37 protein-coding genes (1 of these 37 running past the window's edge) are annotated in these 57671 nt (G+C 37.6%); 27 read left to right on the forward strand and 10 right to left on the reverse strand.

Features of this window, described 5'->3' with window-relative positions; genetic code table 11:
* The 5 genes from AB4153_RS00850 to aldA all read left to right on the forward strand — a co-directional run.
* The coding region (locus AB4153_RS00850) for a helix-turn-helix domain-containing protein (protein WP_371996030.1) at positions 1-900 on the forward strand (900 nt) is incomplete at its 5' end.
* A gap of 303 nt (positions 901-1203) precedes the next feature.
* The gene (locus AB4153_RS00855; RefSeq protein WP_371996031.1) at positions 1204-2313 is read left to right on the forward strand and encodes a mandelate racemase/muconate lactonizing enzyme family protein; all 1110 of its coding nucleotides are present in this window, start codon (positions 1204-1206) and stop codon (positions 2311-2313) included.
* Positions 2314-2323: 10 nt separating this feature from the next.
* Positions 2324-3346, forward strand: a complete 1023-nt coding sequence (locus AB4153_RS00860; RefSeq protein WP_371996032.1) for a zinc-binding dehydrogenase — start codon at positions 2324-2326, stop codon at positions 3344-3346.
* A 10-nt stretch (positions 3347-3356) separates the two neighbouring features.
* A complete protein-coding gene (locus AB4153_RS00865) occupies positions 3357-4121 on the forward strand; it encodes an SDR family NAD(P)-dependent oxidoreductase (RefSeq protein ID WP_371996034.1) in 765 nt (254 codons plus the stop codon).
* Between the two features lie 4 nt (positions 4122-4125).
* On the forward strand, positions 4126-5574 hold the full coding sequence (gene aldA / locus AB4153_RS00870) for an aldehyde dehydrogenase (RefSeq protein WP_371996036.1): 1449 nt from the start codon (positions 4126-4128) through the stop codon (positions 5572-5574).
* Between the two features lie 622 nt (positions 5575-6196).
* On the opposite strand, the gene AB4153_RS00875 is transcribed toward aldA, so the two are convergent.
* On the reverse strand, positions 6197-8263 hold the full coding sequence (locus tag AB4153_RS00875; RefSeq protein ID WP_371996038.1) for a CRTAC1 family protein: 2067 nt from the start codon (positions 8261-8263) through the stop codon (positions 6197-6199).
* Between the two features lie 449 nt (positions 8264-8712).
* On the opposite strand from AB4153_RS00875, the gene AB4153_RS00880 reads away from it, so the two are divergent.
* The 3 genes from AB4153_RS00880 to AB4153_RS00890 all read left to right on the forward strand — a co-directional run bounded on the left by AB4153_RS00880 (position 8713) and on the right by AB4153_RS00890 (position 14040).
* Entirely contained in the window at positions 8713-11487 is a 2775-nt protein-coding gene (locus tag AB4153_RS00880) for a TonB-dependent receptor (protein WP_371996039.1), read from the forward strand.
* Between the two features lie 152 nt (positions 11488-11639).
* On the forward strand, positions 11640-13274 hold the full coding sequence (locus tag AB4153_RS00885) for a tryptophan halogenase family protein (RefSeq protein WP_371996040.1): 1635 nt from the start codon (positions 11640-11642) through the stop codon (positions 13272-13274).
* A gap of 13 nt (positions 13275-13287) precedes the next feature.
* Complete coding sequence (locus tag AB4153_RS00890) at positions 13288-14040, forward strand: SapC family protein (RefSeq protein WP_371996042.1); 753 nt, start codon at positions 13288-13290, stop codon at positions 14038-14040.
* Positions 14041-14479: 439 nt separating this feature from the next.
* Here the strand turns inward: AB4153_RS00890 and AB4153_RS00895 are convergent, their stop codons facing one another.
* The 5 genes from AB4153_RS00895 to AB4153_RS00915 all read right to left on the reverse strand — a co-directional run bounded on the left by AB4153_RS00895 (position 14480) and on the right by AB4153_RS00915 (position 22481).
* A complete protein-coding gene (locus AB4153_RS00895) occupies positions 14480-15868 on the reverse strand; it encodes an RICIN domain-containing protein (protein WP_371996043.1) in 1389 nt (462 codons plus the stop codon).
* A 159-nt stretch (positions 15869-16027) separates the two neighbouring features.
* Positions 16028-16612 (reverse strand): hypothetical protein, encoded by a 585-nt coding sequence (locus AB4153_RS00900; protein WP_371996045.1) that lies wholly within the window; start codon positions 16610-16612, stop codon positions 16028-16030.
* A 44-nt stretch (positions 16613-16656) separates the two neighbouring features.
* Positions 16657-18426, reverse strand: a complete 1770-nt coding sequence (locus AB4153_RS00905) for a hypothetical protein (RefSeq protein WP_371996047.1) — start codon at positions 18424-18426, stop codon at positions 16657-16659.
* Between the two features lie 675 nt (positions 18427-19101).
* Positions 19102-19719: a GntR family transcriptional regulator gene (locus tag AB4153_RS00910; RefSeq protein ID WP_303516756.1), complete on the reverse strand. Its 618-nt coding sequence runs from the start codon at positions 19717-19719 to the stop codon at positions 19102-19104.
* A gap of 371 nt (positions 19720-20090) precedes the next feature.
* Entirely contained in the window at positions 20091-22481 is a 2391-nt protein-coding gene (locus tag AB4153_RS00915; RefSeq protein ID WP_371996048.1) for an agarase, read from the reverse strand.
* Positions 22482-22925: 444 nt separating this feature from the next.
* On the opposite strand from AB4153_RS00915, the gene AB4153_RS00920 reads away from it, so the two are divergent.
* The 10 genes from AB4153_RS00920 to AB4153_RS00965 all read left to right on the forward strand — a co-directional run bounded on the left by AB4153_RS00920 (position 22926) and on the right by AB4153_RS00965 (position 42522).
* The gene (locus AB4153_RS00920; protein ID WP_371996049.1) at positions 22926-24554 is read left to right on the forward strand and encodes a sugar porter family MFS transporter; all 1629 of its coding nucleotides are present in this window, start codon (positions 22926-22928) and stop codon (positions 24552-24554) included.
* 2 nt (positions 24555-24556) lie between these two features.
* Positions 24557-25498 carry a sugar kinase gene (locus tag AB4153_RS00925; protein WP_303516751.1) on the forward strand — a complete coding sequence of 314 codons (942 nt, stop codon included), beginning with the start codon at positions 24557-24559 and terminating at the stop codon, positions 25496-25498.
* Between the two features lie 74 nt (positions 25499-25572).
* Entirely contained in the window at positions 25573-26694 is a 1122-nt protein-coding gene (locus AB4153_RS00930) for a glycoside hydrolase family 117 protein (protein WP_371996051.1), read from the forward strand.
* Between the two features lie 207 nt (positions 26695-26901).
* The gene (locus AB4153_RS00935; RefSeq protein ID WP_248955842.1) at positions 26902-29274 is read left to right on the forward strand and encodes an alkaline phosphatase D family protein; all 2373 of its coding nucleotides are present in this window, start codon (positions 26902-26904) and stop codon (positions 29272-29274) included.
* A gap of 515 nt (positions 29275-29789) precedes the next feature.
* Positions 29790-33251 (forward strand): TonB-dependent receptor, encoded by a 3462-nt coding sequence (locus AB4153_RS00940; RefSeq protein ID WP_371996053.1) that lies wholly within the window; start codon positions 29790-29792, stop codon positions 33249-33251.
* Between the two features lie 114 nt (positions 33252-33365).
* Positions 33366-33746, forward strand: a complete 381-nt coding sequence (locus AB4153_RS00945) for an STAS/SEC14 domain-containing protein (protein ID WP_371996055.1) — start codon at positions 33366-33368, stop codon at positions 33744-33746.
* Positions 33747-34033: 287 nt separating this feature from the next.
* Positions 34034-35254 carry an EAL domain-containing protein gene (locus AB4153_RS00950; RefSeq protein ID WP_371996057.1) on the forward strand — a complete coding sequence of 407 codons (1221 nt, stop codon included), beginning with the start codon at positions 34034-34036 and terminating at the stop codon, positions 35252-35254.
* Positions 35241-40016: a PAS domain S-box protein gene (locus AB4153_RS00955; RefSeq protein ID WP_371996059.1), complete on the forward strand. Its 4776-nt coding sequence runs from the start codon at positions 35241-35243 to the stop codon at positions 40014-40016. The genes AB4153_RS00950 and AB4153_RS00955 overlap by 14 nt, the downstream gene beginning before the upstream one ends.
* Before the next feature lie 26 nt (positions 40017-40042).
* Complete coding sequence (locus AB4153_RS00960) at positions 40043-41125, forward strand: PleD family two-component system response regulator (protein ID WP_371996061.1); 1083 nt, start codon at positions 40043-40045, stop codon at positions 41123-41125.
* 110 nt (positions 41126-41235) lie between these two features.
* Positions 41236-42522, forward strand: coding sequence for a tyrosine-type recombinase/integrase (locus AB4153_RS00965; RefSeq protein ID WP_371996062.1), 1287 nt, complete (start codon positions 41236-41238; stop codon positions 42520-42522).
* 626 nt (positions 42523-43148) lie between these two features.
* On the opposite strand, the gene AB4153_RS00970 is transcribed toward AB4153_RS00965, so the two are convergent.
* On the reverse strand, positions 43149-46142 hold the full coding sequence (locus AB4153_RS00970) for an endo-1,4-beta-xylanase (RefSeq protein WP_371996064.1): 2994 nt from the start codon (positions 46140-46142) through the stop codon (positions 43149-43151).
* Between the two features lie 816 nt (positions 46143-46958).
* Between AB4153_RS00970 and AB4153_RS00975 the strand changes: the two genes are divergently transcribed.
* From AB4153_RS00975 to AB4153_RS00985, 3 genes are all read left to right on the forward strand, one after another.
* Positions 46959-47657 carry a hypothetical protein gene (locus AB4153_RS00975; protein WP_371996066.1) on the forward strand — a complete coding sequence of 233 codons (699 nt, stop codon included), beginning with the start codon at positions 46959-46961 and terminating at the stop codon, positions 47655-47657.
* Complete coding sequence (locus tag AB4153_RS00980; protein WP_371996068.1) at positions 47654-48400, forward strand: hypothetical protein; 747 nt, start codon at positions 47654-47656, stop codon at positions 48398-48400. Before AB4153_RS00975 ends, AB4153_RS00980 begins: the two co-directional genes overlap by 4 nt.
* Positions 48401-48562: 162 nt before the next feature.
* Positions 48563-49777, forward strand: coding sequence for a DUF1566 domain-containing protein (locus tag AB4153_RS00985; protein WP_371996070.1), 1215 nt, complete (start codon positions 48563-48565; stop codon positions 49775-49777).
* A 170-nt stretch (positions 49778-49947) separates the two neighbouring features.
* Here AB4153_RS00985 and AB4153_RS00990 read toward each other — a convergent pair whose 3' ends face one another.
* The 3 genes from AB4153_RS00990 to AB4153_RS01000 all read right to left on the reverse strand — a co-directional run bounded on the left by AB4153_RS00990 (position 49948) and on the right by AB4153_RS01000 (position 53327).
* The gene (locus tag AB4153_RS00990; RefSeq protein ID WP_371996072.1) at positions 49948-51750 is read right to left on the reverse strand and encodes a YdiU family protein; all 1803 of its coding nucleotides are present in this window, start codon (positions 51748-51750) and stop codon (positions 49948-49950) included.
* A gap of 792 nt (positions 51751-52542) precedes the next feature.
* Positions 52543-52776, reverse strand: a complete 234-nt coding sequence (locus tag AB4153_RS00995; protein WP_102527321.1) for a hypothetical protein — start codon at positions 52774-52776, stop codon at positions 52543-52545.
* A 101-nt stretch (positions 52777-52877) separates the two neighbouring features.
* Positions 52878-53327: a hypothetical protein gene (locus AB4153_RS01000; protein WP_248956429.1), complete on the reverse strand. Its 450-nt coding sequence runs from the start codon at positions 53325-53327 to the stop codon at positions 52878-52880.
* Positions 53328-53598: 271 nt separating this feature from the next.
* Here AB4153_RS01000 and ccoN point away from each other — a divergent pair, with 271 nt between their 5' ends.
* From ccoN to AB4153_RS01030, 6 genes are all read left to right on the forward strand, one after another.
* A complete protein-coding gene (gene ccoN / locus AB4153_RS01005) occupies positions 53599-55032 on the forward strand; it encodes a cytochrome-c oxidase, cbb3-type subunit I (protein ID WP_102527319.1) in 1434 nt (477 codons plus the stop codon).
* A gap of 11 nt (positions 55033-55043) precedes the next feature.
* The gene (ccoO, locus tag AB4153_RS01010; RefSeq protein ID WP_102527318.1) at positions 55044-55658 is read left to right on the forward strand and encodes a cytochrome-c oxidase, cbb3-type subunit II; all 615 of its coding nucleotides are present in this window, start codon (positions 55044-55046) and stop codon (positions 55656-55658) included.
* Positions 55659-55668: 10 nt separating this feature from the next.
* Positions 55669-55845 (forward strand): cbb3-type cytochrome c oxidase subunit 3, encoded by a 177-nt coding sequence (locus AB4153_RS01015; RefSeq protein WP_102527317.1) that lies wholly within the window; start codon positions 55669-55671, stop codon positions 55843-55845.
* Positions 55845-56813, forward strand: a complete 969-nt coding sequence (gene ccoP / locus AB4153_RS01020; RefSeq protein ID WP_102527316.1) for a cytochrome-c oxidase, cbb3-type subunit III — start codon at positions 55845-55847, stop codon at positions 56811-56813. Before AB4153_RS01015 ends, ccoP begins: the two co-directional genes overlap by 1 nt.
* A 116-nt stretch (positions 56814-56929) precedes the next feature.
* Positions 56930-57409, forward strand: coding sequence for a FixH family protein (locus AB4153_RS01025; RefSeq protein WP_102527315.1), 480 nt, complete (start codon positions 56930-56932; stop codon positions 57407-57409).
* A gap of 5 nt (positions 57410-57414) precedes the next feature.
* Positions 57415-57671, forward strand: the beginning of a protein-coding gene (locus AB4153_RS01030) for a heavy metal translocating P-type ATPase (protein WP_371996075.1). The gene runs 2146 nt beyond the window's last position; only the first 257 of its 2403 coding nucleotides appear in the window; its start codon is at positions 57415-57417; the stop codon falls past the right edge of the window.

The following is a 57671-nucleotide window of genomic DNA, read 5'->3' on the forward strand; positions in this document are numbered from 1 at the left end:
AACAGTAACAGTAACAGTAAAAGGACTTTTGATAGTAGTAATAATAAAGAACAGGTTTATTGTGAAGCCTTTGCAATAAAGCCTGGTTACCAATTTGAAGTTCATCAAGTCAGTTTTCAGCCTAATGAGCAGTACACATGCTTAATGCATTTTCATCAAGTACACGAATTTATTATTTTTGAAGATATAGAAGGGCATTACTTTCATTCTCAAGGTCAATCTGAACTTGAAAATAAAGATATTATTTTTACTCCTGCTTTGGATACGCATCACTATCAACTTACTAACAAGGCTAAATCTTGGCATATCATCCAAATTTTGCCGGAGTTTTTACTTAATAACGATTTATATCAGCAAGAAGCCATCCTCAGACACGGTATGCATTTACGTTTGAATGAAAATCAGTGGCAAGAAATACAGCTACAAGTCCAGTGGCTGCAACAAAGTTATAATGAAGATCCCCATAGTTTGAAAAGTGCGACATTGTTAAAACTGATTATTATTTCGTTAGTTGCGAACGGTAAACCTGTAACTGAAAATCCAAAAAACAAAATTGTAATGAGTCAAAATTATAAGAAACTTACTCCTATTCTAAATTTGTTTAGACAACAGGAGTTAGTTGATTTAACCCTTGTTGAGGCTGCTGCACTTTGTCATATCTCTGCATCCTATTTTTCAAGAATGTTTAAACGTACCTTCAAATGTAATTATTCGCAGTATTTATTGCAGCATAAGCTTCATAGCAGTGCAAGGTGGCTAGGCCAAACCAATAAAACCATTACAGAGATAAGTTACGACTTAAACTTTTCAAATCCCTCACATTTTATTTCATTGTTTAAAAAACACTTTTCAGTGACGCCGAATCAGTATCGTAAACAAATAAGGTTTCGAGAGTCCTGAGTATGCCGGTGATTTTTTAATGTGAATAAGTGAATAAATGTCCAGATTGCTAAAGGGTTGAGCTTAGACCATATAGCATTTGTTTCTAACTTTAATTTGTATGATTTAAAAGGCGTCTTAAATTCTTCAGTTTGCCAAACCCTTTAACCATCTAAGGGTAACCGCTTTCTTTTATTATTGAATTCAAACGAAGGCTTGATAATTTCTCTTGTTTAAAACTGGTAACAATCACTTTACATCTCTTTTTTTACAGTGTAGATTGTTAACAATAAACTGTTTTTAGAATTCGTTATGGGTGGTTAAATGTCAAAACAGAGCAATACCATTGAATCAATAAAGGTAGAGTATTATCAAATACCTTTGGCTGAAGTGTTATCAGATGCAAAACACGGAGATCACACTCATTTTGAATTGATTTTAACGCGTATTACCACTGCAAGTGGCGTTGAAGGTGTTGGGTATACCTATACGGGGGGTAAGGGTGGCAGGGCTATTTATTCGTTACTTAACGATGAAATGAAACCTTTATTAATTGGTAAAGATGCATCTGACATTATGTCTGTTTGGGATGAGCTGCAATGGCACTTTCATTACGTTGGTCGAGGCGGATTATTAAGCTTTGCCATTTCAGCAGTGGATATTGCGTTATGGGATATTAAGTGTAAAAACTTAGGTTTACCTTTGTGGAAAGTCGCTGGTGGCGCATCTAATACAGTTAATTGCTATGCTGGTGGTATCGACCTCAACTTTGATCAAACCAAGTTACTGGCCAATATTCAGGGCTACCTAGAACGTGGCTTCGAAGCGGTGAAAATTAAAGTAGGAAAAGCTGATTATAGAGAAGACGTTCGTCGCGTTGAGGCTGTTCGAGAGTTAATTGGTCAAGATCGTGTGTTTATGGTTGATGCCAACTATTCAATGACCAAAGAGCAGGCCATTCGTTTTGCCAATGCTATCAACCATTGTGATATCAAGTGGTTTGAAGAACCGACAATTCCTGATGATTATCAGGGTTACGCTGATATTGCAGATGCGATCAATATTCCATTAGCAATGGGTGAGAACCTTCATACAATTCATGAATTTACTTATGCTATTCAGCAATCAAAATTAGGTTTTTTACAACCTGATGCGTCCAACATTGGGGGTATTACGGGCTTCTTGATGGTAGCTCAATTGGCATACGCTAATAATTTGCCCGTGTGTAGTCACGGTATGCACGAATTACATGTGAGTTTATTAGCATCACAACCTCATTCCGGTTATTTAGAAGTTCATTCATTCCCCATCGATGAATACACCACAACACCTCTTAAAATTGTCGAAGGCAAAGCTGTAGCTCCTGATATTCCAGGAACAGGCGTGGTCTTCGATGATGCACTTTTAACTCCTCATTTAAAAATGAGTTCATAAGGTAGATATTATGCAAGCTGCTCAATATGTTGGAAATAAGTCTTTTAGAATTATTGAAGCATCACCGATTGCTCCAGCAGACGATGAAGTAAGATTGAATGTTGGTTACGTCGGCATTTGTGGAACAGATATGCACATTTACCATGGCGTAATGGATACTCGAGTTAATCCTCCGCATACCATTGGTCATGAAATTTCGGGAACCATTGCTGAATTGGGTCAAAACGTCACTGGCTATGCTATAGGTGAACGTGTCGTTGTGCGTCCTTTAGATTGGTGCGGTGAATGTCCAGCATGTACTGCAGGTCATACTCATGTGTGTCAAAACCTTAAGTTTATGGGAATTGATACACCGGGGGCTTTTCAAAATTCTTGGACAGTAAAATCGCGGACTTTACATAAACTGCCTCAAAATGTCAGTTTGAAACAAGGCGCGCTAATTGAACCATTATCAGTGGCTTGCCATGATATTTCACGTTCAAGATTAAAAGCTGGCGAAAAAGCTGTGGTGATTGGTGGCGGACCTATTGGTCAATTAGTCGCATTAGTGGCTAAATCAGTAGGCGCGGAAGTGATTATTTCTGAACCTAATGAAAGCCGCCGTAGCTTTTCTAATAAATTCGATATACCAACGGTAAATCCGATGGAGCAAGACTTAGCAGAGTACGTGCAGCAATGGACCGATGGCAAGGGCGCCGATGTTGTTTTTGAAGTCTCAGGCGTTCAACCAGCAGTTGATATTATGGTGCAGGTTGCTTCTGTTCGTGGCCGAATTTGTATGGTGGCAATTCATGCGCAAAAACCGCAAGTCGATTTATTTCAATTCTTCTGGAAGGAACTAGAGTTGCTAGGCGCTCGCGTGTATGAACATGCAGACTTTGATATGGCAATTGACTTAGTAGCTACGGGTAAAATAGACCTTGAGCCATTTATCACGTCTGTTAGTGATCTTAACAATATTAGTAATGCATTTGAAAGTATGGATAACAACCCAATAGGCATGAAAGCGCTTGTGTCTTGTGAAGCGAAATAAGGGAATAGCAATGCTAAATAAATTTGATTTAACAGGCAAAATTGCCTTAGTAACAGGTTGTAGCCGTGGTATTGGCAAAGCGATGGCAGAAGCATTGGCTGAAGCCGGAGCTGATATTATAGGTGTATCGGCAACACTTGCTAAAACAGGCTCGGATGTAGAAAAGGCTGTAATCGCAGCGGGTCGCAAGTTTTATGCTTACCAATGTGATTTTTCTGACCGTCAAAGTCTTTATAACTTTGTAGAAACAGTGAATGCTGAACATGACACTATAGATGTATTAGTTAATAATGCAGGCTCAATTTTACGTGAGCCTGCTGCTGAACATCGTGATGAGTATTGGGATAAAATTATGGAGATAAACTTAAACTCTCAGTTTATCTTAAGCCGTGAAATTGGTAAAAAAATGGTTGCACGTAAACAAGGTAAGATTATATTTACCGCATCATTATTAACCTTTCAAGGCGGTATTACCGTACCAGGCTATGCAGCCAGTAAAGGCGCGATTGGTCAATTAACTAAAGCGCTAGCGAATGAATGGGCTGGTCAAGGTGTTAATGTTAATGCAATTGCGCCTGGTTATATTGCTACTGATAATACTGAAGCATTACGTGATGATCCCGTTCGCTCAAAATCGATTTTAGAAAGAATTCCACAAGGTCGTTGGGGTACACCTGATGACTTTAAAGGGCCAACGGTTTTCCTTGCATCCGCAGCATCAGATTATATGAACGGCGGAATTTTATTGGTTGATGGCGGTTGGATGGGGAGATAATCCAATGGAAATTAGAAATAACGTAAACTTTATTAATGGTGAATATATTGCGTCAAAATCTGACGGTACCATTTCTGTTCACTCACCTAGTACTGGTGAACTTGTTGGTGTGATCCCAAAAGGCTGTGTTAATGATGCTCAAGATGCATTAGAAATTGCTCAGCAAGCACAAAAATCTTGGGCTAAGAAAACGCCACGCGCTCGCGCGGTTGTGTTACGTAAGTTTGCGCATGGTATTCGAGAAAGCGCTGAAGCGTTAGCTAAATTATTAGTTAATGAGCAAGGTAAACTGATTGATGTCGCGCGCATGGAAGTTGAAGCTACAGCGACATTTGTAGAATACGCATGTGATAACGCATTGACTTTGCAAGGTGATATTTTGCCTTCAGATAATGAAAATGAAAAAATATATATTCATAAAGTCCCTAAAGGCGTTGTGGTTGCTATTACTGCTTGGAACTTTCCGCTGGCGCTAGCGGGGCGTAAAATTGGCCCAGCTCTGATAACCGGTAATGCTATTGTAGTTAAACCTACTCAAGAAACGCCGCTTGCGACAATGGAGTTAGGTCGAATCGCAAATGACGCTGGGATCCCGCCAGGGGTTCTTAACATCATTAATGGTAGTGGTTCGATTGTTGGACAGCATTTGTGTGAAAGTCCAATAACCGAACTTATCACCATGACGGGCAGTACGAGAGCAGGACAAATTATTTATCAAGCTAGCGGTAAAAACTTAACCCCAGTGATGCTAGAGCTGGGTGGTAAAGCTCCTTTTATTGTTATGGAAGATGCTGATTTAGATAAAGCAGTTGATGATGCAGTTATTGCACGTTTCGCAAACTGTGGTCAGGTTTGTACCTGTGCAGAGCGTTTGTATGTGCATGCAGATGTGTATGATGCTTTCATTGCGAGATTTATACCTAAAGTCAAAGCATTAAAAGTCGGTGATCCGATGGATCCTGCTTCAGATATGGGACCTAAAGTAAACGCTTCTGAAATCAATAATATTCATAAGTTGGTTCAGGAAAGTGTTGAACAAGGGGCCAAAATAGTCACCGGTGGTCAGCAAGCAAGCGTTAAAGGTTTTGAAGGTGGCAATTGGTATGAGCCAACCGTGCTGGTCGATGTGAAGCAAGATAATATACTCGTTCATGAAGAAACCTTTGGCCCAGTACTGCCTATCATAAAAATTCACAGCATAGATGATGCCATTGTTTATACCAATGATAGTGAATATGGATTATCTGCTTATTTATATACTAAGAACCTTGCGTATATTCATCAAGCCATTGCTGAAATGGAAGTCGGTGAAGTATATGTTAATCGAGGTTTAGGTGAACAACATCAGGGTTTCCATAATGGTTGGAAGATGAGCGGTGTAGGTGGCGAAGACGGTAAATATGGTCTTGAACAATATGTTGAGAAAAAGACAGTTTATTTCAACGAAGCATAAATAAGTATCCACAGTGAACCTGCTATATATTAAGGCTCACATATACTCAGTTAGTTAAAAACACCAATCAGTTTTACATTTAAGCAAAAGCCAACTGAATCCCCTCCAGCAGTTGGCTTTTTTTTGTTCCTTAAAAATAGTACATCACGTTAGTTTATTATAACAAGCGACAAAACATAGCACTTCTATGTCATTGATTGCTCTTAAGTCACTCGCAAGGCTAACTGATTAAGAAACCGATAATTAAGGACTAACTACTTAAAGATTCGCTAGTTAAAGAGTCGCTAGTAAGGGAAAACTAATAATAAGAAAAGTGTCCAGCCAACATACCTTAGAACAGAGTTCCTCGAATTTAGATAAAACGATTTTAAAGAGTTGGCAATAGCAAACAACTTTACCATTTATTCAGCTATGACATTTGTTTACAGGTTTGGACATCATTGGGATTTTAGGGGCTCACGCTTGGACATTTATAGACTTCTGGACTGGTACATTGGATTCAATAAGACTCAAGGTTTTATATTTGTCACTTCAATATTGACTAAACTATAAAACCTTTTGTTATCTAAATGAGCAACAACCGGCAGTAAAGTAACCTTGAAAGCTCAAAACCTTTTAATAATCATTTACCGATTTTAATTAATTGATTAGCTGCTAGGTTAACTCTTGTTTGTTGGGTTCCATCACGCCAGCGAACATGGATCTTTTCGATTACATCGCTTTCTCCTAGTCCGAAATGACTAATATTTTTAAGGCTCTGAGAATGACTTGCACTGCTAGAACCAATCCACTTGAATTGTGTCTGTGTTGCTGTCTCTACAGTGACTTCAGCACCATGAGGATCAATACCTGATTCAGAATAACCAATCTGGGCGAGCAAGTATTGATGTTGATTATTTTTATGGTCACTGTGCTGATCAAGAGTTAGCTCTGATCCAAGTGTATTTTGATATAAATACCACTTACCGTTGTCGTCATCACCGCTAAGAATATCAACAAAACCATCTAGATTATTATCAAACGCACTACCCATGTCACCGTGTGCATTTACACCTAATGTCGTTGCTTGGTGAGTTTCATGACTAATAAACCCTTGTTGATTTAATTTGTCTGAATTAAGTAACATGACATCATTAATACGCTCAGTTAGCTCACCAAAGCGATATACAAAAAAATCATTATGAGTGTCGTTATTAAAGTCTGCTGTAATAACACCCCAATTATTATCTTGGCTTTGTTTTGGCAGTAGGTGGCTTACAACAGTTAGTTTATTGCCATCATTTCGAAACAAAATATCATCAACGCCAAGTTCCTGTGGTGTCCAATCAGGTTCGATGGCACTGACTCCTGTAATGGAGGCTCTAATATCCCACGCTAAATTATCTTGTAATAACCACTCAAGGCGCCATTCATCATTCCCAATATAGCCAAGATACCAGCCACTTTGTTCAATGATTTCAGGAAAACCTAGTGCACTATCACGTGTAATTTGAGTCTCTTTATTTGTTATTAATTGTTTTTCAGCACCTATAAATAACGGGATGGTGATTTTCTTGGGCCCTCTAGGAAAGTGATAAAAATTACTTAACTGAATTGGACCATTAGCGTTAAAACTAATCCCATCATGGCTTTTATTACCTTCATCACGAAGATCTAAACGTTGTTTTATAGGATCAAAAGACACTGCATTATTGGCAATTTGATAATACACTTTGCCTCTAGCAAGGTAGTAATCCATATCGCCATCGTTATCAATATCCGCTTGTGCCATTGAGGTCACATCGGTAATGTTGCCATGTTGAGCCAGGTATTCTTGAGTCAGATATTGTTCGGTGACATTGGTAAATTTGAAGTCGGTATTGCCTTTCCAGATAGACATAGGAGAGTATGGAGAAAATGCAATGATATCTGCCTGATGATCGCTGTTAATATCAGTAATGATTAACCGCTCTGCATCGATATGTTCAAATGCTGGGCTTGAACGATATTGAAACTGGCCGTTGCCAGTATTTTCAAAAAGGATGTTTCGTGGAATCGTTTCTCCCATCATTTGTTCAGCATTAATTTGCATAAAATCTAAATCACCATCAAGATCAATGTCTACCCAGCGAACAGATCTACCACGTGCACCCATTTCACCTAAACCAGCCTCAACAGTTACATCAGTAAAACTACCTCCGTCATTGCGAAGTAAACGCTGCGGTTGTGGTTTTGTACCATTACCACCACCTAATGAGAGTAACAAATCATTGTCACCATCTAGATCATAATCTCCAAGCGCCAAACCATGGGCATCAGCTTTAGGAAATGGGGCAGTTTGTTCAACGAATTGATTTTCTGCCTCAGACAGAAATAACTGAATAGGGGTCGTGTCATGATTGGTTAAAACTAAGTCATAGCGGCCATCGTTATTAATATCCGCAACACTTGGACCGCCATATTTCCAAGCCGGTAAGGAGGTTAACCCTATTTCTTCCGTGACATTGTTAAAACGAACCTTGGTAGTCAACTTAATTAATTCATTAGCTTGATCTGCTTTGTCTACATCACTTGAATAACTGTGATGACTTCCTTGCTGGCATGCAGATAAGTTAATTGTAACGAGTGTAATTAACAGGGCGCTAAATAACATTTTTAAATCATTTATACGGTGTTTGTATTTGTCAGTACTCGGTTGCTGGTTAGTCATTTTCATTCCTTGAACAACATTTTGTCAGTGAAAAGTGTTAAACACTTGTTGGTGATTTTTATACTCATTTAGTCTAATCATCTTCTCGATTTGAATATGTAAAACATGTGTTCATGTAAACTATTTATCGCTTATATGAAGAACTAAAAATCTTCGAATTTACATCAGTGTTTTTAAGTGTCTAATTAAAGTGCATTTTATTTCTATAGGACTAGCCATCCAATAAAACTTAAGCATTTTTTGTACATAAATTCTTTATGAATATGTGTATTATTGAACACTATTGATTATTGTCAACAATTAACTGACACCAAAAAACAGTTGACACATTGTTTAAAAAGTAGCTAGATTGTTAACGGGGTCAGGCTTCGCTATGTGGTTAGCAATGTGATGAACATTGTTTTTGTGAGCACGACACCTTTTAAACCAAATAATAAGAAGGTTTTAAGATGAAACATTGTAAGTTCAAACTTAATGCTTTAACTGCAGCGATAATTGCTACTGCTAGTACTGGGGTGCTTGCAGATGACCTAGCCGCTGAAACACAGGCACAAGAAACGGAAGTGATTCAAGTTAAAGGGATCAGAAGCTCTTTAACAAAATCTGCATCGACAAAACGATACTCTGATGGTGTTGTAGATGCTATTAGTGCCGAAGATATTGGTAAGTTACCCGACACTAACTTAGCCGAGTCTTTACAACGCATCGCCGGTGTATCCATTGACCGTGCAAATAATGAAGGTAATAAAGTCACAGTACGTGGTTTTGGACCTGAATTTAACTTGGTGACCTTGAATGGTCGTCAAATGCCAAACTCTTCAGCTTTACAATCTGAGGGCGTATCACGAAGCTTTAACTTCCGTGAAATTGCAGCAGAGAGTGTATCTGGCGTAAATGTGTATAAAACTGGTAAAGCGGATATTACCTCTGGCGGTATCGGTGCAACTATTGATATCACTACAGCCAGACCTTTTGACTATGATGGTTTTAAAGCCTTTGTAAGCGCAAAAGGAATTTACGATACAAGCGTTGAAGAGGGTGACTCTGTTACGCCTGAAGTTTCAGGCATGATTAGCCAAACCTTTGCTGATGACAAAGTGGGCTTCTTATTGTCGGCATCTCATTCAGAACGAGATAGTCACACTGATATCGTTGGAACTGATGGTTGGGTAAGAAATCGTAGTCGTGACAATGTTGATTTATCGGCAATTGACACTAACAAAAATCCAGAGCAAGCAATTTGGACGCCTTGGACTGCTAAAACAGAGCATTTAGATACTGAACGAACTCGTCAAAATGCCCAAGCCGTTTTACAGATTCAACCTGTCGACTCAGTAGTTGCGACGGTTGATTATACTATTTCGCGTTTCGAAGAAACGAGTTATACCAATCGCTCAGCATTTTGGTTCGACAATCCAAGTGGATCAGCCAATGCAAATGGCACCTTATGGAACCCACGGGATCAAGACGATGAGTTGAATTTCTGGGCTTGGGAATATTACCAAGAGAAAGAAAACGATTCATTAGGTTTGAATATTGAATGGCAAGCCACAGATACTTTGAGTTTTGAACTTGACGTCCATGACTCAACATCTGAATCAAATCCTGATGGTCAAACCGCTGAAACCTTAGCGAACCTTAAAAACCCATCAGGTTCTGTTGCATTAATCGGTGCAGATTTTATTGGTGATATCCCTAAAATTATTGTTGATGACTCTAATTTACCAGGTGGCGCATTCAATAAAGATAATATCGTGTCTGATTTATATCAAAAACGCGGTTACTCAATGGAAAACAATGTTAAGCAATACCGTTTTTCAGGTACTTGGGAAAACGCTGCTGCTGACAGTGCGCTCACTAAAATCAATTTTGGCGTGATGAATACAGATTACACCATTGATACACGCTTGAGCGAAGTATTTTCTTTCGTTGATGTGCCATTAAACGATTTAGATCTTGGCTTTATTCCATTAGGCGATACAGCGGATCAGTTCCCAGGTGCTAACCAATTATTCCCATATATTTCACAATATGATGTAAATCAGTTTATTGATATCGTGAAAAATGAAGGTTTATTTGCTGAGCCTAACATCAAAACGAATGGGGTAAATGAAGAAACCTTCGCTGCATATTTATCTTTCGACTTTGACACTGAATTTAATGACATGCCAGTGAAAATGAATGTTGGTGTCCGTTACGAAGACACAGATGTTACGGCGTATTCAGTACAAAATGGCATCATTGCAATGAATTACCGTCATGCTCAGGAGTTAAGACCTGTTTATGATGACACACCAACAGCAGATGAGTTGTCTGGTAGTTACACTCGTATTTTGCCTAATTTTGACTTTAATATGTCAGTAACAGATGAAATTGTGACGCGTTTTTCCTATAGCCGAACTTTATCGAGAGCAGGGGTAAGTGCAATGTTCCCTGCAACTAATGTGTCTGCAAGACCTGGTGGGCCATTTAATGCTTCACAAGGTAATCCTAACCTATTACCTATTACTTCAGATAACTTTGATTTATCACTTGAATGGTACTTTGATGACGGTAGTTTCGCATCTGCAGGTTATTTTAAAAAGTACGTTGAAAACTTTATCGGCGCGGGTACTGAGAACCGCTCAATTAATGACGTTAATGGCCAACCATTGACTGATCCGAGTGTAAATCCTCGTGCTGGTTGTCCTGATGCATCTGATACACCAAATCCAGATTGTCTCGGTACGGCGACTGATCCTGTTATTACTTGGGAAGTTGCGACGCCAGATAACCTACAAAACCGCGAAGTAGATGGTTGGGAATTTAATGCTCAATACATGTTTGGCGATAGTGGGTTCGGTACAGTTGCTAACTATACCATCGTAAACAGCGATGAATCGTTTGATCCATATAACTTTGATCAAACAATCGCATTAACCGGCTTAAGTGACTCTGGTAACTTAGTTGCATTTTACGAAAACTATGGTTTCCAAGCTCGAGTTGCCTATAACTGGCGTGATGAGTTCTTGCTAGCGCTTGGTAATGAACCAACCTTCACGGAAGCTTATGGTCAGCTTGATATGAGTTTAAGTTATGACATCAACGAAATGCTCACTGTATCACTTGATGGTATTAACTTAACTGATGAAACCGTTCGCCGCTACGGTCGTTTTGAGGAACAGTTACTTGCTGCTGAGCAGTACGGTCCTCGCTACACCATAGGAATTAGTGCTAAGTTCTAATGCTAGTTATTCATGCAAAAGAATTAATAGTTGGCGATCATGCCAATAAAAATATTCACTAAAAATGACCAGGCTGCTACGTTTTTGTAGCAGCCTTTTTTGCTTTGTGCATATTGTGATTAAATTATTTGATAACAAGAATTGGAGAAAATATGACTAATAAGAATGAAAATCATCCAATCGGCAATAAAGTTGTGAGTCAAATTGACAGTAAAAAACTAACTGAGAACATTGTGATTGTTGGTGGTGGAACAGCGGGTTGGATAACTGCTGGCACATTAGCTGCTAATTTAACCAGTCAACATGTAAAGAATTTCAGCGTGACATTAGTCGAGTCATCTAATATACCGCCTATTGGAGTTGGTGAAGGTACTTGGCCTACCATGCGCCGGACGCTTAAAAACATGGGGATCAAAGAAACTGATTTTATTCGTGAATGTAATGTGTCATTTAAGCAAGGCGCTAAGTTTGCAAAATGGGTGACAGGAAAACATGACGATTATTATTACCATCCATTAATGCTACCTGAAGGTTCAATAAATGATAACTTGGCATATCATTGGTTATCTATTCAATTTCCATATAATGAGAATCCAAAGAAACAATATTCTTTTTCAATGTGTTTAAGCCCACAAGAAGCCATTTGTGAAGCGGGTTTAGCACCCAAATTAATCACAACTGCTGAATATGATGCAATCGCAAACTACGCATACCATCTTGACGCTGGACTATTTTCAGAGTTTTTGAAACAGCACTGTATAAAAGTACTCAATGTGAAGCATGTGGTTGATGATGTCATGGCGGTCACCAATAATGATGATGGTGATATTGCTTGTGTCTCAACAGCTGAACATGGTGATTTATCAGGTGATTTATTTATTGACTGCAGTGGTTTTAAATCTCTTTTGCTTGGTGAACATTATCAAGTGGGATTCAAAAGCTGTAAAGATGTGTTGTTTGTTGATAATGCCATCGCTGTACAAGTGCCATATTCCGATGAAAACAGTCCTATTGCGTCACATACTATTTCTACCGCACAAACAGCCGGTTGGATATGGGACATTGGGTTATCAAGTAGAAGAGGAGTAGGTCATGTCTACTCAAGCCGCTACATCAGTGAACATGCCGCGATTGAGGAGTTAAAACAATATTTATCGGCTACGGTAAATGATGTTGAGCAACTTACCTTTCGTAAAATTCCAATTAACCCTGGTTATCGAGAAAAATTTTGGCACCGTAATTGTGTTGCTATTGGTCTGTCGGCGGGTTTTCTAGAACCGCTAGAAGCTTCTGCACTATTATTGGTTGAGATTTCGGCCAATATGATTGCTGAGCAATTGCCTGCAAATCGTCAATGTATGGAGATCGTTTCTGAGCGATTTAATCAGACTTTCACTTATCGATGGGAAAGAATCATTGATTTTTTAAAACTGCACTATATGTTAAGTCAGCGTCAAGACAGTGACTTTTGGCGCGATAACCGCAAGCCTGAAAGCATTCCTAGTAGTCTTAAATCGCTATTGTCACTATGGCAATATCAACCACCCAGTGACAATGATTTTATTCATGCCACTGAAGTGTTCCCCGCAGCGAGTTATCAATATGTACTTTATGGTATGGGATTCAAAACCGCTTCATCACACTGGGGCTATTCAACAGAGGCAAGTGAAAAAGCCTACGAAAAATTTAAACAAGTGAATCTACAAACGTCTCAGTACAAAGCTAATTTAATGTCTAATCGTGAGCTGATTAATTCAATCAAACAATATGGTTTGCAACGAGTATAAATAAGGATTTTCTATGAAGAACGTTATTGTAGATAGTAAAACACACAAAAACACCAAAATTCTCGTTGGTCATGGTCATGATTTTGGTGAAAATATTCATTTCGTCCCCGTTATTGCAGATGAGCTACGGAGCCTTATTCTAGAATATCCATGCTGTTTACTTAAAAACAATCAAACTGGCCAGTTCGGATTACATGCATTACTGGGTTTTGAATCAGGTGAGAACTTATTTCTTGCAGATACTAATTGGCGGAGTCATTACATTCCATTACACATTAGACGACAGCCGTTTATGGTTGCACGTAAAGATCATTCTTCTGAGCCAATGAGTGAAGCTAATACTGTATTAAGCATAGATATGAACAATCGACGTGTTGTTGATGGAAATACAAGCGCCGAAGTGCAAGCCTTGTTTACATCAGACGGAAAACCGACTGAATACCTTACATCAATGAATAGAATGGTTTTTGAGTTAGCACAAGGGATTGTTCGTACAGAATCTTTTATCCAATCACTTGTAGATAATGAGTTGGTTGAGGCAATTCAACTTGGGATCTCAATGAATAAAAGAAACTCTGCAGATAAAGAGCAAGAAAGTATCAATTTTGATGGCTTATATGTCATCAATGAAAAAGCATTAGCAAATTTAAGTGCTGATTTATTGCAGGAATATCACCGAACAGGATATTTACAAGCATGTCATTTAATGATGGCCTCAATGGGACAAATTCAAAGCTTAATTCGATTACGCAATCAGTCTAGCTAAGCTTATTAAATCAAAGTTAATCGATAAATAATTACTTTAGCGCTAAGGTAAATTATAACGCTCGAAGGTAAAGCCATTCAGAGAGCAAGATACCAAACGCTAGGGAGGGGAAGTTACTTCAAAGTAATGGCGACATAAGAATATAGTTGAGTTCATATCTCGCCAGCACTGCTCTTCCAACATCTATTTTTCGTTTGATGGCAAGATAGTTTGTGTAAGCAAAGGGTGTAGGCAAAATGAGCGAGTGTAAAATAGTTGAAGTGGTTTAAGGCGTTTTTGAAACGTAAGCTACATTACACAAAAATGGTTATGCTGTTGGAACAGCTGAAGCAGTAGAATATATTGAATTATGTTTCCTAATGAGTTTGCCTGTATTCATCTGATAAAGCACCCAAACTACGTTAAAAATTAACATTGGGTACTGAACAAGCTTACTTATTTACTGCGCTAGTGAGAAGCGTTGATTATCGCCATTATAACAATTCCACTGAGTAAGAACCGCGCCATCGGCATTTGACTTACCAGCTATATCTAGGCATTTATTACTCACTCTGTTTCGGATTTCGTAATAGCCATCCCCCTTATCAATCATATTCCACATTTGATTTTGGTTACTGCTATTACATACCCATTGCTGGATTTTAGCACCGTTATCAATGTTTCCAGCTGACAAGTCTAAACAAAGATTACTGACTTTAGATGTAATAGTATAAAAACCATTAGACAATGCAGTAAATTTAAATTGCTGGTCGCTATTACTGTTATTGCCACTACATGTTAACTGCTGAAAAGTTGAACCATTTGTTGTCGCACTATTGATAACATCAATACATTTATTACTGTGTTTCGCTTTAATTTGATATTGAGTATTGGCCTCAATACCACCGTCAGAGCCTCCACCTGAACCATCACTAACGGGTTGGTAAACACGTATCCAATCAACATACATTTTATTTTTGCTACCATCGGCTAAATCTGCATCAGTTGCTACATTTCCAGCTTCACTGCGCCATGAATGATCTTCAGTATCTAAAATAATGAACATTTCTTCATCCATATTATACTGATCTTTATTCATGATCGCGCCAGTGTAGTCCTTGTCTTTCATTACGACTTCATCCCATGAACCTTGTGGGGTTTCTTGGCCATCAATATAAAAGGTAACATCTGTTGGGCTTTTCCAATATGCACCAAATCGATGAAAACCTTCACGCCAATTGTTACCCCATACCGGTGTATTATGGGATTGATCATTAAAGTCACTTCTAATGCTATTGTCACTGCTTCTTAAGAAAACATGAAAGTTAGTCGACATATTTTGTGCGAACCATGTCTCTCTTGCGCCGCCGTATACTTCCAATATATCGATTTCACGTTCGTCACTTTCACTCAGTAACCAAAAGTTTGATGAAAGCTCCAAGTTGCTGACTTTTATACTGGCTTCCAAAAAAATAGGGTACTTAACTTTAGTTTTCGAAGTAATCACACCTGCATTTACCAAGTTTGGTGCTTTACGCGACGCGCTGATAATTAAATTACCATCAGACACCCATGACTCATTGCTACTCCATCTTGTTAATCCAGGCCCTTCCCATGCATTAAAATAAGTGTCATTCCATTTACTGGTAAAAGTCGCGTTCTTGCCTGAGTAGTTAAATGAATCTGAGTAATTTTCATTTAACTGCCATACCAAACCATTACCAGCCTCTGCAGGTAAAGGGATTGAATCCCAATCAGCACTCATTACTGTGTGACTTACTGTGCTCAGTAACAGTAAACTGGTATTGATTAACCCGAGTTTATATATTGGCTTTAGACGATTTTTCATGTAATTCCCTTATATTGTCTATTATGTCATTAGTGTTACTTAGGACTATTCTTGCCCCAACAAGAATAGATCTCGCCTTTATGTCGTTTAGTTGGGGAAAACACAAAAGCCAGATAAAAAGCAGCAAACATTTAATAGTCATGTTTGCTGCGCAAAGCGTTACTGACTATTTCTAGCCAATTGCTTGGTATGGGCGAAATACTGCATTGCTAATGAAGTAACAAAGCCACCGTCATCGGTAAAACTGACGACAACATGGTTATTTGATTTTATAAATTCATTAGCTACAGGGATTTCTATAACGCCGAAGAACTGCAAACGTCCTGCACCGTCAAAGTATTGATCGTATCCACGATAATCTTCTGACACGGTCATTGGCTGACCGTTAATGGAAATTTCAGGGATTAATGTTTTGCCGTGTTCTCTGCCTAAGCCAAGACGAATAACGGCCTCACCATATTCATTTACCTGGACATCATTGATATTAAATTCAATATTTTGATTGGCATTAATGTTTTGTTTATAGCTATCTGCGTAATATTTAACTTCAGTCTGGTTATGCTTGATTTCAATCTTGTCCTCAAAAGTAAGTTTAATGATGACAGTAGCTTCTGCTCCGACAGTTAACGTCTCGATATCTGCAAGTTCACTAACCACTGTTTCAGTTAGTGTTGGATTTGTGTCGTCTAGATAAAGTTGCTTTATGAGGATCGAAGTTAACGTGTTATCGCCAAGTCCTAACAAGGATAAATCGACTGTGGATGACTCCGTTTCTAGGCTGTTAATAATTAAAAAACTTGATTATCATTAACATATGCGTTTAACTGAAAGTCTAAATCCGTTGAGAAACTGTCAACGCGTTTGCCGTTAACTTCGCTCCACATTTGATAGAATTTAACCATATCGGTATAGACATATTCATCACCCGTATCGCCAACTTTTTCGAACTTTTGTCTCATCAAACGGGTGTAATAGGGGACTGTGTCACTTATTCGTCCCCACTCAGCTTTTACAGGAATAAAAGGAATTGCCATTTCTATTTGATCTGGACGCTCAAGAAACGACATGAGTTGACTATTTATTGCTTTTAAATGAAACCAATCGCGATAAGGTAGCCAAGGCTGGTTAAATAAAGAATGAGTTTGTGCACCGTATTCTGAGACTAAAAACGGTTTCACTTCGTTGAGAGTAAGCTGCATATAGTGCTCTAACATATCGAAACTGGCTTCGATATTGCTGCCGGCACGTATTTCGGTTCGATCTTGAAAAGCTGGAAAATCATAGAAATGCAATGAGATAAAGTCCATATTATTACCTGCAATATCTATAAAGGCTTTATCACGTGTTTCCCAACGTTCAAAGTTGTCTTTTTCAAAATCTGGAAAGGCAACTGTATAACCACCAATCAATACATCATCGTTAACAGCAATATTGTCTATTTTTACTGCCTTAATTGCCTGGGCTACAGCATTATGAAATTCAAATACTTGATTTAATGCTGCTGGCGTCTCTGAATAATCGACCAATTCATATAATGGCTCATTCATGACTTCTATATATCTAGGCTTGGGTTGACCATAGATATCGACGCCATCATTTTTATTAAAAAACTTTGCGACAAATTGACCCATGTAGTCGCCGGTAGCAGTACCTAAGGGTTCATCTTGAGTATCGGTTTGAGAAAAAGACCATCCTTGGCCAGTATCTTTACCATCAGGCCAGTATGGATGTTGCTGCGCAGCAACAACCATTTTTTGATTTCTATGCTCATGCTTACGTTTCGTTATTGCAATGTCATCAGTGTTAGAGGTGTAACTCCAACGTGCGTTACCCCCATTATTGCTGGCCATTTCAGGATCGATAAATCCATTTTTACTTGCGGATTCTGGCATTAAACTTAATTGATAACGCATTCCACCAGTATCTCGACCAAAGTAAACGTCATAGCCTTCAACAAACTCAGTGATAAGATCATCTGATTCGTTTACTCCAACGCTGTACCAATCATTTTCTGTGTGAGATGCATGTAAGGTTATAAACTTGTCTCGCTCAAAGCTGTCAACGCCATTAATGAGGTGCGCAGTATCTAAATTAAAACTCAATTTAGTGTTAACTTGGCTTAGAGCTTCGAGGGTTTTTACTGAGAATATAACTTGCTGCTGTCCAATAGTAAGCGTTGCACTGGATTCAGTATCAAATGTATCAGACGACATTAACTGCACTGTTATTGTATCGCCATTGTTTATGCTAGCTTCTGCCAGTTGAAAGTTTTCGCCATTAATCGAAAACTCACCTCCAAGGATACTGATATCAACAGTCGTGTTTATACCGCTAACTGTGACAGTTTCTGAGGTTATTAATACACCTAAGGGGATATCCTCTTGCCGTGCAAATGATAATTGGTCAGCAGTATCATCTACAGGCTCTGAAATGACAGGCGGTATTTGTTCTGAAAGATCAGAGTTTGAAGAGTCGTTACCACCACATCCAATGAGTATTGAAGAGGTCAGCATAACTAGTGCACTAAGGCTTAATGTGTTAATCAAATTTTGGGTCATGATGCTCACTTAAAATATCTAATAGTTATTAGAAACAGTTAAAATATGGTTGGGTTAACTGCACAGTGATGACATCAATTGCGTATACTTAAAATACGAACAAATCCTGTATATCCCACTGCAAGGTAACAAACAAAAACCTTTGTTAAAAGTATATTGTTAACAAAATAAATTTACCGTGAAATTAAATGTTTCTGCTTGCAATATATTTGATATTGATAACGTTTGTTTTATAGGGTTTGGTGAGTGATTGTTCTTGTGGTTTTAATTTGGATTGAATTAATTTCAATTGTAAATTTTGCTCAAGTAGAGATTTTACTAGACAGTAAATTTTTCTCGAATTAACACATAAGTTAAACCGGACCGCTTTTTTGATAACGGGACGATTCTTCATTATTCAAATCTATGGAACTTATTGTCATTTTTTGTCGTGGAAAGATAGCGAATATTTAGGATATTGATAGCTTGATTTAACTGACTTAGCTATCTATTCAATTAAGTTAGCTTTGAAGCCAATGAAATAGCTATAAAGCTAAATAAAGTGGGCGCAGCTAGTATTAAAGTAAGCTGAGAATGAAAAACGGAAAATAAAAAGGACAACCTAAGTTGTCCTTTTAACTGTACTTTGAAATTAGAATTCAAGTACAAACAATGTAGATTAAACTTTAGCTTGTTCTATTTAATATTGGCTTTAATCGCCTTAGTTGCACTATTGATGTCACCATCACGTAATGCTTTTAATATACCTCTATGCTCTTCAACACATTCTGAACTCGTGGTAATGCGTTTATAGTTCAGACGCATTCTCATGACGTATGGATACCAAATATTAACTAAATCTTCTCCACCAGCTTTATGGATAAGGTAGTTATGAAATGAAATATCAATTTTTGTCACTTCAGTAAAATCTTCGTTATCAAACGCACCTTGTAGCTCGTCTAATATCGATTCTAATTGGATTAGATCATCTTCAGTTAATGGGTTGTTTTTGAGACTTTCGATAGCATAGACTTCTATATTACGTCTCAAGTTAATCATTAACTTTTGCAGTTTAGGCTCTAATACACTGTTGACAGAGGCTCCACAGTTATTTTTAGATATGAGCAAACCTTCTTTGGTCAATTGTAGAATCACATCGCGAATAGGGCCGCGAGATAAGCCAAAGCGTTTTGCTAATTCTTGTTCATTTAATTTAGTATTGGGCGCTAAATCACCGGCAATTATGTCAGAGCGCAATTGATCTGCAATTTGATCTTTTACAGAAAGGATTTTAGTTGGTTTTGCTGTTGCCATGAGATTCCCAATATTCTTCATTATATATTAACATTCTAGACACTTAGAAAGTTTAATACAATTGTCAAATGTATTATTGTTAAAAATAAACATAAATTTATTTTCCAACATTCTGATGTTTAAGGGATTTGTTTTATAAGTGGATATTTTTTTTCAAAAAAAAGCCCTCATCACGTTTATTGTTAACAAAATATACTAGCGAGAATAATGCTTTGACTTCGTGTAAAAGAAACAATAATGACGTTAAGGGCAACTCTGATGACCTATTCAGACAAGCAATCTGCAACAGATTGGATAAAAACCAAGTGGTGGTTATGGGGATAACCCACCACTCGAAAATGGAAAAAAGACTATTATTACTATTTAGCTGGTTAATCAAGATTACCGAAACGGCGTTGATACATATCAGCATTAATTTGTTTTGCTGCTTCAACCATGTAGGGATAAGGAGTGTCAGTAACAGATACAAAACCTACATTATAGTTTTCGCCATCATAGGCTCTACCTGTAATGGGTGAGTCGATATATTGAAACCAATGAGCACCTATAAAGTAAGGATTATCGATAAGTGAATTCATATAATCTTTATATTTCACACCACGGTCTTGTTGATCTGCTGCGTGGATAAGTCCAGGGTGATAAAGACCAGAGTCTTTAGCGCCAATATGGAACTCTCCAATGATACTTGGCATATCAATTTCAGCTAAAAACTGCCATTTCTTTTTGGGTAAACCTTCTTTGTAAGAATTAAAGCTAATAACATCTACAAATTTTGCAGACGATTTTACAACTTCAATAGGCATCCCCCAGTCAGGGAATCTTGACCCTAAATACATATGATTTGGTAAGTATTGCTGTAATGCATTATCCACGGTACTAAAATACTTATCTGCGTATGTGGTTAGTAGGATGCCATAATCTTTCACTTGCTGTTCATTATTTATCGTTGAATCAATCCCTTTATCAAACGCTTGCCAATCGGTAATTTGAGTTTGCCAAACTGCATTTAATTTCGAAATATCTTTGTATTTATCTTTCATTACCTTGGTGAAAGCCGCTTTAGTTGGCACATCTGCACCGTCTCGGGTCAGTGTATTAACCACGATCCCGTAATGACTTTCAGTACTATCTGAGCGCCCAAAACTTTTTTCATTATCAATAAAGATCCCGACACACCAAGGATTACCTTTTACTTCTTCATAAACTGCCTTAGCAGTGACTAAAGCTCTTTTTTCGAATTCAGGGTCAAATACATCTGGCATCGGCGCCCAAAAATCATTACCGCTGGAAACCGTTTTATAGTCGCCAATAATCCAACCATTGGCAAAATAGGGGATTTTATTATTGTCGTAATAACGAGGGTCGGTCCAATTACCTAAAGATGTGAATCCCCAATCTAGCATGCGGTTGACGGTGGTATCTTCCCAGGCTTGCATATACCCTTGAGGATGGTTGCCGTATTTTCTTTCTAAATTCGCGGCATAAAAACTATAGGTTTCACCATGTTTCACAGGTCCTGAATGGGCGCTACGACGGTAACCAAAATGTTTGCCTAAAGGTTCATCGTATTTAGGTAACCAACTGAACATGTTAGTTCTAACATCTGATGAGACAAAACGGCTATTAATGGCATCATCGCTTACTCGATTTAATTTTTGAGAGTCTTCAGGTGTGACATCACTATCAGTGGGTTGCACTATATATTGCTGACTAAAATCAAAGCCTGTCATGGTTGAAGAATTTGATAAGCGGATAATATCAATACCAGTAGCGAGGTATAAATAACCATCTGGATCAACAAGTGACCATTTATCGTTAATTTTTTCAGTTCTAAAATAACCAGTTGATTTAAGTTTAGGGCCAGCTAGCCAGCCACCATATTGACTGCGATCTTCTGCTACTTTCCCTGTGAGTGATGATGCTTCTAGTTTTCGCTCTTGTTCCATTTGTTGATCATTTGCAATTTTCCCGACAAAAGTTTCTTTATTATTTTGCCCATATTGATCAACGATATGGGTTAAAAATGATTTATCAAATTGAGGGTTTTGGCGTAACTGCATCTGACTAATAATAATCTGCTTATCATGCATATTACTTTGGACGCTTAAACTTATTCGGCTAATTCCTTTAGTATTGAGATTCTTTTTACCCCACATAGATGTAAATTGGCTTTCATCACTTTGCCAAGTATCTGGGTTAGAACGGAGTCCTGAGGTAAAGTTAAGTTCAACATTATGATCCCCATCAGGTGTACCTAAATCATGACCTGCCATTTTGGCATAATAAGTTTGTGCTTTAGAATTTGCTGGAACATTTACCGTACGGGTGTAGTTGTTACCATCAATATCGCTGATATCTAAATATAACTGGACGCTATGTTCACTTGGATTTGATATATCAAACGCCAAATTAAAATCGTTTAAATCACTCCAATCCCATGGTGTAACAGGGGAGAAGCTTACATTACTGTAACTGTTATCTTTTGAATGAAAATCTACGTTCAATCGAGATTTATCGATATACAGTTTTGCTGCATTACTGGTAATTACATTATTTATTAAAGTCGGATCTGACAAATCAATCAATTGTAAGGATTGTAATTTTTCCGTTTCACTATTAGACAAGGTGATGGGATCAGTAGGCTCGTTTATTCCACTAGATTCACTTTGGCAACCACATAAAGCTAAGAATACCGATGACATTAATATTGCTTTTCTACGGTTAAGATTAAATTGCTTACCGTCTGTATTTCGTTTTCTCATCTTAATTTCCATGTGGTGACAAGTTTATTTGAACATCTATACTTTGTTAACAATCTACATTATGGTTTTTGCTGATGCAATATCTTATTAACAATTTTTCAAAGTCGGTACTTATGTTTGACTGCTGAAATCTCGCTGGCCAGTTAATTAATTAGGAATTTTGTGTTTATCCTTAGGACTAGTCATTAAAATGTTGATATTAAATATTAACTTAGCGTCAGCTTTATTTTGAGATTTGAAAGCAGACTCATATTCTTAAATGGTAAATTGTTAACAATAGTTGCAAATTGAAATAAGGTAATGCTACTGTAATGTTAATTAAATGGTTGATGCTTTTAATGGTTAGACTTAATGAAACCGGTGTTAATTGATACTAATTTCATGCAGTAAGGCTTAATTCAGCATGATCAACAAAAGAAAATTACAATAACAGCGGATGTAGTTATGATTAATACAAGTCACAGTGTTTTATATTGCGCATTAGTGGTGGCATTGGGTGGGTTTATATTTGGATTAGATGCCGCCCTTATTTCTGGTACAGTAAAATTTGTGACCAATGAATTCAATTTAACAGATTTGCAAATTGGAACGGTAGTCAGTGCACCAGGATTTGGGGTTATATTCGCGTTAATGATTACGGGCTATGTTTGTGACAAAATTGGCCGTAAACATACCCTAGTCATTATTTCATTCATTTACATCATATCCGCAGTGATGTCTGTACTGGCTAATAGTTTTGAATCACTAGTCATCGCACGCTTTATTGGCGGCTTAGCATTCACCTCTTTATCTGTAGCGGCCATGTATATTGGAGAAATCTCACCTTCACACCTTCGCGGAAAATTAGTCTCTATTATCCAAATTAATATTGTTGTAGGTCTGTCGATAGCTTATTTTGCTAATTACGCAATTTTAGCCTTGTCAGAAAGTGAACATCACTTTGTAATAACATTAGGTCTAGATATTCATACATGGCGCTGGATGTTAGGTATTGAAATTTTACCTGCCATTATTTGGTTTTGTTTATTACTCAATATCCCACAGAGTCCGCGTTGGTTGATCATGAAACACAAGGAAGAAAAAGCGAAACAAATTATCAATCAGTTTAATAATACGGACCATTGTGATGAAGAAATCACGCAAATCAAGTTAAGTCTTAAAAGTCATCATCCCAAGCATTCGTTTTGGTATTTGTTTAAAAGTTTATTTGATACAAAAGTGCGTGCTGCAATGTCGATTGCTTTAACTATTGCAGTTGTACAGCAAATTACTGGTATTAATGCAATTATGTTTTATGCACCGACTGTGTTTGAACAATTAGGGATCGGAACTGATGCTGCTTTCTTTCAAGCTATTATTGTGGGTTTAGTCAGTATCGTATTCACAGTAGTCGCCATTTTACTCATCGACAGATTAGGTAGACGTCCATTAGTTATTTGGGGGTTAGCCATTGCTACAATAAGCCTATTCGCATGTTTTTGGGGATTTAATCAAGCAACTTATTTACTTGATGAAGCTAAAGTGACTGGGTTAATGAATCAGTATGCGTTAGTAGATATTAGTTCACTTATAAATGTCGTGTATCAAAGTGATGTCGAGTTTAAGAATGCACTCATTGAAGTGATGGGTTCAACCAACGCAAAGCTTTATGAAAGCCAGATACTTCAAAGTGCAGCCAACATCAATGTGAACTTAATTCTAGCTGGCATTATTGGTTTCATTGCTGCTTTTCATTTTTCAATTGGACCGATTATGTGGGTATTATTTTCTGAAATATTTCCAACACATATTCGTGGTGTGGCCATTCCTGTTTTTGCTTTCATTACAAGTTTTGTGAGTTATTTAGTACAGCAGTTTTTTCCTTGGCAGCTTAGTGTTTTCGGCGCAGACGAAATATTTTTATTCTATGCAATTTGCGGTGCTATTGGCTTTGTACTCTTATTTAAAATAATGCCCGAGACTAAAAACAAAACCATCGAAGAAATTGAAACTTTATTAACTCATGCTTCAAAGGATATGAATAAACGGAATGAAGATATAGAAACCGTACCTTTAGCAGAGAGAGAAGCATAATTATGAAATCAATACTTGCTATAGGCGAATGTATGATGGAGTTAAGCCACCATTCGGATAATTTACTTAAGCGTTCTTTTGCTGGTGACACATACAATGCTCTGGTTTATGCAAAACGTTATAACAAAAAACTAGATTGTAAATATTTAACGGCTATCGGTGAAGATGCCATTAGTGGGGAAATGCTAAATGTGTTGCGCCAACATGATTTAAACAGCCAATGTGTTATAGCTTCGACTAATGCAACCATAGGTATTTACGCAATACATACAGATTCAAATGGGGAAAGAAGTTTTAGTTATTGGCGTAATCAATCAGCAGCTACTCAAATGATGAAGTTAATGTCATTAGAGCAAATGGTTTCGAAGATTGGTCACGTCGACAGTGTTTTCTTTAGTGGTATCACATTGGGTATTTTATCAGATGAAGATAAACATTTACTGTTATCTCTTATTAATACACTTCGTGAAAATGGCAGCCAAATTGTTTTTGACCCAAATTATAGGCCCGCAATGTGGCGGGGCACCATTCACGCTACTCAATGGATAAATTTAGCTTACGGCCATAGCGATATCGTGCTCCCAGGAATTGAAGAACATCAGACTTTATTTAATCATCAAAGCCCGATACAGATAATGCAGCATTGCCAAGATTTAAATGTAAAAGAAATCGTTGTTAAATGTGGTGAGCTTGGCACTTATGTTTATCAATACGGTGAACTTATATTTCATCAACCTTTCATTCCTGCTGAACAACAGGTCGATTCAACAGCAGCAGGTGACTCTTTTGCTGGCACTTATTTAGCCGCTAGATTAAGTGGTTTTGATATTGAAGGGGCGTTAATTGATGCTGCTAACATTGCAAGACAAGTCGTTCAGCATACTGGCGCAATTATAAATCAAAAAAATTATCAATCGGTTGCTACATTAACATCTTCAACCTAAACCAAAACTGGTTTAGGTGCTAATACACTCATTAATAATGTTTAAGCACCACTTAATCTTTACTGGGAAGTCATATGAAAACAAATAATAAACCGCTAAGCCTTGCAAGCCAACGCGCAATTGAACGCGGTTATGATAATAACAATGCTGATTGGATGGTGGAGTTTGATGTGAGTCCACTAAAAGGCGATTTTGCTTTTGAAGAAGGGGTTATTCGACGTGACCCATCGTCAGTGATTGAAGTTGATGGCTTATTTCATTGTTGGTATACCAAAGGAACAGGCGAAACCGTCGGTTTTGGCTCCGATAACTTAGAAGATAAAGTGTTCCCATGGGATTTAACTGAAGTGTGGCATGCTACATCTATAGATGGTGAAGTTTGGAAGGAGTGCGGTGTTGCTATTGAACGCAGTGCACAAGGCCAATATGACGATCGTGCTATCTTTACTCCAGAGGTATTAGTTCATCAAGGTCGCTACTATTTAGTTTATCAGACAGTGACAACCCCTTATACCAACCGCCAATTTGAACACATTGCCATTGCAAGTTCAGATAGCCCCTATGGACCTTGGTTGAAATCACCAGCTCCAATTTTAAGCCCAAGTCAGGATGGCGAATGGCGAGGGAATGAAGACAACCGTTTTCATGTGAACAGTAAGGGGAGTTTTGACAGTCACAAAGTGCATGATCCTTGCTTACTGTTTTTTAATGACAAGTTTTACCTTTACTACAAAGGAGAAACCATGGGCGAAGAAATGAACTTTGGTGGCCGCGAAATTAAACACGGCGTAGCGATTGCTGACAACATTGAAGGGCCTTATATCAAGTCTGAGTTAAACCCTATTTCAAACAGTGGTCACGAAGTGGTTGTGTGGAATTTTGAAAGTGGCATTGCTTCACTATTAACAACCGATGGCCCTGAAAAAAATACCATTCAGTTTGCAGATGATGGCCAAAATTTTGAGATTAAAGCCCACATAAAAGGGGCCCCAGAAGCCATTGGTTTGTTTAGACCAACTAAGCCTAATAGTGTTGCAACAAATAGCTCAAATGTACGTGTAAATGACAGCCAAAGACCAGGCCTAACTTGGGGGCTTTGTCATCAATATGATGCTTCTTGGAACTGGAATTTTATTTGTCGCTTTAGTATCAAACGACAAGTGTTAGATGCTGGAACTTTTCAAAATAGTAACTAGCAAATGACTGGTCGTTAGCAGTAAGTAGCTAATCGTTAGGGCATGAAGCCGATGCTAATTTTATCGTATATGGTTTCGACCCCTTAATGATTTGGCGTCGTAGCTTTTGCTTTATAACAGTGAATGTTCGGCTAAAGGCTGATGTTGTCATCACTTAATCGCTTTATTGAGTACAAACGGACTCTTGTAAACAAAACTGAGGAAGGTATGGATAGACGCAGTTTTATAAAACTTTCGGCTTTAACTACGGGTGGATTGTTATTCCCATCTCAAGCTGCTAGAGCGGCAGCCAATAGATTGTCTGTTACTGACGTTTCTTTAGTGGAAACATTAGCCAGTAATAGTAAACGTCCTTGGCTTGGTTCTGCCTTTTGGGGTAATCGCCTGCAAGATTGGCAATTGAATGCAGGTAAGATTGAATGCATTCGAAACGGGCGTGGATTTGAAATGCGCACGGTGTCGATATTAACGCGACAACTTAATAACAGTATTAAGCCTGCACGTATTAAAGCAAAAGTTTCAAACTTAACGCCTAACAAAGCTGGCTTTTGTGGTTTTTTATTGGGGGCGGGTTCGGATCGTTTAGATTATCGAGCTAGTGCATTAATCCAAAGGGCATCTGGTGAAAATGGCGGCTTTATGGCTGTCATTAATGAAAAAGGTGAACTTAGTTTTAATGACTTTACTAACAAACAAAAACCATTGGCTTATGAAAAAATCGTGAGAACCAATAGCGTTAATATTGGCGCTGTTCATGATCGTGAGATTATCTTAGATTGCCATATTGATCCGGTATCTAAAGCGTCATTTGATGTCCGTTTAGTTGCCATTGACAGTAAAACTGGAAAAGAGCTTGGGTTTATTGTTAGAACAGGCGTTCCTAATGATGAACTACTAGGTGGGGTAATGTTGTTATCTTCAACACCACCTAAGCAAAGTGGGGCGCGCTGGGCATTTTCAGATATTCAAACGGGTGGTGAAAAACTATCGAAACTTGATCAACAAGCCATTGGGCCTGTTATGGGTTGTATGCACAGTGTCAATAAGTCGGTATTAAAACTCAGTGCCCAGTTTATGCCAGTTGCTGACGATGAGTATCAAACTGCAAAGTTACAATATCAACTCGTCGGCAGTAAAGAGTGGGTCTCTGCGCCTTCATCCCAAATGGAGCCAGGCTACATCATTCAATATCGCGTCGATAACTGGGATAACACCCAAACACACAATTATCGAGTGGTTACCGTTAGCGCATCAGATCAGGTGGACGTGTTATACCAAGGTCAAGTGCTAAAAGATCCAGGTAAAACAAAGCCATTGTCTATTGCTTTGTATTCTTGCCTTGTGGCCACCAATCAGTCATTAGATATTGAACATTTCAAGACCAGATTAAAACAAGAAAAGCAATTAGGTCGTTTTAGTCCTGAGAATATTTTGTTTCCTCATACAGAACTGGTGAATAATTGCGACAAGCACGAACCAGATATGTATGTATTTTGTGGTGATCAATTCTATGAAGCAACGCCAACACAAGTATGGCGTAATCGACCTGACTCACACTTAGACATGCTTTATCGCTGGTATCTTTGGTATTGGACATTTAAAGACTCTATTCGAGATAAACCAGCAATATTGTTAGCGGATGACCATGACGTACTACAAGGTAATTTATGGGGAGTAGGTGGCCGCGATCCCGTTGTATTAGAAGGTGATAAACGCACCGAAGAAGACGGTGGCTATATGCAAACCAAAGCCTTGGTCAAAATGGTTTATCGAATGCAACATGGTCATAATCCTGATGCATACGATCCAACACCAATAGAACACGGTATTCCTGTGACTTATGGTGCCTTTGTTTATGGTGGTGTCAGTTTTGCCATGGTAGAAGATAGAAAGTTTAAATCCCGCCGTAATATCAATATTGATCCGATTTATGCCCAAGGTGAGTTATTGGGTCATAGGCAAGAGCAGTTTTTACGCGAATGGGCAGATATGGATAAAGCGCTGCCTAAAATCTGTATTGCTGCATCCATGTGGGGCTCGCCTCAAACCAAAAGTAATTTAGAACCATTGTTAGATTACGACTCAAACGGCTATCCACCTGACGGTAGAACTCGCGCAGTCAAATTGATTAAAGACGCAGGCGCTGTAGTCATTTGCGGTGATCAACATTTAGCCATGGTGGCTAAACAAGGGTTAGACACCTTTGAAGATGGACCATTATTTTATGCTGGCCCTGCTGGAGCCGCGTTTTGGCAGCGATGGTTTGAAGGAATAAATAAACTTGATAATCAATTTAATAATGATCCTAACACGGGTAATTTTACCGATACATTTGGTAATAAGATGCGGGTACTAGCCGTAGCCAACCCCAAGGTGACCTATGATGATTTTAAACAGCAAACCAATAATTCCTGGAGTAACTATTTAGCTGATAGGAGTTTAAAAAGTGAAGGCTACGGTATTGTAAAAGTAAACCATCATGCCGAACAATTTGAATTCGAATGCTGGGAGTGGGATACCGATCCAACTCAGGGTAAACAATTTGCTGGTTGGCCATATATTCATAAATTTGAATCTTAATCAGTTAAACCCATACTTTGTTTAAAGCCATCCTCGGATGGCTTTTTTATGTTAAGCATCTATTAGATGATTTAATTAACAATTTGCATGCTGTAAAAATATATCTGTTAACATTTCAAATGCCACATTTGAACTTTTTTTATAATTAACCTCAGAAATCAGTATATACCTCTAGCTTCTCATTCTTATTAAAGTGTTATCTTCTACCGATTCGGCAATGCCAGATAATTTAACTGTGTAAATAATTGTTGGCGTAAAATTCTTTAAAATCAATGATAAACAATCGAAAGAACAATAGTTAACGGTATGTTAGTTGAGGTACAATGCGACAAAGACGAGAAAGAGTTTCATCGAATTAGTTAAATAAATCGATTTAAGCTTATTGAAGATTGTTAACAAAATTATGTTGACAGTTATTCCCTTGGTTAGTAATGTCTGTAAACAGGATTGCAACATTGTATTAACTTTTGCAATTCAGGTTAGGCAGAAACACAAACGCTCTTGGGGGAGTAGATATGCCAATTAAGACATTAAAATATAAGTACAGCTCTGTATATCTCGCATTGTTAACAGCAATGTCTATGCAGGTCGTTGCTGAAGAAAAGGCAACCGATGAAGCTGCAGAAGAAATTGAAGTAATTCAAGTTAAAGGCTTAAAAAGTAGTTTAAAGAAGTCAATCAACGATAAACGTTTTTCAGAAAACCTGACTGATTCAATTAATGCTGAAGATATCGGTAAATCAACCGATCAAAACATTGCAGATGCTTTATCACGAGTTACTGGTGTTACTGTTCAGTCAGTTGATGGAGAAGGTTCTCGTATTACGGTACGTGGTGCTAATTCACAACAAAATAATGTCAGTATGAATGGCGTCCAACTCGGTTCGACTGATTTCAGTCAAAGTGTTGATTTATCGCAGTACTCATCCGACATTTTATCTAAAATTGAAGTGGTTAAAACACCCAGCGCCGATCACGAAGAAGGTGCTCTAGGGGCGAATATTAATTTAATCACCAACAAGCCACTTGATTTAAATTATCAAATTAGAACGGTAACGGTTGAAGGTCGCTATAACGATTTATTAGATGACGAAAACTATAGGGTTTCAGGAACGATATCCGAAAAAATGTTTGATGATACTTTTGGGTTGATTTTTACCGCAGTAAAAGAAACTAACTCTTACCGTAAAGATCAATATAGTGCTGATAATTGGGTATCTGAATTTTCTCATTTAGCTTCTGATACAGAAGGGAATCTTGTTGAAGATGTGTGGGGCATCACGAATAAGAATTCACGGTATGAGTTGTATAATAATGATGTAGACCGTATGAACTTTAATTTGGGTTTACAGTGGGCACCAACTGATTCAACAGAGTTTAATCTCAATACCAATTACACCAAACAGTCTTTTGAAAGTTCAATGCATGGCGTTCAAATTCGTAGTGGTCAACAAGGTAATATGATTGAAGGGATCGACCCTGGTTTAGGTGGCGGCCCATCACAGTGGACGGATCCACAGCAAGATTGGCATACCATTGATTTAAAGACCAATACATTTACTAAATACTTAAACCGATTTGGTGATGGTGGTTTAAGCCAGTCTGAAAACAAATATGATGAAGAAAACACCGTTATCTCATTCGATGTTAGGCATGATATTACTGACAATCTTATTTTAAATGCCGGTCTAGGTTACTCAAAGTCTGAACGTATTCCTGAAAACCAAGTTTATATTGCGATGCAAAACTTTAGCAATATTAACCGCTGGTTATTAAAAAATGTTCCAGAAACTGATATTGAGCCAGTCGGTTATGACTGCACTAATGGCCCATGTACTTTAGTGGGGGGGGCTGGTCTGATTGATTATGGCGAGAATAACGAATTTGGCGATCCATTAAATGTTTGGGATAACTACGGCACAACAGGCTTTAACGTTGATGAGCTCAATGCCCAGCATTTAACTTTTTTAAATCGCTCAGTTGTTGCCGTTGAAGATGAACAAAAATCAGCTTTCGTCGATTTTGACTGGATAGTCGACGCTGGACCATTATCAAGTATTGAGTTTGGTGCTAAGTACTCTAACCGTGAAAAATACGTAGATAACCAGCAAAATGCATTTAATAGTGTCGGCGAAGGTGTAGTTATTAATAACCCTTATACAGGAGCTCCTACGGTTTTAAATGATGGTTTGAATTCGTTAAGTGGTGATCTTTTTGCAACTGGAGAAAGCTTTCCTGTAGATGACTTCATGGACAGTAATGGCTATGGGCGCGATGCGATTACGGATGGTTGGACAACCTTTTCAGCATTTAAAGCATTTGATGTTGCTTTAGGTTCTCCTTCTGTTGGTTTCGAGCCTGATAATTCAAATACACGTTCTGCAGAGCTTGAAAATTTCGCTACCTACTTGAAAGCCAACTTTGGTTTTTTTGACGGTCGTTTATCTGGTGATGTTGGTGTTCGTTATGTTAAAACAGAAGTAGAAACATCAGGTTACTCAGGTGTTCAATTTGCTTATGATCCTGGTAACGTTGGCCGGTTAATGGACCCTTTCAAATTGGCTGAATTACGTGATTCAAGTCTGCCTGAATGTAGTGGTATTCCATTTTACGGTACTGATTGGAACGCAGAAACTCGTTGGGCTCGTGTTGATGGCAATGGTTACGATACTAATGGTACTAACAATTTAACTGATGATATTGCTCGACCAGATGAAGGTGCTTGTTTTGATGCTAATGCTGTACGTGGTAATCCAAACGAAAGTGGTTGGTGGTTATGGCGTCACAGTGATATATCTACTGAAAAATTCTATGGTTATGGTGATAGACAACTTGACGAAAATGGTCAGCTTGTTGCAACTGAAGATAGAAGTAAGCGTAGCTTTGCTGTAACTGGTACTCATGATTATGACGTTTTCTTACCCAGTCTAAACTTGAATTATCTCCTTACTGACGATTCGGTACTACGTTTTGCAGCATCTAAGACGATGGCACGCCCACAAATTGATTCATTACGTCCTGGCTTTAAAGTGCGTGAAACCCAGTGGGGCGGTTACAATCGTAATAACACCATTACCCTCACAACACCTAAATTAGACCCATTAGAATCAATTAACTTAGATTTATCGTACGAATGGTACTTTAACGAATCAGGTATGTTGTCTGCAGGCCTATTCTATAAAGACATGACTAATTTCGAAGAATCTGAAACTGTTGTGACTTATATGGATGACCTACGAGATGTCGGCTTAACAGAAGGCGAAGGTTATAATCCTGATGATTTAGTATTGGTAGCAGGCCAAGACAGTCTTGAACAATGTATGCCTAAACGCTTCCAGGGTAATGATGAATTCCGTGAAGATTGGATGTATTCAGGTGACTTGGAGCAAATGTGTGCTCAGTTCAAAACAACTCGTATCAAAAATGGTAAAGGTGCGAACATTAAAGGGGTTGAACTGCAGTATATTCAAACTTTTGACATGCTACCCGGTTGGCTTTCAGGTTTAGGTATTCAAACTAATTATACCTATCAAGACAGTAAATATGACCAAGAAGTATCGTCAATAGATGACACTGTTCAACTACCTGAGTTACAAGTTGCCTATACACCTGAGCATAGTTATAACTTAACTGCATTTTGGGAAAAGAATGGACATCAATTAAGACTGTCTTATCGAGGTAATAGTGACCAATTAGCCAAGCGCTCATGGGAATCAGGTTCATTATGGGAAGAAGGGCGCCAAACTCTCGACTTCTCAGCTAGTTATAAGCTAAATGATATGGTTACATTCTCTTTCCAAGCCGTGAACTTAACTGATGAGGGCGTACGTCAGTATTATACTAGCCGTTTCCTAAATGTTAATGGTGAAGTGTTAGATGAAGGTAGTCCACTGTCGGGTAATGCGACGGACTCACGTACCGTTTATCAGTACCAAACAGGCCGAACATTCCGTCTCAATGCACGTATGAATTTCTAAATTCAATACCTGTAAAAAGCTACCTTAGGGTAGCTTTTTTTTTGTTCAAATATGCTAGCTTAGTAGTGTTCTAGTAATTCGGTTCGTCGCTATCAATGTTAAAAGGAGAAATTTATGACCCAGGAATCACATGGCTTTTCTATAGGCATAGAGAGAATTAACAGTGATGTTTTTTTATCACTAAAAGCAAAAGGGACATTAACTCATCAGGACTATCTTACAATAACGCCAATTATCGAATCTGCTTTAGCAGAAGTTAACAATCCTAAGGTAAAAGTTTTCATTGATGGTACCGAGTTAGACGGCTGGGAAATGAGAGCTGCGTGGGATGATTTAAAGTTAGGGCTGAAACATGGCAACGAATTTGAAAAAATAGCTATTTACGGCAATAAAGGCTGGCAAGAGGTTGCTGGCAAAATTGCGAAATGGTTTATACACGGTGAATCACAGTTCTTTGAAGATAAAGACAAAGCACTTAAATGGTTATTGAACTAATACCGAAACCCTAAACACACCTTGTTTACCATAAGTAAAAGTTAACGAGGTATGCTTAGGGTTTATAAGGCTTAGCAGCATTTGAGCAATCTTTATTGCTTAGGTTATTTACTTAGGTTTATTGCTTCGGTCAAAAGCTTTGAATAAGTGATAAGTTTCAAACTGCTTTGTCTTTATGTGATCAATGTATTAAACCTTATCTGGCAACATCCTGTTTCTTCCTTGTTTTTTCTTATTTATGTCTATACTTATTTTATGAAAAGGAATTTCGAATAAGTGGAGGTATAGTGGCTAAGGAAATACGTTCTATACTGATTGTCGATGACCAATCAATCATCAGAAAGATTTTTATCAAAAGCCTACAGCTGTTGGGTAAATTTGATATTTCTGAAGCAGCTGATGGATTAGATGCTTTCAATCTTATTAAAACTTGTGATTTTGATATGGTGTTTTGTGATTTAAACATGCCAGTCAAAGACGGTTTGTATCTACTAGAACGATTAATCGAAATTAAATACACTAGCCCAATCGTATTATTTAGTGGTGAAGATGAAAATCTGCTTAACTCAGCGAAAGTATTAGCCTCTCATTACCACTTAAACATCCTTTCAATCGTTCCCAAACCAATAACTTCAATGATGCTTAAATCTCTGATTAATCAGGCGAGCTCACTAAAAACATTTACAGTACAAGAACCATTACTAGAGCTCACACAAGAACAACTTCAGTTTCATCTAAAGCAAGGTAATGTAAAAGCATATTTTCAACCTCAATATAATCTAAATACAAATCAAGTCTCGGGATTTGAAGCACTAGCCCGAATAGTCGATGGCGATAACGTTATTTTGCCATCGCAATTCATTAACGCAGCAGAAAATACTGGCTTGATTTTACCGTTAACGAAAGCGGTGATCACAGATGCCTTTGAAAACTTTTCAAAATTAAATAACACTTTCTCATCACTCAACTTATCAATTAACTTGTCCGGAAAGATTTTAGTGGATGACACTCTCCCGCAATGGATTGAAAGCACCGCATCTGCAAACGCGATTGCAAATAGCGCCATCACTTGTGAGCTAACAGAAACAGCCATTCCATCGAATCCTTCGATCATGATTGTCGCCTTACTCAGGTTAAGGATGATGAAATTTAAATTATCAATTGATGATTTTGGTACTGGGTTTGCTTCATTAGAGCAATTACATATGTTGCCTTTTGATGAGCTTAAAATCGATCGATGCTTTGTGTCAGATATTTTAAATAACACAAAGTCTCAAGCACTCTTCAGAAGAAGTATTTCATTAGCTAATGACCTTGATTTACTCGCAGTAGCAGAAGGTGTTGAAGACTATGAAACTAAATGTTTAATTCAGCAACTTGGGTGTTCAATTGCCCAGGGGTTTTTCTTTTCTAAACCATTACCTGCCAATGAAGTCGTGAATAAAATTAATCAGTTAGGCTTAGGTTTTGGTGCAAAAGAAGAGGTAAGTCCAATTGAACAAAAATAAATTAATGACTGTAAGCTTTTTGGCTATTTCTGTAGTTTTGTTAACTAGTATTTATATATTTGCACAAAATAACGATAAATTACTTCAAGAACAGACGGTATCTTTCTATGAGAAACAATCAAAGATGCTAACTGGGTTAGTCGAAAAGAGTTTATATGAGCAGCTAAACGATACTCAATTACAGCCTTTAATCATGGGGCCTGTCAATGAAAATAACTTGATCGATATTATTAGTACTGAGAGTTTTAAAACTAAACTAAATACGCTAACTACACAAAAAGACAAATACATCAAAATTGCGATATTAGATCTACAAGGTAAGGTCTTAGTCGAAACCACTAAAAATAAATTGTCTGCTAATGTTCCTAAGTTTAACGTAGACCAATTAACAATCGCTAATTCAGAATGGTTTAAAGCAATTCGAAACAACCAGGTTAATCGCATTCAACAGGCTGACTTGTTTGGGCCGCAACAACAATTTATTGATAATTATCCTGATAGATATGACTTACTAATAGGTCATCCAATTTTTGCTGAAAACGGAGATAAGATCGCGATATGGATAAACATTATCGATTTTAGCCTCATAGAAGAAATTTTTAAAAATACCTATCAACAACTAGCGCTAAACGACTTACATCATCTCGAGTTGGCGTTAATTAACGACCAAGGTTATTTGTTAATTGATTTTGACCCCATTAGTAAACACCAAAACAGTTATCAACGTGATTTTTCTATATTGAATCAAGTTAATTTAATAGACGCAGGGGTTAAAGGGGCTGATCGAGCGATAGCTGGCTTTTCTGGTGTAGAATTAACCAGCCACGAAACTAAAGACGTTGAACAGATCATAATTTTTAGCCACTTTTCAGGTCATAAACAACGCCCAAATATCGGTTGGTCAACCATTATTCGTATTGATCAACAGGATGCTTTTTCTGTTTCTCAGTTATTCGACAAAAATGTATATCAAACATTAATAATTAGCTTCTTACTTTTGCTCACTTTAGGTTATTTGATATATAAACAACTACTTATACCACTTAATAACTTAACTCACTCTATAAAAAATTTATCAACAAACCCAAATAGTAAGCATCGATTAACAAATGTTGATCACGAGACACATATTATAATTGACGATTTAAAGCAAAAATTTATCGATAACCAAAAGCTGGTTGATAAAAACAAAATACAACAAGAAATATTAGATTTGCAAAGAAGTGCAATTGATTCAACCAAAACGGGAATTGTTGTTACTGACATCAGACTGCCAGATCAACCTATTATTTTTATCAATAAAGCTTTTAGTGATATCTCTGGATACAGCGCAGAAGAGGTTTTAGGTAAAAACTGCCGTTTCTTGCAAGGTCCCAATACTGAAAAAGCATTAATAAAGCAGATGTCACATGCTATTACTAAAGGAAAACCTTGTGACGTTGTCATTACTAATTACAACAAAGCAGGTCATGCGTTTATTAATAACTTATCTTTAGGGCCAGTGTTTAATAAAAATAACCAGTTAACTCATTACATCGGTGTGCAAAATGACATAACCGAAGAAAAGCAAAAAGAAGAAGCATCGATGGTAGAAATGGCATTGATATTAGAAGAGCGAACGAAAGAATCTAAAGACTCTGCCAACAGATTAAGAGCTGTTTTTGATACCACTTTTGACGGCACAATTGTTTTAGATGAACGAGGTAATATCAAAGATGTAAATCGATCTTTAGAGTTAATCTTTGGTCGGACACGTACAGAGTTAATTGATTATAACATCAGTATATTACTCGTCAGCTTACAATATAATCAACAAGATCAATTGCATAAATCACCGTTTAAAGATTGGCTTAGAAATTACATCGGACAAACACAGAAAATTTATGGTTTACATAAATCAGGGCATCAAGTCCCACTTGAATTTTCCGTAGGTGAAACAGTTCTTGAAGCAGAAACAATGTATGTAGCGATTGTAAGGGATATTTCTGTACAGGAGCAGACTAAACGGCGAGAACTTGAATTACAGAAACAATTACATGATCAGGAACTTATTTATCGAACAGCATTTGATCAGGCTGCTGTTGGCATTGCACGTGTTGGAACCGATTCAAATTTTTTAGAAGTTAATACAAAGATGTGTGAGATTTTAGGCTACGAAGAAAGCGCCTTATTGACTAAAAAAATCAAAGATGTCACTTATGAGGAAGATATTCCTCAATCATTTCAATATATAAAAGAACTACTTGAAAACAAGAAGTCATTTTTTACTACAGATAAGCGTTATATTAGGGCTGATGGAATTGTATTTTGGGCTAATTTATCTGTTTCATTAGTCAGAGAAGATGTCACTCAACAACCTTTATTTTTTATCGCTGTTGTTGAAGATATTTCAGAACGAATCGCATCGGCAGATGCATTACTCCTAGCAAACGACGAAAGGGATAAATTATTCAGTGGTATCAATTTAGCTTCAGAAGCCGCAGGCGTATGTAATTGGTCTTATGACCTTCAAACTGGAGAACTAAATTGGGATTCGCGTATGTGCCAATTATATGGTCTTGATGAGAATCAAGCTATAGTTTATAAAGATTGGCGAAATGGGGTTCATCCCGATGATGTTGAAATAGCAGAACAAGAAGTCGCTGATGCAATAGAAAATATTTGTTCAATTAAAACTGAATTTAGAGTCATCAATAAACTGGATAAGTCCATTAGATGGGTTCAGTGTTCAGCTGACTTATTGTTGGATGAAAATCAAAAACCAGTCACCATGTATGGTATTAATATTGATCTTACACATGAAAAAAACATTCTATTGGCGCTAGAAAAAGAAAGCCAGGCGGCCAAGCAGGCAAGTAAATCTAAGTCTAGATTTTTAGCTACGATGAGTCATGAAATTAGAACGCCGATGAATGGTGTAATAGGGATGATTGACCTTCTTAAAAACACACCTCTTAACTCAGACCAAAAAAGAATGGTAACGACCATTCGTGACTCGTCGTTTTCATTGTTAGATATTATTAATGATATTTTAGATTTTTCAAAGATAGAGTCGGGTCAAATTGAAATTGACTTAACACCATGTAATGTACTTTCGATAGTCGAAAAAACCATGGATAGCCTATGGATTAATGCATCAAACAAAAATGTTGAATTGTACATCGACCCTGACTTATCAATGCCTAAAGAGTTGATGCTGGATACTGTTAGGGTAAGACAAATTCTGCTTAATTTATTAGGAAATGCGATTAAATTTTCAGGTGGCAAAGAGGACAAAGGAAAGGTAACGGTTAAAACACAGTTTGAAGAAAATTTATTGTCATTAGAAGTGATTGATAATGGTGTGGGGATTTCAACAGAGCAGCAACAAAAATTATTTGTTCCTTTTTCACAGGCCGATTCATCAACAACGAGGAAGTTTGGCGGTACAGGTTTAGGACTAAGTATAACCAAATCGTTTACTGAACTAATGAAAGGCGACATACAAATTAACAGTGAGCTTGGTGAAGGAAGCTCATTTAAAGTTGTTCTTCCTGTACAAGCAGAATCATCTAAAGAAGTGGAATTTGAGCAATTCGATTTTTCTATGTATGCAGTATTTATTGCATGCTCTAATGATGACCTTGCTAATTCTTGCCATACAATTTTAGCGCAACTTAAACATCACAATATCCACGTTATATCTATTGACGACTGTTATCTTGTTACACAATCATCAATGCCTGCTGTATTACTTACTGATACAGCGCAATTTAAATGTTCTGATGAATGTAAACAAGTTAAAACCTTACAATTAAACTCAGATCCTATTGAAAGAAAAGGGCATATTGATCCTTACACTTATGTAGTAGGCACCCACCCCCTTAAACCGACAGAATTGATATTCGGTCTTGCAGTGTTATGCGGTCTAGAAAGTCCGATACTTGATTGGTCCACTGAAGATAATCAATCAAATAAAGCTGTTGTGCCTCAAACTATTGCAGAAGCTGAGTTAAATAATACGTTAATTTTGGTGGCAGAAGATCAACCTACCAACCGTTTAGTCTTAGGTAAACAGCTAGATAGCCTTGGATATGCTTATGAAATGTCTGAAGATGGTGTTATAGCCCTCGAACTGTGGAAAACAGGTCGGTTTAGCTTATTACTAACTGATTGGCATATGCCAAATATGGATGGATTAGAATTAACTAGAACCATTAGAGATATAGAAAACCTCGAGAATAAGACTCCTATTATCATTATCGCAGTTACAGCTAATGCCATGGTCGGCGAGTCTGACAATTGTTTTGATGCAGGTATGAATGATTATATCGCTAAACCAATAGAAATAAGTACTTTAAAGGAAAAGCTAGCAAAGTATTTAGACATTAACAGTCAAGAATCAATATTAACGGCAGATTCAAACTTACCAACTCAAGAGTTTACACGGTCCGTGATTGATTTCAGTCAATTAGAAGCTGTGATTGGTACCAACGATAAAGACATTACTGATGAGATTTTAGCTATGTTTTGGTCAAGTGTAGTAGATGATTTTGAGTTAATTAAGCAAGGGCTTGAAAATAGAGACCCAGAAACAATACGAAGTAGAGGCCATGCAGCAAAAGGCGCTTCCGTATCAAGTGGCGCAATATCATTAGGTGAGTTATTTAAGTGGATCGAGAAAAACAACGATAACTTTGAGGGGATAGTAACTCATATCAATGACATTGAAGCAGAATTAGTATTAATTAAACGTGTTTTAGAAACCAGATCAGTACTCTAGTACATTGATAAGCAACAGGGCGGTTTATGGACAATTTAATGAGTGTGGTGGTTTTTTATCATTCAATTGAAATTAAAAAAGTGATTCAAGAAATCCTTAGAAATAAATATCAAAGTATTTTGTACTGCGATGTTAATACTAACCAAGAACAATTTATTGCTTTTATGACGGATAAATCTCAGCCAGTGTTATTTATTTATGCTTTTGAAAAAACTGAAGAAGCAATTGAATTTAATGATATTTTTGTAGAACTCAATAAAAACAAGAAAATCCATAGTGATAAATATTTATCTTTATTAATCTGTTGCAGAGAACATCGTGAAGCTGCCTATTTTGAGTGTTCGAAAGGGCGCTTCTATAGCTATGAAACTTTTAGACCCGTATATGATATGAATAGGATTAGGCTTTCAATAACGCAAATGGGTGACTTATTAACCAGCCAAGATAAAGTTAACTCTTACCAACAAGATAAAAAGGCAGTGATTAAAAAATTACAATCTGTTTCACAGCAGCTGCATGAAGTTGAAACATCTTTAACAGACGAAAAGGGCATACAACATAATTTACTAACCGAGCTTATTTCTGAAGTCGATCAGTTATGCAAAGGAGATATGACTGAGAGTGCTGAAGTCAAAGTGCAAGTAGAAAAGATTAAACCTAGAGTTGAAAATTTTAAGGCCCATAATCAGAAATATTTTAACGAAATAGGCAGCAAGGTAAGGGCTGCTAAGCCTAGCTTTAAGAAAAAAATGCCTTTAGTACTTGTGGTTGATGATCAAAATGTAATGCTTAAAATTATTACCACAATTTTAAAACCCAAAGGCTTTGATGTTGAAGTCGCAACTAATGGGGCTGAAGCACTAAACAAACTAAAAAACTGTCAGCCAGAACTTGTGTTATTGGATATTGATATGCCAGTAATGGATGGAATTCAAACACTAAAAGCCATAAAAGAAATTAATGAATTAAGCCAGGTTCCAATCATTATGCTAACAAGCAACACAGACAAAGAAAGCTTTATCGAATGCCGTGAATTGGGTGCTATTGATTACATTGTAAAACCTACAAATGCAGAAACACTACTGAAAAAAATACTTGCGGTAATTTAACTTAAAGGTAATAAATTCAATATAAACGGCTATTTTTGTGCCGATAAATAACGTTATCGGCATTAAGTAAATCTGGTATAATTAATCAATTATTTCAGCAAGATAAGATTATGCTAAACGAGAAACCTCCAGTTTACCCTCTATTTGATTCCGCTGACTTTATCCTTGCGGGTAATAGCTTTGTTAATCAACATATCACCACGATAACGCTTCATAAAGTGCCAGATGCTGGCTTAATTATTGAGCATTGTTCCGATTGGTTATTTGAACAAAAACAATCTGAGAATAATTACAAAGCGTATCGTAGCGAGCTAACAACGTTCTTGCATTGGTGTTTTGATGTCGCGTCACTTTCACCGATTCAAGTAACGCGTAAGGATATTGCCCGTTATATAAACTACTGTGAAAACCCGCCAATTGATCTTGTTGGCTATTTTAATGTGGCACAATTTAAGACAGATAAACCTACAGGAATAAGGTATCCAAATTCTGCATGGAGACCGTTTATCGGTAAGAAAAAGCTTGGTAAACAATTGCCATACAGCCTAAGTGAGAATGCATTAAAGACTAAAATTGCAATTATTTCATCATTTTACGGCTATTTAAATAGTGAAGAATATACTGAGCGAAATCCTGCACAATTATGGTTAAAACACAGTCGTTTTGCTGTTAATCGTAAATACGTAAAAAATGACGATGACAACCATCATGCTTTTACTAAATTACAATGGTCATATGTCGTCAGTACAGTAACTGGATTGGCAGAAAAAGAACCAGAAAAACATCAACGAAGTTTGTTTTTAATCAACATATTATATAGCTGTTACTTACGTATTTCTGAGATTAGCGCCCGTGCTGGTTACTCACCAATGATGAGTCAGTTTAGAAAAGATGCTCACAATGGCATTTGGTATTTCTACGTACCATTTTCAAAAAGCGGCAAAGCTAGAAGTATTGCAATATCTGCGTCACTGTTAGACGGTCTTCAAACATATCGCCATTTCCTTGGACTTAGTGATTTACCTAATATTAATGAGCAACACCCAATTTTTATTAGACACAAAGCAGCTTCTCATGGCCGAGACTCTGGTGAGTTAAATGCAAATTTAGGTATCAGGCAAATAAGAGAAGAAATAGATACGCTCATCAATCTTGCAGCAGATAAAGCATTAGAAGATGGCTTTGATCATGACAGTGAATTGATGAGGAAACTATCAGCACATAATATCAGGCATACTGGTATTACTCATGACATCAATATTAATAAAAGGCCGTTATCGCATGTTCAAGCTGATGCCGGACACGAAAGCATTGATACAACGTCACAGTACTTGCACACCACACAAACAGAACGTCATCAAAGTGCTGCTAACAAACCACTGGATCATTTAGCCTAAAACTTAGGCGCTTGTATGTGAAATCTGAATGAGTATCAAGGGTGTTAGCTTCAGATTTCACGTAGCGACGCCATAAATAATGTGCTGTTTTGCCTGTAAAGTGGCGGATGCTTGTTAAAACTGCACGATTAATACGAACACATATAACTACGCACAATGTATATTATGTTAAATTGGATGTTTCTTTAAGGATTCGAAAGTTCGTTCAGTGCTCTATTCGATATGAACTGCGGTTAAAGCCAACTGCTGTTGTAAAAGTGTTTGTGGTTTTAAATTATCTAAAACCAAATAAGAGATTTTCAATCGCAATATTCAAATGTCATTAATCTATTAGAAGAACTTATTTATAGCGATACTCGAGCTGGTTTGTTGTGATATTAACAAACAATCTAATGATGGCAGTTTAAAAAAAGAATGTTGATAATTAATTATCAACATTCCTTATAGATAGTTTGCTAAATAAACATATAACGATATTGTAGATTAGATAAATTAATTTAATTAATCTACAAACAATGCTTGAGGTCAGAACTTGATGAAACGCCCCTCTGCTCGATATAAATCTATGCTTATTTGGGTACTATTTACTAAACGGCATACTTATTGAGTAAATAAACAGAGTCTATTTATTCTACAGAAGCCAACTTAACTACTGCGTCGTCTAAATAAATATCAACACCTACTGCGGCATTAGAAAAATACACCGAGAGCTCAGTTAATTCACAATCAGGGGGTGTAAATGTACCACTCACTAATGTCCAATCACTGTCTGATACAGTAACGGCTGGGCTTGCCTCGGTGTAAATCGCCTCTGAACCTTCACAGGTTTGCTTGATGTTAATGCTAACGTTTTCACTGTCAGAACCTGCAACTCTTATCCAACCGCTTATATCATAAGGGGTGTTTGCAACTCCTCGACCCAAAAAGTCGTAAACAGGTCCTTGCCAATCATTGGTACGTGAATTAACTAACGCTGATTTTTCACCTGTATGCGCAAAATCAGTACTTTCTTCAATGTTTGCCCCCCAAGTTGCCCAGCCATTTATACCCGATTCAAAGGTTGAATTGGTCAATAAATTATCAGTGTCCACAGTAATGTCACTGGTAATAGACACGCTATCGATATAAATATCGACACCAATTGCGGGGCCATCAAAATATACAACGGCACTAGTTAGCGCACAATTTGGTAACACTAAACTACCGGTTAACTTTGTCCACTCGCTATTGGTAACCGTTATAGCACCATGTTGAGTGTAAGATGCATCAGCTTCTTCATCACCTTCACATAAGGTTTTCAAGGTAATGTTTAGCAGATCTTCATTAGTATTTTCAATGCGGGCATATGTGGTAATTTCATAGGTCTTACCGGTTTCAGCAAAAGGCTGTAAATTAAATATCGGGCCTTGCCAAGTCCCTGTTCTATCACTATGTAAAGCACTACTATTACCTGTGTTGGCATAGTTTGTTGAGCTGGCTAATGTGCCGCCCCAAACTGACCAGCCATCAGTGTTTATTTCAAAGTCGCTGTTTGTTACTAAGTTAGGACCTAGATCTTTCTTTTCTTGATGAAAAGTAACGTCATCGACATAGATATCAATACCCACTGCAGGGCCTTCAAAATAAAGAATGGCATCGCTCATCGCACAGGTAGGTAACGTTACCTGCCCCGCAATTAAAGACCAATCAGTTGAGTTAGCCTCCGTAGCACCAGTGCCTAAGTACTTAACACCATCTGAACAGGTTGCACTAATTGTCGCTTTAACTTGAGCTAAACCTTCACTAATTGCCGTTCGAGCAAACAATTGGTAAGTTTGGCCTGACTCAACAAGACTCAAAATATTCGTTGATGGCCCTTGGTATTCTTGGGTACGCGCAGTACCGACTAGACTTTGGCTTCCGGCAAATACTTTGCTTGTGGTGATTGCAACTGCTGATGTGTCGTAACCTTCCCATCCTGAAGCATCAATTTCAAAATCACTGTTAGCTAACAGGTTATCGCCAAATCCATCAGTGTTAGGCATTAAAGTTTGTGGTCGAAGGCTTACTGCATCTAAGTAAAAATCTTCACTTACATCAGCGCCTTCAACTGATATAGTGGCGTTGACAAGCTCACAATTAGGTACGGAAAATGAACCTGATAATTGGCTAAATTCAGTGTTGCTGGCAACGACTGAATTAACAACGATAGTAGTCACTTCTTCAGTGACACATTCGAGCATTACATTTACAGAGCTTGCTAATGTAGTTTCGTTAGCATTCATCACCCAAGCTTCAAGGTCATAAACGCTGTTTGCCTTAAGTAAGTTGGTGATATCAATGCTAGCTGTCGCTTTAGCATCTTCACTTGCTGAAGATAACAGCGATGTTATTCCATTCTGTTGATATTCAGTGGTTCTTGTCGTTGTTTCGCCTAAGGTTGTCCAGCCGTCTGTGCCTATTTCAAAGTTACCATTGGCAATTAAGTTTGGCATCACACCTGATTCATCAGCTTCAATACCCATAAAGGCATCAGCTATCGCAAAATAAGCCGGTTTTCTTTGGTAATCAGCAGTGTATAAAAGTGGATCATCGGGTCCAAACTCGCCATCAATCCAACTATATTTGTCTGTGAACCCCCAAACCGTGACAGCGTCACAACGGTCAACATTCATGCATGCATTGACTGCACGATGGTATACCTGTTGTTGAATAGCCAGTTTAGTCACTTGGTCCCAAGGTAAGGCGGATAAACGCACATCAATTTCACTGATGTTAACGTCTAAGTCCAAATCAGCAAAACGTTGCAGGTTATCGGTCATTTGCTGGGTTGATGGTGCATTTGATGCATCTAAATGCATTTGAAAACCCACCCCGTGAATCGGGACTTCAGCATTGATTAATTCTGAAACCATGGTAAATACAGCATCAGACTTAGCATTGATGTTATCGATACTGTAATCGTTATAAAACAACTTCGCCTCAGGATCTGCAACATGTGCTCTAGTGAACGCATCAGCAATGTAGTTTTTATCTAGCTTTTCAAAGAATACAGAGTCACGATAATTAGCATCATCACCCATCACTTCGTTTGCCACATCCCACGCATATATTTGTCCACTATAACGCGCAGCCGTAGCATCGATATGCGCATTAATTAATATGGTTAAATCTTCAGCTGTTACATCACCATTAACAAAAGATGGTGCTTGGCGATGCCATACTAATGCGTGGCCTTTAAACGCTATATCATTATCTTCGACAAAATCGATCATGCTATCTAAAGCGTCATAATCCCAAACGTCAGAGGTAGCATTTTGAATAGATCCCCATTTACCTATATTTTCAGGAGTCACATAGTTAAATTCTTTCTTTACTATGTCGATATAGTCAGTCTCGTTATTGCTTAAAACACCATGACTTAACGCAGTACCAATGCGTTTATTTGCTTTGTTTGCCGCTTCCACTAAATTAGTCACTAACGGATCGGGATCGACTTCCACGACTGGAGGCACTACGGGTATTGGAGGCACAACGGGTGTTTTTTTGTCATCATCTGAACATGCCGACAATAATAGTAATAAAGGTGAAACGAGTAAGCTTGTCCTGGATAATTTAAATCTATCGTTTTGTATATTCATTTATATTTCCTGAAGAGTATTGTATTTTTAATTAGTCATTTTATAAAATCGCTTTTTTATTTTTTTTACTACGAGGTAACTATAAGTCTTTTTGACCATAAGCTTATGGTAAAGTAGACCAATTGAATGTTATTAACAATGAAAATAATCTCAAGTTAAGTTGGTTAATGGTGTTTTTTTGTTGGTTATCTTGGTGGGCTGTGTGACTTTCAGCATCTATTTGGTTGTTTTTTAGGCGTTTATTGGAGTTTGTTGAGGTCTAAACACTTAGAAAGTTTTATTTTAAATAATGTTATTTGAGGTCCTAACTTATTACTTTGACTAGAGCCGTTTGGTTTGTCGTTCGCTATGACATTGTGAATTTATATAGAAATATTTTAAGGTTTTCCTGGCGATTCCCCCAAAGTTACCGTTTGCAAGTTAGCCAATTTAACGAGATGGCAAAGGCGCCTTTTATAGATTGAGCAAGGTGTAATTACTCTTTACTCGTTTTAATTACCCTAACCTATTTAGAATAAAACAACTCAAATATTACGGCCTTTTAGTCTTACTATTGTCTTTTAAGTAATGGTGTTCAACATGACTCCTTATAGATAGCCACATAAAAACCAGTAATAATGGATTTATCTTAAACATTGCAACCCTCTGTGTTGCAACGAGTTAAATACTAACTCTTTATGGGGCAAAATAATTTAGGCATAGGCTTAATTGACTTACTTATACTAAAGCTCCACATTTTTTCCTTAATACTGACGAAACTATACACTTTGCAAAAGTATAATTGATGCATCAAATTCATTTGGGTATACATTGATTATGTTTAAGGGAAAAAAGCAAAAAACAATTATTACAAGTTTAATTGTCGGCATATCGTTAACCTTAACAGCTTGTGAATGGGCTGAGGATCTGCTTGATGAAGTTAGCGATTCTACGAGTTCAACTGGCTATTACCAGTTTGTAAATTTAGTTCCCCAGTCTCCTATCATCGAATTTCTGGTCGATGATCAATCTATCGCTGAATTAGCATTCGGAGATGCTAGCACTATTGAGTCTGTAGCGAAGGACAGCTACGACTTAGGATTTAATCAAATTTTACCTAACTCCTCAAACGACGAATTCACTAGCAATGATGGTGTTAGTGTGTCCAACGATATAATTAGTACATATATAATTTATGGTGATACTGATGTGCCATCTTCGCTTACATTAACGACTGATATTTCAGAATTATTCGATGAAGATTTTGATGAAAACTATGATGCAATAATTCAGTTTATTCATTTATCAAACTCAGCATTTGATATCGATGTTTATTGGTTAAACGAAGGAGAAGATTTATTAAACAAAGTCGCCGATCACACTTTATCATATGAAAATTCGAGTGATGAAGTCGAAATACAATCAGGTATTTATAAATTGGTTTTAACTGAATCTGGTACAGATAATATTATTGCATCGAGTGACAGTATTACAGTATTACAGTATCAACTGGTGATGCTCAAATATTTGCGTTGACTAACTACCTAACTGCAGGTTCATACGATCCTGTATATAGCATTATAAACATTGAAACAGACAGTGCTCGAGAACTCACAAATGAAGCGCAAGCAGCAAAGATACGTTTCTCACATGGTATCTCTGCTCCTGATTACTCAGACATTTTTCTCGACATTTACTTAACCGATCCAGATATCGATAACGAAGCCAACTTGATAGCTAATACATTAGAATTTGGTGCTTTGTCTAATCTAGTTGATATTGAAATTGAAAATGTAGATACGAGCGATACGCGCAGCTTTTACATAATGGATAGTATTAAAGAAGAAAAAATTGATACATTCTGCGTTGATTTACAGCCTAGTAGTCGCATGCTTATCTTAACATCGGGTGATACATCATCATCCATTACAGTAAATGATTACGAAGAAGAGCTTCGAATTATAGACACTCACGCGAAAGTTTTAATAAGCCACAGTATTGATGATATAAAAAGTGATGCTATTGATGTTTTGATTATAAATGATGGCAGTAACCCAGATACTTATTCTGCACAAATTGAACTCAGTTATATGGGCAATGCTGATTATGAATTAGAAAGTGGTGACTACGATGTTTATATTTATAACGCCTCAACTGGTGAATTAATTATTGAAACATCACTACGTGGTATTGAAAAAGGAGAAGTTGTGAATTTAATTGCAACTGACTACACCTACGGTGGTACACCTTATCAGCTACACACCTATTACAACGAATAAAAGCAATATAGCTCAGAAATCAGAGCGGGGCCATGCGCCCTACTTTGACCTAACATCCTATAAATCAATGACCTATAGTTAAGTAATGAGTATCTTTCTGTGATTACTCTAATATATTCGTTGTCTGCATAATCCCTGTAAGTCACGACAAAGGATCGCTAAATGTCTATTGTGTTCAACGTATCATTATTTTCAGTATTCATGTTTACCCTGTTGAATCCTGTATATGCCCAAATAGAAACCCAAAAATTACCAGATACCGGCCAAAGTGTTCAATATGATGTAAAGGGAAAGCCTTTATCCATCTCTAATAGTAGCTTGTTTACTGGTCAAGACGCTTCAATTGAAGGTAACTCTTTGAGTTATAAAGATAATGAAGATGGAACGGTGACAGACTTAAATACCGGGTTAATGTGGCAGAAAAGCCATGATACGACCAAAAGGAATTTAGCTGAATCAACTAAAGTGATAAACAATATGACCTTAGGTGGTTACGATGATTGGCGTTTACCTACAATTAAAGAACTGTATTCACTGGCCAATTTTGATGGGCAACTAATGAAGCCTGAAAGTGGTCAGGAGAGTCGTCCGTACCTTGATACCGCTTATTTTGATTTCAATTATGATAAACGTATTCCATTTGCTGGCGCTTTCTGGTCAAGTACTGTTTACAATAAAAGCGCAGTGCAAAACTTTACTGCACATGGCGGTCTTCAGGGAGGGTTTGGCTTTAACTTTGCTGATGGGCATATTAAATCATATGAAACAGGCTTGTTTTTCGATCAAACTACCATTCAAAAATCTGACCATATGTTTGTACCTGGCAATTTTGTACGTGCAGTTCGCAATACTACAACGCTCTATGATATGGACTATATTGATAACAATAATGGCACTATCACTGACCAATCAACTGGTTTGATGTGGGCTAAAAATGATAGTGGTCAACAAATGGATTGGGTCAAAGCTCTAGCTTTTGCAGATAACGCTTTGCTTGCAGGTTATAGCGATTGGCGATTACCCAATGCCAAAGAGCTTCAATCATTAGTTGATTATGAGAAAAAAGACTTACCAACAATAAACACTGAGTTTTTTAACGTGACCCAGACTGAATTTAAATCACAACAGGACGCCTATTATGTTTGGACGAGTACGACTCAAGGCGACTTTAAACACACTGCTGTTTATATTTCGTTTGCGCAAGCTTGGAGCAAGAAAGACTCAAATGCTACAGAATATTTTGATTGGCACGGGGCTGGTGCGCAACGAAGCGATCCGAAAAGTGGTAAACCATCGGATTATGAACTTGCTTCTGAAATGGCAAGTGATTACATTTCCATAAATAATTGGGTCCGCTTGGTTCGTGATGCTAAATAATTAGCAGTGAAATTTAACCGCCGCATGGGCCAGTTTGTTCTACTGGCCAATTAAAATTATCTTGTTAAGCGGCTAGATAAATTTGTTCCTTTCTAATTATCTATTTACTCGTCTTGATACTGTTGAACAAGCTTTGCATATCTACAATGGGCTTATGTATTTCATTGTCATCACGATGAACAACTAAGATGTGACAAGCCCCCGACTTCAAATAATTGAGTCGGTTTTAGTCGATAGTATTTTTCTTCTATATCCTTTGATAATTCTGCATAAGGCTGTGTCATTACGTCCTGCAGTTCGTGCAGCAATTCATAATTTCCTTCAGCGGCTTGTTGATAAGCAGGTACAACAAACCACTCACGCAAAATATATTTGGGATTTACAAGTTTCATATGTGTAGATATTTCTTTGATCGATTGTGGTCCAGAAACATTGTTATGAGTACTGTTTGCAATACTATTATCACCTCTGATATCACTAATACTAATGTTGATAAGTACTTTCCAATCATCAAGCCACACTTTCCAGCGATGATTCAATGATTGTTCATCTGCCCCCCCTGCTAAATCGGAATAAAAACTTTTTTGCAAAGGGGTTATATCGTCTGGAATAGAGGAGAGCTCTCGGAAGAAAATAGTATAATCAACCTTCGTTTGCTTCATCAGCTTGTCTAGCTCACTGAGCATCGAGTTGTAAAGTTGCTGATGATTATTCATGTTTAAATGTTCAAAACCGAGCTTTTTTGCCCACATGGTATTCATTTGTGTATGCATGACATTTGAAAAACCTTCTTGAATTTCATCAAATTGTCTTAAAAAATCATGCTCATCAGATAACAAAGGACGTAAAGCTGAACAAAAACTATCAAAGTTTTTTTGTGCTGCGTTAGGTTGGTTCATCAAAGAAAAATGTAGTCCTCCACCTGTCCAAGGCGAGTATTGAGGATCAAAAACATCACAAAAACCAAAGGGGCCATAGTCAAGTGTGTAACCACCTGCTGCACAATTATCACTATTGAAATTACCTTGGCAAAAACCAACTCGGATCCATTGTCCGATGAGCGATGTTAGCCGACTTCTAAACTCTTTTGCCAATAAAATTATTTGTGCAGCTAAAGGAAGCTCCTTATCGATTACATCAGCGTATTCACGCTGTATTAAATGTAACACTATCTTTTCGAGTTCTTGCAATGCATTTGCGTGTTCTTGATGACGGACACGTCGAGCAAAAAGCTCAAGTTGTCCAACACGAATAAAGGACGGTGCGACGCGCGTTGTAATCGCAACAGATTCGGATATTAATATATCAGGATTTTCCGAGCGTGAATCTTCCGAGTACCATGGACGTTGTACTTTATCCGTTGAAACATACAAACTTAAAGAACGCGATGTAGGTACACCTAGAGCGTGCATATGCTCTTGAGCTAAAAACTCACGAATACTTGAGCGTAATACAGCTCGACCGTCAGCACCTCTACAGTATGGTGTACGCCCGCCTCCTTTTAATTGCATTTCCCAACGTTGGTTGTTGATAACGGCTTCAAATACTGAGATCGCGCGACCATCGCCATAGCCATTACCCGTTTGAAATGGGCATTGCTGAATATATTCAGTACCGTAAATAGAAAGTGCATAACCAGTTGACCACCCGACTTGACGCATAGGCTCGGGAACCTGAGACAAGTCTCCCGAAAATAGACGTACAAAATCAGGGGACGTCGCCAAACTGTCGTCAAATCCAAGTTCTAAAAACAAGTTTTTACTGTGTGCAACGTATTTGGGATCTTTAATAGGAGTCGGTCTAACTGGGACATAATGGCCTGAGAATACTTGTCGAGGTTGGTAATCAATACCGCTACTTGTAGCATCTGGATCTCTATGTAAGGTATCCAAAAGTGAATAACTTGCTGAACTAGCGAGTTGAGTTAATGTCGTTATTTTTACGCTGTTTTGTTGAGACTGACGATTGGACATATATAGTTATACCAAGATTGATAAGAAAATTTTCAATGCATTGTTTATCCTAACGGTTCAGTTGATAAGTTAATAGTTTTAACAAGTAACAAAAAAATAATCATCTTAAAAAATGATGTGCGTTAAGGATGTCTTTTTAGTAGTAATGCTTTAGGATGCGTGACTAAAATCAAGTGACAGTAAAATAATTTCCAATAAACATGTGTAAGTTTGAATAACGATTAACGATTTGAAGCATGCAGTATGACTAAACAATCCATTAAACAAGCAATGAAACAAGCAATAGCAACATTGATAGAACGTAGAATGTTGCTGACTGATAACCTTGTTAAGGTAGAAATCTAAACACTTAATGGGATACCCATTATGTCATTGATGCTGAAAATGTAATTACAAGATGAGATAAAGCATATCGATGACATGATCACAAACTAGAACGACTTATCCAGCTAAATCAGAATCTATATAAGCTTGAGAATAATCTAGAAGTAGAATGTGATATTTGTGGAGAATCGATTCTAAAGCACTTAGCTATTCTAGGTGTATTGAATCATTAAATTGAATGCTAAACACAAACATAAACACAAAGCCTACAGAAATGGCTTGGATTTCTATGTAAGTTTAAAATTTAAACAATATTTGATGAGGCACAAAGCGGATGATAGTTGCTTATAAGCTTTAGGTTATATCAAATTGCGTTTTTATAGATTGTGCGAAACGAATTATGAGTATGCTATAAAGAAGCTAACCCCTTTTAAGTCTAATCCCTAATATTTTAATCCTAAATAGTGTCTAATCGTTACGAAACATTGAAATAAGCTGCTCATCTATCAGTTCAGGTGATTGATGGTTAGCTGTCACAGCCTCGTCACAATACACGCGTTTCTTACAAGACATCAAACATAGCTGCCACAGCTGCTTTTTTGTTTCTATATCTAAACTTTTAATATCTGCAACGCAGATGTGTCCACTTTGGATAAGCGAAGCCATTTTATCAAGTGGAATAGAAATATTAAGTTGTGTCATTGTGTTGTCCTCAAAAATTCAATATAGCAATTATATATTAATGAGAATGATTATCAACACGATTTAAGCTGTTAACTAATATTTTTATGTTAATTGCCTTATTATTGGTTATCAGCTAAAAAATCGAACCAGGTAGACTTGCTGACCCCATCTTGTTTATAGCTCACTATTGTTCGCCAAACCATATAATTACTGCTGCAAGATCCATAAATTGCAGTTCCCTTGAATGATTTTTGATCATCGGTTTCTAGTCTAACTGGAATAACGCCCATAAACATATCGCGACCTTCAATTCTAATCTGTACATCGCTTACAGGTACTGAAAACGTAAGTTGGATGTCTAATGGTTTTTCACTTGGTGTGAAAACAGGGTTTATCATGAGAGACACGGTTTGGTTGTTTACACTTTGTTCACAAACTTCTTTAGCAAATTGACATAACGTTTGATCAACAACTTCACTTTTGCTTACTTCGATTGGAGGTTGAGAATCGCATCCTACTAAATTAGCAATAAAAAATAACAAGAAAGCACACTTTGTTAAAAATCGCACAAATAATAACCTCATGATTCAAATTGATAACATTATCTTTAGGAAATTGATCTGGATCAAGTTTCCTCAGGTTCTCTGAGTATCTTTTTTGACGCAGCTCAAGTATCATTGCATTGCCTCATGATAGATACAAAAAACATGAGGTAACACCTTGACAGCGCGTTAAAAAGCAACTTCATTTTAGGTTGTTTTTTCAGCGAATGTCAGCCTAAACAGGTAAAGTTCTTCTTTACTATAATTAAAAGTAAAAGTAATAAGCCGTGGAAGCATTATGATGAATCATTCCCAGCCTACAGGCGCTGATTACAACTACACTATTGTTCGCCAATTCGCATTAACCACAGTTTTGTGGGGAATCGTTGGTATGGCAGTTGGTGTATTGATTGCGGCCCAGTTAATCTGGCCACAACTAAACTTTGAAACATCATGGTTAACGTATAGTCGTCTTAGACCGCTACATACGAATGCTGTGATTTTCGCGTTTGGTACTTCAGCCCTTTTCGCAACATCCTACTATATCGTACAACGCACCTGTCAAACCCGATTATTTGCACCTAAATTAGCTGCATTTACATTCTGGGGTTGGCAAGCCATTATCCTCTCAGCTGCAATCACCTTACCAATGGGTTTCACCTCAGGTAAAGAGTATGCAGAACTTGAGTGGCCTATTGATATCGCAATTACCATTGTCTGGGTTGCTTATGCAGTAGTGTTCTTTGGCACAATCATTAAACGAACTACGTCGCACATTTATGTTGCTAACTGGTTCTTTGGTGCTTTCATTATCACGGTAGCAGTACTGCACATTGTTAACTCAATGGCGGTTCCTGTGAGCTTATTCAAATCATATTCCATGTACTCAGGCGCAGTCGATGCGATGGTACAGTGGTGGTATGGACATAATGCGGTTGGTTTCCTACTAACTGCAGGTTTCTTAGGGATGATGTATTACTTCGTACCTAAACAAGCTGGTCGCCCTGTTTATTCTTACCGTCTTTCTATCGTCCATTTCTGGGCATTGATTGCATTGTATATTTGGGCTGGTCCACATCACCTTCATTATACTGCGTTACCTGACTGGACTCAGACTCTAGGTATGGTGATGTCGTTAATCTTATTTGCTCCATCTTGGGGTGGCATGATTAACGGTATTATGACGTTATCAGGTGCTTGGCATAAGTTACGTACCGACCCAGTTTTACGATTCTTAGTTGTTTCATTATCTTTCTATGGTATGTCTACCTTCGAAGGACCAATGATGGCGATTAAAACAGTAAACGCCCTTTCGCATTACACAGATTGGACTGTTGGTCACGTTCACTCTGGTGCATTAGGTTGGGTTGCGATGGTTTCTATCGGTTCGCTATATCACTTAATACCTGTGTTATTCGGTCACGGCCGTATGTACAGTACTAACCTAGTGAATGTGCATTTCTGGTTAGCGACGATTGGTACCGTGTTATACATCGTAGCAATGTGGATTTCTGGTGTGATGCAAGGTCTAATGTGGCGTGCAGTTAACTCTGACGGTACATTAACTTATAGCTTTGTTGAAAGCTTAGAAGCTTCTTACCCATTCTACTTTGTCCGCTTTATTGGTGGTGTGTTCTTCTTAACTGGTATGTTCATTATGGCGTACAACGTCATTCGTACCGTTAATGCACCTAAAGATACTTTACCAGCATTAGCTGAAGAAAAAGCATAAGGAGCAGAACGATGAAATTTAATCATGAAATTATCGAAAAAAACATCGGTCTGCTAGGTATCTTTACTGTTATTGCCATCAGTTTTGGTGGTTTAGTTCAGATCACTCCGTTGCTATTTTCTAAGGATACAACTGAACCAGTTGAAGGGTTAATTCCGTATACTGCATTACAGACAGAAGGTCGTGATATTTATGTCCGTGAAGGTTGTTATAACTGTCACAGCCAAATGATCCGCCCTTTACGTGCAGAAACTGAACGTTATGGCCATTACTCTGTAGCTGGTGAGTCAGTTTGGGACCACCCATTCCAGTGGGGTTCTAAGCGTACTGGACCTGACTTAGCTCGAGTTGGCGGTCGTTACAGTGACAAATGGCATGAAGTGCATTTGATTAACCCTCGTGATGTCGTTCCACAGTCTAATATGCCAGCTTACCCTTGGTTAGCTGAAAATAAACTAGACGGAAAACTCACTGGTAAGAAGATGCAAATCTTAAGTAATTTCCATCCGGATCATAATTTGTATACCGAAGAAGAAATTGCTCGCGCTCAAGCGGCTGTTGAAGGCAAAACTGAATTAGAAGCGTTAATCGCTTACCTTCAGTCTTTAGGCCACGCGCTGAAATAAGGAGGCAATTATGGATTACGGAACGTTACAAGGCATTCTTACCATTATTGTTATGGTCGTATTTGCTGGCATCTTTTATTGGGCGTATAGCTCTAAAAGCAAAGCTGGTTTTGATGAAGCCGCTAACCTGATTTTTTCTGACGAAGAAATTAAAAGCCAAACTAATCATTCAGGAGATAATAAGTAATGAGTATCTTTTGGAATGTGTGGATTATTTTTCCGACGCTATTAGTTATTGCTGGTTGTTTCTTCCTTTTACGTGCTTGTTCAAAGAACAAGACCGGAATTGAAGAAGGCGAATCAATGGGTCATACCTTTGACGGTATTGAAGAACTAAACAACCCACTACCAAAGTGGTGGGCATACATGTTCTATCTCAGTATTGTTTTTGGCCTGATTTACCTAGCGTTATACCCAGGTCTTGGTAGTTACCAAGGTTTATTTGGTTGGACGAGTTCTAACCAAAGTGTGGGTTACGAAGAAGGTATTAAAGCTGACTCGAAAGCTGCTGTCGAACTCGCTAAAGCTGAAAATCGTTTATCACAATATGACCGTGAAGTTGCGGCTGCTGATGAAAAATATGGTCCTATCTTTGCTGCATATCTAGCGACACCGTTAGAAGATTTAGTTAAAGATGAAGAAGCATTAAAAGTTGGTGGACGTTTGTTCCTGCAAAATTGTGCTCAATGCCATGGTTCAACAGGTAGTGGTGGTATTGGTTTCCCTGATTTAACTGATGGTAATTGGTTATACGGTGGTGAACTAGCCACAATTAAGACTTCTATCATGAACGGTCGAAACGGTATGATGCCTCCAAAAGGCGGTTTACCGATTGAAGACAGTGAAATACAAGGCTTAGCTGAGTACGTATTTAAACTATCTGGTCGTGATCATGACGCTACGTTAGCAGCGCAAGGTCAAGGTTCATTTATGAAAGGCTGTTTTGCTTGTCATGGAATGGACGGCACTGGTAATAAGTTTATGGGCGCACCTGATTTAACTGACAATGCTTGGTTATACGGTGGCAGTCGTTTGCAAGTGATGCAATCAATTGCAAACGGTCGTGCTGGTGTTATGCCTGCGTGGAACGACATCTTAGGTGAAGAAAAAGTTCACGTAATATCTGCTTACGTTTATAGCTTATCAAACAAATAGTTACACCTCGGTAACATCAAAGGCTTCGTGAAAACGAAGCCTTTTTTTTAAGTGATTCTTAAGCCTTTTCAAGGTAAAATAACATAATAATAATTCTTAATATTTAGGACCTTTTTATGTCTGATGTTCAACCCTGGTATAAGCATTTTTGGCCTTGGTTTATTGTTGTTCTACTTCTTGTCGTTGTCATTAAAAGTATGGTGGCAATGAGCATTGCAATTGATAATGCAGACTCGCTGGTTTCTGATGATTATTATAAAGAAGGTAAAGCCATCAATATGGATTTACGTAAAATCAAACAAGCTAAAAACTTAGGTATGCAGTTTTTAATTGAAGTTCATGACCATGAATTAAAAATTTCCCAGCACGGCGGCCCTGAATACCGCGCCGCACTTCAAGTCAGTTTCATTCACCCGACTCTTGAAGATAAAGATTTTAGAATCAATGCGACTGCAGATGGTAACGGTGATTTCAGAATCGGCTTATCTGAAGCAATTTCAGGTCCGTGGAATGTAAGATTACAAGGCTTTGATAATAGCTGGCGTATCCAGCAACGTATTGATATACAAGATGATGTAGAATACTGGTTGAATTAATCTTCATGCAAAATTGCTTTCACTGTAATGAACCTGTTTTAACTGGTAGCGAATTTACAACCGTTATTGATAATCAGGCACAACCTATGTGTTGTCCTGGTTGTCAGGCTGTATCACAAGCCATCATCGACTCTGGGTTAAGTAGCTATTATCAATTTAGAAGTGAACCAGGCAGTAAGCAAACTGCGCTTGTTCCATCTGAGTTGGCTCAATTTTCTGCGTACGATCTTCCTGAAATCCAACAAGACTTAGTCCATTCAAA

This window comes from Shewanella sp. 10N.286.52.E4, from assembly GCF_041468785.1.
Classification (GTDB): domain Bacteria; phylum Pseudomonadota; class Gammaproteobacteria; order Enterobacterales; family Shewanellaceae; genus Shewanella; species Shewanella electrodiphila.

What these genes read in the sequence shown, in the direction of transcription:
- AB4153_RS00855 (WP_371996031.1), top strand. Translation starts at nt 1,204, where the DNA reads ATGTCAAAACAGAGCAATACCATTGAATCAATAAAGGTAGAGTATTAT.
- AB4153_RS00860 (WP_371996032.1), top strand. Translation starts at nt 2,324, where the DNA reads ATGCAAGCTGCTCAATATGTTGGAAATAAGTCTTTTAGAATTATTGAA.
- AB4153_RS00865 (WP_371996034.1), top strand. Translation starts at nt 3,357, where the DNA reads ATGCTAAATAAATTTGATTTAACAGGCAAAATTGCCTTAGTAACAGGT.
- aldA (WP_371996036.1), top strand. Translation starts at nt 4,126, where the DNA reads ATGGAAATTAGAAATAACGTAAACTTTATTAATGGTGAATATATTGCG.
- AB4153_RS00875 (WP_371996038.1), bottom strand. Translation starts at nt 8,263, where the DNA reads ATGACTAACCAGCAACCGAGTACTGACAAATACAAACACCGTATAAAT.
- AB4153_RS00880 (WP_371996039.1), top strand. Translation starts at nt 8,713, where the DNA reads ATGAAACATTGTAAGTTCAAACTTAATGCTTTAACTGCAGCGATAATT.
- AB4153_RS00885 (WP_371996040.1), top strand. Translation starts at nt 11,640, where the DNA reads ATGACTAATAAGAATGAAAATCATCCAATCGGCAATAAAGTTGTGAGT.
- AB4153_RS00890 (WP_371996042.1), top strand. Translation starts at nt 13,288, where the DNA reads ATGAAGAACGTTATTGTAGATAGTAAAACACACAAAAACACCAAAATT.
- AB4153_RS00895 (WP_371996043.1), bottom strand. Translation starts at nt 15,868, where the DNA reads ATGAAAAATCGTCTAAAGCCAATATATAAACTCGGGTTAATCAATACC.
- AB4153_RS00905 (WP_371996047.1), bottom strand. Translation starts at nt 18,426, where the DNA reads ATGACCCAAAATTTGATTAACACATTAAGCCTTAGTGCACTAGTTATG.
- AB4153_RS00910 (WP_303516756.1), bottom strand. Translation starts at nt 19,719, where the DNA reads ATGGCAACAGCAAAACCAACTAAAATCCTTTCTGTAAAAGATCAAATT.
- AB4153_RS00915 (WP_371996048.1), bottom strand. Translation starts at nt 22,481, where the DNA reads ATGAGAAAACGAAATACAGACGGTAAGCAATTTAATCTTAACCGTAGA.
- AB4153_RS00920 (WP_371996049.1), top strand. Translation starts at nt 22,926, where the DNA reads ATGATTAATACAAGTCACAGTGTTTTATATTGCGCATTAGTGGTGGCA.
- AB4153_RS00925 (WP_303516751.1), top strand. Translation starts at nt 24,557, where the DNA reads ATGAAATCAATACTTGCTATAGGCGAATGTATGATGGAGTTAAGCCAC.
- AB4153_RS00930 (WP_371996051.1), top strand. Translation starts at nt 25,573, where the DNA reads ATGAAAACAAATAATAAACCGCTAAGCCTTGCAAGCCAACGCGCAATT.
- AB4153_RS00935 (WP_248955842.1), top strand. Translation starts at nt 26,902, where the DNA reads ATGGATAGACGCAGTTTTATAAAACTTTCGGCTTTAACTACGGGTGGA.
- AB4153_RS00940 (WP_371996053.1), top strand. Translation starts at nt 29,790, where the DNA reads ATGCCAATTAAGACATTAAAATATAAGTACAGCTCTGTATATCTCGCA.
- AB4153_RS00945 (WP_371996055.1), top strand. Translation starts at nt 33,366, where the DNA reads ATGACCCAGGAATCACATGGCTTTTCTATAGGCATAGAGAGAATTAAC.
- AB4153_RS00960 (WP_371996061.1), top strand. Translation starts at nt 40,043, where the DNA reads ATGGACAATTTAATGAGTGTGGTGGTTTTTTATCATTCAATTGAAATT.
- AB4153_RS00965 (WP_371996062.1), top strand. Translation starts at nt 41,236, where the DNA reads ATGCTAAACGAGAAACCTCCAGTTTACCCTCTATTTGATTCCGCTGAC.
- AB4153_RS00970 (WP_371996064.1), bottom strand. Translation starts at nt 46,142, where the DNA reads ATGAATATACAAAACGATAGATTTAAATTATCCAGGACAAGCTTACTC.
- AB4153_RS00975 (WP_371996066.1), top strand. Translation starts at nt 46,959, where the DNA reads ATGTTTAAGGGAAAAAAGCAAAAAACAATTATTACAAGTTTAATTGTC.
- AB4153_RS00985 (WP_371996070.1), top strand. Translation starts at nt 48,563, where the DNA reads ATGTCTATTGTGTTCAACGTATCATTATTTTCAGTATTCATGTTTACC.
- AB4153_RS00990 (WP_371996072.1), bottom strand. Translation starts at nt 51,750, where the DNA reads ATGTCCAATCGTCAGTCTCAACAAAACAGCGTAAAAATAACGACATTA.
- AB4153_RS00995 (WP_102527321.1), bottom strand. Translation starts at nt 52,776, where the DNA reads ATGACACAACTTAATATTTCTATTCCACTTGATAAAATGGCTTCGCTT.
- ccoN (WP_102527319.1), top strand. Translation starts at nt 53,599, where the DNA reads ATGATGAATCATTCCCAGCCTACAGGCGCTGATTACAACTACACTATT.
- ccoO (WP_102527318.1), top strand. Translation starts at nt 55,044, where the DNA reads ATGAAATTTAATCATGAAATTATCGAAAAAAACATCGGTCTGCTAGGT.
- AB4153_RS01015 (WP_102527317.1), top strand. Translation starts at nt 55,669, where the DNA reads ATGGATTACGGAACGTTACAAGGCATTCTTACCATTATTGTTATGGTC.
- ccoP (WP_102527316.1), top strand. Translation starts at nt 55,845, where the DNA reads ATGAGTATCTTTTGGAATGTGTGGATTATTTTTCCGACGCTATTAGTT.
- AB4153_RS01025 (WP_102527315.1), top strand. Translation starts at nt 56,930, where the DNA reads ATGTCTGATGTTCAACCCTGGTATAAGCATTTTTGGCCTTGGTTTATT.